General features: G+C 67.5%; 46 protein-coding genes, 2 tRNA genes and 1 other annotated feature (1 of these 49 cut by a window edge). Of the genes, 17 read left to right on the forward strand and 31 right to left on the reverse strand.

Features of this window, described 5'->3' with window-relative positions; genetic code table 11:
- The 3 genes from KF907_RS03195 to KF907_RS03205 form a co-directional block, all read right to left on the reverse strand.
- Positions 1 to 646 carry the 5' portion of an ankyrin repeat domain-containing protein gene (locus tag KF907_RS03195; protein ID WP_291218124.1) on the reverse strand. 2,702 nt of this gene lie to the left of the window's left edge, so the window shows 646 of its 3,348 coding nt (coding positions 1–646); the start codon lies at positions 644 to 646; its stop codon lies off the left edge, out of view.
- Between the two features lie 217 nt (positions 647 to 863).
- On the reverse strand, positions 864 to 1,100 hold the full coding sequence (locus KF907_RS03200) for a YcgL domain-containing protein (protein WP_291218126.1): 237 nt from the start codon (positions 1,098 to 1,100) through the stop codon (positions 864 to 866).
- A 77-nt stretch (positions 1,101 to 1,177) separates the two neighbouring features.
- The gene (locus KF907_RS03205) at positions 1,178 to 4,447 is read right to left on the reverse strand and encodes a S41 family peptidase (RefSeq protein ID WP_291218128.1); all 3,270 of its coding nucleotides are present in this window, start codon (positions 4,445 to 4,447) and stop codon (positions 1,178 to 1,180) included.
- A 508-nt stretch (positions 4,448 to 4,955) separates the two neighbouring features.
- Between KF907_RS03205 and KF907_RS03210 the strand changes: the two genes are divergently transcribed.
- From KF907_RS03210 to KF907_RS03230, 5 genes are read left to right on the forward strand one after another with little or no spacing between them, the layout of a single operon-like run.
- Positions 4,956 to 5,984 carry an ABC transporter substrate-binding protein gene (locus tag KF907_RS03210; protein ID WP_291218131.1) on the forward strand — a complete coding sequence of 343 codons (1,029 nt, stop codon included), beginning with the start codon at positions 4,956 to 4,958 and terminating at the stop codon, positions 5,982 to 5,984.
- Entirely contained in the window at positions 5,984 to 6,592 is a 609-nt protein-coding gene (locus KF907_RS03215; RefSeq protein ID WP_291218133.1) for an SCO family protein, read from the forward strand. Before KF907_RS03210 ends, KF907_RS03215 begins: the two co-directional genes overlap by 1 nt.
- Positions 6,589 to 7,017: a cupredoxin domain-containing protein gene (locus tag KF907_RS03220; protein WP_291218134.1), complete on the forward strand. Its 429-nt coding sequence runs from the start codon at positions 6,589 to 6,591 to the stop codon at positions 7,015 to 7,017. Before KF907_RS03215 ends, KF907_RS03220 begins: the two co-directional genes overlap by 4 nt.
- On the forward strand, positions 7,014 to 7,772 hold the full coding sequence (locus tag KF907_RS03225; protein ID WP_291218136.1) for an ABC transporter permease: 759 nt from the start codon (positions 7,014 to 7,016) through the stop codon (positions 7,770 to 7,772). Before KF907_RS03220 ends, KF907_RS03225 begins: the two co-directional genes overlap by 4 nt.
- On the forward strand, positions 7,762 to 8,535 hold the full coding sequence (locus KF907_RS03230) for an ABC transporter ATP-binding protein (protein WP_291218138.1): 774 nt from the start codon (positions 7,762 to 7,764) through the stop codon (positions 8,533 to 8,535). The genes KF907_RS03225 and KF907_RS03230 overlap by 11 nt, the downstream gene beginning before the upstream one ends.
- A 180-nt stretch (positions 8,536 to 8,715) precedes the next feature.
- Here KF907_RS03230 and KF907_RS03235 read toward each other — a convergent pair whose 3' ends face one another.
- The 5 genes from KF907_RS03235 to KF907_RS03255 form a co-directional block, all read right to left on the reverse strand.
- Positions 8,716 to 8,943 (reverse strand): formate dehydrogenase subunit delta, encoded by a 228-nt coding sequence (locus tag KF907_RS03235; protein ID WP_291218141.1) that lies wholly within the window; start codon positions 8,941 to 8,943, stop codon positions 8,716 to 8,718.
- A gap of 2 nt (positions 8,944 to 8,945) precedes the next feature.
- The gene (gene fdhD / locus KF907_RS03240; RefSeq protein ID WP_291220227.1) at positions 8,946 to 9,683 is read right to left on the reverse strand and encodes a formate dehydrogenase accessory sulfurtransferase FdhD; all 738 of its coding nucleotides are present in this window, start codon (positions 9,681 to 9,683) and stop codon (positions 8,946 to 8,948) included.
- Between the two features lie 62 nt (positions 9,684 to 9,745).
- The gene (fdhF, locus tag KF907_RS03245; protein WP_291218143.1) at positions 9,746 to 12,697 is read right to left on the reverse strand and encodes a formate dehydrogenase subunit alpha; all 2,952 of its coding nucleotides are present in this window, start codon (positions 12,695 to 12,697) and stop codon (positions 9,746 to 9,748) included.
- Between the two features lie 150 nt (positions 12,698 to 12,847).
- Positions 12,848 to 14,446, reverse strand: a complete 1,599-nt coding sequence (locus KF907_RS03250) for a formate dehydrogenase beta subunit (protein WP_291218145.1) — start codon at positions 14,444 to 14,446, stop codon at positions 12,848 to 12,850.
- On the reverse strand, positions 14,446 to 14,952 hold the full coding sequence (locus KF907_RS03255) for a formate dehydrogenase subunit gamma (protein ID WP_291218147.1): 507 nt from the start codon (positions 14,950 to 14,952) through the stop codon (positions 14,446 to 14,448). The genes KF907_RS03250 and KF907_RS03255 overlap by 1 nt, the downstream gene beginning before the upstream one ends.
- Before the next feature lie 287 nt (positions 14,953 to 15,239).
- Here KF907_RS03255 and KF907_RS03260 point away from each other — a divergent pair, with 287 nt between their 5' ends.
- Both KF907_RS03260 and KF907_RS03265 read left to right on the forward strand, forming a co-directional pair.
- Positions 15,240 to 17,762, forward strand: coding sequence for a winged helix-turn-helix domain-containing protein (locus KF907_RS03260; RefSeq protein ID WP_291218149.1), 2,523 nt, complete (start codon positions 15,240 to 15,242; stop codon positions 17,760 to 17,762).
- Positions 17,763 to 18,026: 264 nt separating this feature from the next.
- Positions 18,027 to 19,196: a peptidoglycan-binding domain-containing protein gene (locus tag KF907_RS03265; RefSeq protein WP_291218151.1), complete on the forward strand. Its 1,170-nt coding sequence runs from the start codon at positions 18,027 to 18,029 to the stop codon at positions 19,194 to 19,196.
- A gap of 143 nt (positions 19,197 to 19,339) precedes the next feature.
- Here KF907_RS03265 and KF907_RS03270 read toward each other — a convergent pair whose 3' ends face one another.
- Both KF907_RS03270 and KF907_RS03275 read right to left on the reverse strand, forming a co-directional pair.
- The gene (locus tag KF907_RS03270; protein WP_291220229.1) at positions 19,340 to 20,329 is read right to left on the reverse strand and encodes a patatin-like phospholipase family protein; all 990 of its coding nucleotides are present in this window, start codon (positions 20,327 to 20,329) and stop codon (positions 19,340 to 19,342) included.
- A gap of 2 nt (positions 20,330 to 20,331) precedes the next feature.
- The gene (locus KF907_RS03275) at positions 20,332 to 21,315 is read right to left on the reverse strand and encodes a helix-turn-helix transcriptional regulator (protein WP_291218154.1); all 984 of its coding nucleotides are present in this window, start codon (positions 21,313 to 21,315) and stop codon (positions 20,332 to 20,334) included.
- Between the two features lie 165 nt (positions 21,316 to 21,480).
- On the opposite strand from KF907_RS03275, the gene KF907_RS03280 reads away from it, so the two are divergent.
- From KF907_RS03280 to KF907_RS03300, 5 genes are all read left to right on the forward strand, one after another.
- The gene (locus KF907_RS03280) at positions 21,481 to 24,261 is read left to right on the forward strand and encodes a molybdopterin-dependent oxidoreductase (protein WP_291218156.1); all 2,781 of its coding nucleotides are present in this window, start codon (positions 21,481 to 21,483) and stop codon (positions 24,259 to 24,261) included.
- Positions 24,258 to 25,262, forward strand: coding sequence for a class I SAM-dependent methyltransferase (locus KF907_RS03285; RefSeq protein WP_291218158.1), 1,005 nt, complete (start codon positions 24,258 to 24,260; stop codon positions 25,260 to 25,262). The genes KF907_RS03280 and KF907_RS03285 overlap by 4 nt, the downstream gene beginning before the upstream one ends.
- Positions 25,259 to 26,077: a 4Fe-4S dicluster domain-containing protein gene (locus KF907_RS03290; RefSeq protein ID WP_291218160.1), complete on the forward strand. Its 819-nt coding sequence runs from the start codon at positions 25,259 to 25,261 to the stop codon at positions 26,075 to 26,077. The genes KF907_RS03285 and KF907_RS03290 overlap by 4 nt, the downstream gene beginning before the upstream one ends.
- A gap of 8 nt (positions 26,078 to 26,085) precedes the next feature.
- Positions 26,086 to 27,033, forward strand: a complete 948-nt coding sequence (locus KF907_RS03295; RefSeq protein WP_291218162.1) for a dimethyl sulfoxide reductase anchor subunit family protein — start codon at positions 26,086 to 26,088, stop codon at positions 27,031 to 27,033.
- 110 nt (positions 27,034 to 27,143) lie between these two features.
- Complete coding sequence (locus tag KF907_RS03300; protein WP_291218164.1) at positions 27,144 to 27,932, forward strand: DUF481 domain-containing protein; 789 nt, start codon at positions 27,144 to 27,146, stop codon at positions 27,930 to 27,932.
- Positions 27,933 to 28,019: 87 nt separating this feature from the next.
- Here KF907_RS03300 and hemC read toward each other — a convergent pair whose 3' ends face one another.
- The 4 genes from hemC to KF907_RS03320 are packed head-to-tail and all read right to left on the reverse strand — an operon-like array spanning position 28,020 to position 31,456.
- A complete protein-coding gene (hemC, locus tag KF907_RS03305) occupies positions 28,020 to 28,943 on the reverse strand; it encodes a hydroxymethylbilane synthase (protein WP_291218167.1) in 924 nt (307 codons plus the stop codon).
- Positions 28,940 to 29,674, reverse strand: a complete 735-nt coding sequence (locus KF907_RS03310; RefSeq protein ID WP_291218169.1) for a LytR/AlgR family response regulator transcription factor — start codon at positions 29,672 to 29,674, stop codon at positions 28,940 to 28,942. Before KF907_RS03310 ends, hemC begins: the two co-directional genes overlap by 4 nt.
- Positions 29,675 to 29,677: 3 nt before the next feature.
- A complete protein-coding gene (locus KF907_RS03315) occupies positions 29,678 to 30,784 on the reverse strand; it encodes a sensor histidine kinase (protein ID WP_291218171.1) in 1,107 nt (368 codons plus the stop codon).
- A 9-nt stretch (positions 30,785 to 30,793) separates the two neighbouring features.
- Positions 30,794 to 31,456 (reverse strand): alpha/beta hydrolase, encoded by a 663-nt coding sequence (locus KF907_RS03320; protein WP_291218173.1) that lies wholly within the window; start codon positions 31,454 to 31,456, stop codon positions 30,794 to 30,796.
- Between the two features lie 199 nt (positions 31,457 to 31,655).
- On the opposite strand from KF907_RS03320, the gene KF907_RS03325 reads away from it, so the two are divergent.
- Entirely contained in the window at positions 31,656 to 34,073 is a 2,418-nt protein-coding gene (locus tag KF907_RS03325; protein WP_291218175.1) for a S9 family peptidase, read from the forward strand.
- Between the two features lie 345 nt (positions 34,074 to 34,418).
- Here the strand turns inward: KF907_RS03325 and KF907_RS03330 are convergent.
- The 6 genes from KF907_RS03330 to KF907_RS03355 all read right to left on the reverse strand — a co-directional run bounded on the left by KF907_RS03330 (position 34,419) and on the right by KF907_RS03355 (position 39,374).
- Positions 34,419 to 35,650 (reverse strand): IS3 family transposase gene (locus tag KF907_RS03330; RefSeq protein ID WP_472843823.1). Its coding sequence is split into 2 segments (ribosomal slippage): positions 34,419 to 35,371 and positions 35,371 to 35,650, totalling 1,233 coding nucleotides; the frame shifts between segments, so codons are not numbered across the junction.
- Positions 35,256 to 35,372, reverse strand: a sequence feature (AL1L pseudoknot). Its footprint overlaps the gene before it by 117 nt.
- A gap of 178 nt (positions 35,651 to 35,828) precedes the next feature.
- Entirely contained in the window at positions 35,829 to 36,764 is a 936-nt protein-coding gene (locus KF907_RS03335; protein ID WP_291218179.1) for a diacylglycerol kinase catalytic domain-containing protein, read from the reverse strand.
- 3 nt (positions 36,765 to 36,767) lie between these two features.
- The gene (locus tag KF907_RS03340) at positions 36,768 to 37,799 is read right to left on the reverse strand and encodes an SPFH domain-containing protein (protein ID WP_291218181.1); all 1,032 of its coding nucleotides are present in this window, start codon (positions 37,797 to 37,799) and stop codon (positions 36,768 to 36,770) included.
- 89 nt (positions 37,800 to 37,888) lie between these two features.
- Positions 37,889 to 38,920, reverse strand: a complete 1,032-nt coding sequence (locus KF907_RS03345) for a bifunctional nicotinamide-nucleotide adenylyltransferase/Nudix hydroxylase (RefSeq protein WP_291218183.1) — start codon at positions 38,918 to 38,920, stop codon at positions 37,889 to 37,891.
- A 192-nt stretch (positions 38,921 to 39,112) separates the two neighbouring features.
- A tRNA-Ile gene (locus KF907_RS03350) sits at positions 39,113 to 39,188 on the reverse strand.
- Between the two features lie 113 nt (positions 39,189 to 39,301).
- A tRNA-Ile gene (locus KF907_RS03355) sits at positions 39,302 to 39,374 on the reverse strand.
- A gap of 381 nt (positions 39,375 to 39,755) precedes the next feature.
- Here KF907_RS03355 and KF907_RS03360 point away from each other — a divergent pair.
- A complete protein-coding gene (locus KF907_RS03360) occupies positions 39,756 to 40,985 on the forward strand; it encodes a nucleoside recognition domain-containing protein (protein WP_291218185.1) in 1,230 nt (409 codons plus the stop codon).
- A gap of 137 nt (positions 40,986 to 41,122) precedes the next feature.
- On the opposite strand, the gene rpoD is transcribed toward KF907_RS03360, so the two are convergent.
- Positions 41,123 to 42,970, reverse strand: a complete 1,848-nt coding sequence (gene rpoD / locus KF907_RS03365) for an RNA polymerase sigma factor RpoD (RefSeq protein WP_291218187.1) — start codon at positions 42,968 to 42,970, stop codon at positions 41,123 to 41,125.
- Positions 42,971 to 43,089: 119 nt separating this feature from the next.
- Positions 43,090 to 43,536 carry a D-aminoacyl-tRNA deacylase gene (gene dtd / locus KF907_RS03370; protein WP_291218189.1) on the reverse strand — a complete coding sequence of 149 codons (447 nt, stop codon included), beginning with the start codon at positions 43,534 to 43,536 and terminating at the stop codon, positions 43,090 to 43,092.
- 105 nt (positions 43,537 to 43,641) lie between these two features.
- Here dtd and KF907_RS03375 point away from each other — a divergent pair, with 105 nt between their 5' ends.
- Positions 43,642 to 44,577: an LpxL/LpxP family acyltransferase gene (locus KF907_RS03375; RefSeq protein WP_291218191.1), complete on the forward strand. Its 936-nt coding sequence runs from the start codon at positions 43,642 to 43,644 to the stop codon at positions 44,575 to 44,577.
- Positions 44,578 to 44,659: 82 nt separating this feature from the next.
- On the opposite strand, the gene KF907_RS03380 is transcribed toward KF907_RS03375, so the two are convergent.
- The 4 genes from KF907_RS03380 to KF907_RS03395 all read right to left on the reverse strand — a co-directional run bounded on the left by KF907_RS03380 (position 44,660) and on the right by KF907_RS03395 (position 50,036).
- Positions 44,660 to 47,119: a protein kinase domain-containing protein gene (locus tag KF907_RS03380; protein WP_291218193.1), complete on the reverse strand. Its 2,460-nt coding sequence runs from the start codon at positions 47,117 to 47,119 to the stop codon at positions 44,660 to 44,662.
- A 184-nt stretch (positions 47,120 to 47,303) separates the two neighbouring features.
- Positions 47,304 to 47,660: a hypothetical protein gene (locus KF907_RS03385; protein WP_291218195.1), complete on the reverse strand. Its 357-nt coding sequence runs from the start codon at positions 47,658 to 47,660 to the stop codon at positions 47,304 to 47,306.
- Complete coding sequence (locus KF907_RS03390; protein WP_291218197.1) at positions 47,641 to 48,423, reverse strand: 3-hydroxybutyrate dehydrogenase; 783 nt, start codon at positions 48,421 to 48,423, stop codon at positions 47,641 to 47,643. The genes KF907_RS03385 and KF907_RS03390 overlap by 20 nt, the downstream gene beginning before the upstream one ends.
- Positions 48,424 to 48,653: 230 nt before the next feature.
- On the reverse strand, positions 48,654 to 50,036 hold the full coding sequence (locus KF907_RS03395) for a sigma-54-dependent transcriptional regulator (protein ID WP_291218199.1): 1,383 nt from the start codon (positions 50,034 to 50,036) through the stop codon (positions 48,654 to 48,656).
- 143 nt (positions 50,037 to 50,179) lie between these two features.
- On the opposite strand from KF907_RS03395, the gene fabR reads away from it, so the two are divergent.
- The gene (gene fabR, locus KF907_RS03400; protein ID WP_291218201.1) at positions 50,180 to 50,827 is read left to right on the forward strand and encodes an HTH-type transcriptional repressor FabR; all 648 of its coding nucleotides are present in this window, start codon (positions 50,180 to 50,182) and stop codon (positions 50,825 to 50,827) included.
- 83 nt (positions 50,828 to 50,910) lie between these two features.
- On the opposite strand, the gene KF907_RS03405 is transcribed toward fabR, so the two are convergent.
- Positions 50,911 to 52,317, reverse strand: coding sequence for a hypothetical protein (locus KF907_RS03405; RefSeq protein WP_291218203.1), 1,407 nt, complete (start codon positions 52,315 to 52,317; stop codon positions 50,911 to 50,913).
- A gap of 331 nt (positions 52,318 to 52,648) precedes the next feature.
- On the reverse strand, positions 52,649 to 53,647 hold the full coding sequence (locus KF907_RS03410) for a chorismate transformation FkbO/Hyg5 family protein (RefSeq protein ID WP_291218205.1): 999 nt from the start codon (positions 53,645 to 53,647) through the stop codon (positions 52,649 to 52,651).
- A 94-nt stretch (positions 53,648 to 53,741) separates the two neighbouring features.
- Between KF907_RS03410 and KF907_RS03415 the strand changes: the two genes are divergently transcribed.
- Positions 53,742 to 54,032: a phosphopantetheine-binding protein gene (locus tag KF907_RS03415; protein ID WP_291218207.1), complete on the forward strand. Its 291-nt coding sequence runs from the start codon at positions 53,742 to 53,744 to the stop codon at positions 54,030 to 54,032.
- A 165-nt stretch (positions 54,033 to 54,197) separates the two neighbouring features.
- On the opposite strand, the gene KF907_RS03420 is transcribed toward KF907_RS03415, so the two are convergent.
- The 3 genes from KF907_RS03420 to KF907_RS03430 form a co-directional block, all read right to left on the reverse strand.
- Positions 54,198 to 54,875: a 4'-phosphopantetheinyl transferase family protein gene (locus KF907_RS03420; protein ID WP_291218208.1), complete on the reverse strand. Its 678-nt coding sequence runs from the start codon at positions 54,873 to 54,875 to the stop codon at positions 54,198 to 54,200.
- Positions 54,876 to 55,085: 210 nt separating this feature from the next.
- The gene (locus KF907_RS03425; protein WP_291218210.1) at positions 55,086 to 55,748 is read right to left on the reverse strand and encodes an ankyrin repeat domain-containing protein; all 663 of its coding nucleotides are present in this window, start codon (positions 55,746 to 55,748) and stop codon (positions 55,086 to 55,088) included.
- A gap of 137 nt (positions 55,749 to 55,885) precedes the next feature.
- The gene (locus KF907_RS03430; RefSeq protein ID WP_291218212.1) at positions 55,886 to 57,655 is read right to left on the reverse strand and encodes a Tle-like phospholipase domain-containing protein; all 1,770 of its coding nucleotides are present in this window, start codon (positions 57,653 to 57,655) and stop codon (positions 55,886 to 55,888) included.
- Between the last annotated feature and the right edge of the window lie 16 nt (positions 57,656 to 57,671).

The following is a 57,671-nucleotide window of genomic DNA, read 5'->3' on the forward strand; positions in this document are numbered from 1 at the left end:
GATGCCGGCGTGCATCGGCGAGCAGGGCATTCGCGCAACGCGTGGCGATGACCAGCTGGGCCAACGGCACCACCGCCAACGCATAGATCACAAGCAGCACGACGCGCAGTTCGTCGGCCAGTGCGGGCGCGAGCGTGGCCAAGGCCAATGCGCCACCGCATGCGACAAAGGCGGCCAGCGCAGCGGCGAGGCCGTGCGAAAAGAACAGTTCATGCTCGCCGGTGAGGTGCCGCGCAAAGGCCAGCGAACGGCGCAGTGCGGCAAGCAGCCAGGAGCCCTGCGCCGCCTCGGGATAGGCGTCATCCCACACGAACGGCAGGGCAAATGCCGGCCACAGCCGCCACAGCGCGAGCACGGCCAGCAGGCCCGCCGCCGACAGGGTCAACGCGGCCGGCAACGAGGGTTCGCGCAGCAGCCACCAGGCCGGTGCGGCCAGCAGCGCGGCGATGAACAGGGTGTAGAGGGTCAACACAACCAGGCCGGCAAGCCCGCGCCGCGCGACACTGCGCGCATAGCGCAGGTCCATGTCGAAGCCGATCCCGGCACAGGTCGCGGTCAACACCAGCGCGTTGCCGGCCAGCAAGGCGATGAGGATCAGTGGGTGGGCGAACGGCAGGGCCAGGGCGAACACCGCGAACGCCGCCAAGAAACGCGCCAGGGAAACGAGGATCGATCGGGGACGGGCGGCAGCGGGATTCGACATTGTTCAACCAGGCCGCGGTTTCGGCCGCGTCGGCGCGAGTATATCGATGCGCGCAAGGCTTGCGGATGCGCAGGGTGATCTTGTGGAAGCGTCGCAGGTGTCCGTTCACGGGCGATGCTCTCGTCGATCGCGCCGCAAAGCATCGCCCGTGAACGGGCTCCTACACCGGCGGTGGCGGCAGCTGCAGGTGCCAGCCGCGGGCGGCGAGGTTGGCCATCACGGTGCCGACGTCCTCACGTGCCAGCTGGCGCTGCGGCGAGAGTTCGATCTCGATGACGAAGACGAGTTCGCCGAGACGTTCGACAAGCTCGGCCGGCAATACGCCGAAGCTGCCCTCCTCGCGCAGGAACAGGTAGGTCTCGGCCTTGCGCCGGCTCTTGTAGACGAAACACTGCATGGGGCGCGCCGGCTGCGGGAACGAGCGCGGAGGATAGCGCGGTGCGGACGCCTTCCACAGCGCCCGCACCGGCGCGGTCATCTCTGCGGCTGGCCGAAATCGACCGGTGCCGGCGGCGCGACCGGTTTACGCGGCGGCCGCGCGGCCAACTCGCCCAGCAGTTGCTCGACCGCCTTCTCGATGCTCGGATCGCGGCCGGCGGCAAGCAGCTCGGGGCGATCGATCACCTCGATATCCGGCGCAACACCCTCGTTCTCCACCGCCCAGCGGCCATCGGTATCCATGAAACGGAACGTCGCCGCGAGCAGCATGCCGCCGTCGGCGAGCGTGGGATTGCCGGAAATGCCGATCAGCCCCCCCCAGGTGCGCGTGCCGATCAGCTTGCCGAGGCCAAGCTTGCGGAAGTAGTACGGGAACGCATCGCCACCGGAGCTCGACAGGCCATTCATCAGCATCGCCTTGGGGCCGTCGTGAGAGAGCAGCGGCGTGGCCTGCGGATCGAGACCGCGGCGCTTCCAATGGTTGAGCGGCTTGCGTGCGACCAGTTCGATCATGCGATCGGGGATGAAGCCGCCACCGTTGTAGCGGTCATCGATGATCAGCGCATCCTTGTGCGCATAGGCGAGCATGCCGCGGAATAGCTCGCGGTTGCCATCCTGCGAGGTGTTCGGCACGTGGATGTAGCCGATGCGGCCGTTCGACAGGCGATCGACGAGGGCGCGCCGCTGCGCCACCCAGTCGTTGTAGCGCAGTGTGTATTCCGATGAGAGTGCCTTCACGCGCACGTCGCGCGCGCCACTGCCGCCGGCTTTCGCCGCGATACGCAGCACGACGTTCTGCTCGCCCTTGTCCTGCATGAGCTGATAGAAGTTCTTCACCGTGCGCGCATCGACACCGTCGACGGCCAGGATGTACTCCCCTTCACGCACGTTCGCGCCGGCCTCGGTCAGCGGCGAGCGCGTGCGCGCATCCCAGTTCTCGCCCGGGAAGATGCGCGCGATGCGGAAATAGCCCGAGGCGTCGGCGACGATGTCGGCACCGAGCAGGCCGCCCGGCGTGCGCTCGATCTTCGGCTCGTCGCCCTGCTGCACGTAGACATGTCCGGAATTGAGTTCACCCACCAGTTCCTGGAACACATAGTCGAGATCCTGGCGCGTGGCGACATAGGCGACCAGCGGCTCGTAGCGCGCGCGGATCGCATTCCAGCGCTCGATGCCGCCATGCATGCCGGGGTCGTAGAACCAGTCGCGCAGGATGCGCCAGCCGTCGGTGAACTGCTGCTTCCATTCGCGACGCGGATCGACCAGCAGCTTGAGGCGCGACAGATCGAGCGTGGCTTTGGCGAAATCCTGATCGGCCTTGGCTTCGAGCAGGGCGAACTTGTCGCCCTGGCGGGCCAGCACCGTCTTGCCGTCGGCACTGATGCGTACCCCGTTGAGGCCGCGCGCGATCGTCACCGGCGTGTCGCCCTCGATCGGCAGCATGCGCAGTTCGCTGCGGCCACCGCCGCGGCCCTCGCCGCCGACCGCGTAGAACACCGCATCGGCGCTGGCGTGCAGGGCGACATAGCTGCCGTTCGGCGCCTTCAGCGCCTGCTCGCGGCCAACCAGCCCATCGAGGTCGATTCGCACGGACGGGAAAGGCCGCGTATCGGCCTTGCGCTTGCCCTTGCCCTTGTCGCCTTCTCCCACATCCGCCTTCGTCGCCTCGCCGTCGCGGAACAGATACGGGCCGTCGGCAGCCAGCGGCAGCGCATAGATGCGCGTGGCGTTCGTGTACAGGTAATTCGATTCGTAGGCGCTGAAGGTCAGCGCGTAGTCGCGGCTGGAGAGGAAGTACAGGCGCTTGCCGTCCGGCGAGAACGCCGGATTCGAGGCCGGCGAGGTTTCCTCGGTCGCCGGCGTGCGTGTGCCATCCTGCAGCGAGTACAGCCAGATGCGCGTGAGCTGGGTGTCGGCGGTCAGCGTGTAAGCCAGCCACTGGCCATCCGGCGACCAGGTGTATTCGGTGATGTCATCGTTGCGGCTGGCGTCGACCTCGCGCGTGCGTCCGGTTGCCACCTCGACGATGCGCAGGCGCTGCTGCTTGTCGGCATAAGCGATGTGACGCCCATCCGGTGACCACTCCGGCGCGAAGCGCCAGATGCCGCCGTCATGGGTGACGCGCTTCGCCGCGCCACCGGCCAATGGCTGGGTGTAGATCTCGTATTCGCCGCTGGCGTCGGACAGGAATGCCAGGGTCTTGCCGTCCGGCGACAGGGTCACGGCGATTTCGCGCGCATCGGGTGTGTGCGAGAGATTGGTGATGTCTCTGTCCTTGCCGGCCACGCGGAACAGCTCGCCACGCGCAGCAAACACGATCGTCTTGCCGTCGGCCGAAAGGTCATATGACTCGACCTGCGCGGCGACATTCTTCCAGGCCGGCACGGTCTGGGGGAAATCGCCGGTCACGCGGATCGGCACTTGGGTGGCCTGTTCCGTTTTCGGATCGAAGCGCCAGATCGCACCGCCGTTCTCGAACACGATCGCGTCGCGGCCCGCGCTCGGCCAGAGCACGTCGAAGTCGGAGAAGTGCGTGAGCTGGCGCGGCGTGCCACCGTCCGGAGACATCGCGAACAGGTTCAGCGTGTAGTTGCGATCGGAGACGAAATAGATCGTATCGCCCACCCACATCGGCTGATGGTCGGTGGCGGCGTCATCGGTCAGGCGCTTGGAGGTGTTATTGACCAGGTCATAGCTCCACACGTCCTGCGCGCGTCCGCCGCGATAGCGCTTCCAGCTGCGGAATTCGCGGTCGATCGGCGTGTAGACGTAGTGCCTGCCGTCCGGCGAGAGCATGCCGCCGCCGGTTTCCGGCACGGCCAGCGGCGTTTCCATGCCGCCGTCGACCGGCACCAGATACGGTCGTCCACCGCGGTCGTCGGTCGGCGTGCGGTTGGCGCGCACGAGGATGTTCTTCCCGTCCGGCGTCCAGTCGAGCACGCGGTAGTCGGTGCCACCGCGCGGCGGCTGCGCACCGATGTCGTTGTACCAGGTGAGCTGCTTCGGCACGCCGCCGGTGGATGCGATCACGTAGACCTGGCGCGTGCCGTCATACTCGGCCGAGAACGCGATCGAACGGCAGTCCGGCGAGAACTTCGGATACAGCTCCTGGCCCGCATGCGAAGTCAGGCGCAGCGCCGTCCCGCCGGTCGCGCCGACCGAGTAGATGTCGCCACCATGCACGAAGGTGATCGCGTCGCCGCAGATGTCGGGAAAACGCAGCAGGCGTGAATCACCGGCCGGCATCGCCTCGACGCTCGAGGTGGCGGCCAGGGCGAGCAGGACAGGCAAGACGCAACGACGCATCGGTAGCTCCCGGATTGGCATGGGCGACCGATTCTAGATGCTGGCCTCGCCCGGCCCGTGGGCCGGAAGGCATGGGCGCCTGCAGTGAAGCCCCGAGCGGTACGGACGTCACGGCCGGGAGGTTCCGGGCGCGCGCGCCGGTCAAACGGCGCGCCGGTCGGCACGGGGGAGGCCGACCGGCGCTCGCAGGGACGCCCTGCGTCCCTCGGCAACGTCGCATCCCTGCGCCCTGGCGTATCCCCATGACCCGTTCACTGGACGGTTTCGCCCCGTTGCATGATCTGGTACGAAGTCCGACGACATTTCCTGACATTCGAATCCGGGCACCATGCCCGTGCATCGGATGGCTCCGCTGGCGGTGATGAGCGTGACCGCGTGCAGATCGTGCGCACAGCGCGGGATCGACGGCGCCCGCGACTCCAGACATTCCGACCGACCGCAAGCACCCCGGTACCGGTGCGGAACAGGCGGGATAGAATCCGGCGTTCGTCCTCCGCCATGTGCGCGCATGAGCATCGACCTGACCCGCCGCGAACTGCTGAAGGCCGCCTGCCTGGCGGCGCTTCCCGTCGGCGTGGCGGCGTGTGCGGGGGGTGGAAGCAAGGGGTCAGTGCAGGTCGGCGGCCTGCCGGTCACCTGCAACCTGACCTTGCCGGTGGCCTGCACCGCGCGCGAGAAAGCCAACCAGGCAGCCGCGGAAGACGCACCGCGTTTCGCCTACGAGTACCTCAAGTTCAGCGGTTGGCCGGAGATCAAGGAATCGCTGATGACCGGGCGCATCCAGGCCGGCTACATGCTCGCGCCGCTGGTCATGGATCTTGCCGACCAGGGCATCCCGGTCAAGATCGTCTCGCTCGGGCACCGCTCCGGCGCGGTGATCATGGTCAAGACCGCTTCGCCCTACCAGCAATTCCGCCAGTTGGCCGGCAAGCGCATCGCGATCCCGAGCCGCTTCGCGGTCGATTTCCTGTTTCTGCGCAAGATGCTCGCGCGCGAGGGCATGACGCCGGCCGATATCCACATCATCGAGATGCCACCACCGGACATGCCGGCCGCGCTCTACGCCGATGCCGTCGACGCCTACTGCACCGGCGAGCCATTCGGTGCTGCGGCGCAAAGCGCAGGCTATGCCCGCGCGCTGCGCATGACGCGCGACGAATGGCGCAACTACATCTGTTGCGTGCTGACCGTGCGCGAGGAGCTGATCGCCACACAACCCGAGCTGATCCAGGATCTGGTCGACCACGTGCTCGGCGCCGGTGTCTGGCTCGACCAGCAGCCGCAGAACCGCGAGACTGCGATCCAGATCGCCGCGGCGCGGCGCTTCTTCAACCAGGATCCGGCCATCCTGCGCTACGTGATGGAAAATCCTGCCGACCGCGTGACCTATGGTGACCTGCGCATGATCCCCGAGGAATTCGAAGAACTGATGCAACTGTCGATCGAGGCCGGCACGCTGAAGCGCCCGGTCGCCTACGACAAATATGTCGACGAGCGCTTCGCGCGGCGCGCGACGGCTGCGGCGATCGCAGTCTGATGGCCAGCCACTTCACGATGCGCATCATGCTGGCAGCGTGCCTGCTGCTTCCCGCCGCGCTGCTGGCGCAGTCGCCGGCACCGGCACCGGCACCGACTCTGAAGGCGGGCGTGTTCGAGCCGCCGCGTGAAGCGCCGGACTTCACCTTGCCGGGCACCACCGGCGCCGACGTGTCGATGCGCGACTGGCGCGGCAAGGTCGTCGTGCTCGGCTTCGGATTCACCCATTGCCCGGAAGTCTGCCCGATCACGCTGGGGACGCTTGCCGCGGCACGCAGGCAGCTCGGCGCGCAGGCCGACGAAGTGCAGGTGCTGTGGATCACGGTCGACCCGGAACGCGACGATGCGGCGCGCCTGGGCGCCTATGTCACCGCCTTCGACAAGAGTTTCGTCGGTGCAACCGGCAGCGAGGAACAGCTCGCGGCGGTGCGCAGGGACTACGGCATCGCCGCCGCGAAGGTGCAGCGCGAGGGCCAGTCCGACTCGTACTCGCATTCGGCCTTCACCTACCTGATCGACCGCGAGGGCCGCCTGCGCGCGCTGATGCCCTATGGCCACCCGCCTGAGGATTTCGTGCACGATCTGCGCATCCTGCTGGCGGTGCCGTGAAGCGATGCCGGCGCGTCATCGCGATCGCCCTGGCGTTGGCGGCGGGTGGAGTGGTCGCCGCGGCGGCGTTCGTGCCGGTATCCCAGGACACGCGCGAGGAACTGTTCGAGATTCCGCAGGGCACCTGGGCGCGGCGCATGTCGGGTGATGCGGTCGAGATCCTGCCGGCGGAAATCCATCTCACCCTCGGTGTGCGCGACATCCTGCTGTTGAGGAACCTCGATGATGTCCCCCAAGTGTTCGGTCCGACCGTGATGATGCCCGGTCAGAGTTTCCGCCTGCCGTTCGGCGTGGCGTCCACATATCACTTTGAATGCACCGCGCACGCCAGTGGCCAGATGGCCGTGGTCGTGCACGAGGCACCGGACTCACCCTGGGCGCGGTTGCGCTGGCGCGTGGGCCGGCTCTTGCGGAGGCTGGCATGACGCGGATCAAAAGCTGGTTGCCCTCGATCGTGGTGATGGTGGTGATCATCGCCGTCTGGTGGATCACGGTCATCGCCACGCGCAGCCCGATCTTTCCGACCCCGTGGCAGGTGCTGACCGGCACCAGCGAACTGATCGGTGACGGTTCGCTGTGGGCGCACATCGGTGCCTCGCTGATGCGCGTGGGCATCGGTTTCGGTCTGGCGGTGCTGGTGGCATTGCCGCTCGGCCTGTGGATGGGCTGGGTGCGCGGCGCCTTCGTCACGCTCAATCCGGTGTTCCAGATCCTGCGTCCGATCTCGCCGATCGCATGGATTCCGATCGCGATCCTCTGGTTCGGGGTCGGCAATGTCTCGCCGATCTTCCTGATCTTCATGGCCTCGGTGTTCCCGATGATCGTGCAGACGGTGGAAGGTGTGCACACGATCGAGCCCCGCTATCTGCGTGCCGCGGCCAACTTCGGCGTCTCGCGCGGCACGCTGTTCCGTCGCGTGGTGATCCCGGCGGCGCTGCCACAGGTGATCGTCGGCATGCGCATCGGCCTGGGCGTGGCCTGGCTGGTCGTGGTTGCCGCCGAGATGATCGCGCTGAACTCGGGCCTCGGCTATCTCATCATGGACTCGCGCAACGCCGGCAACCGCTACGACCTCGTGGTCGCCGGCATGATCATCATCGGCCTGATCGGCCTGCTGCTGGATGGACTGATGCGCGGACTCGAAGGCATGAAATCGGTGCGGTGGCGCTATGCACGCTGAGTCGACGAAAGCAGCGAAGATTTCGGCACAGCGCGTCAGCAAGGGCTTCGCCACCGAACGCGGCACCCTGCAGGTGCTCGACGGCATCGATCTGGAGGTGCGCGAAGGCGAGACCGTCGCCATCGTCGGGCCTTCCGGCTGCGGCAAGTCCACGCTCATGGGCATCCTCGCCGGCTTCCAGCGCCCCGACCACGGCACGGTGCGGATCGACGGCCAAGTGCTCACCGGGCCGGGGCCGCGCGGCATCCTGATCTCGCAGCAGGGCTCGGTGTTCCCGTGGCTGACGGTACGGCAAAACCTGATGTTCGGCCTCGGCACTCGGCCTCCGGCCGAACAGCGCGAACTGGCCGACCACTACGCCGCCCTGGTCGGCCTGAAGGGTTTCGAGCACAGCTACGCGCACGAACTCTCCGGCGGCATGCTCAAGCGTGCCGAACTGGCGCGCGCCTTGGTGCTGAAACCGGACATCCTGTTCATGGACGAACCGTTCTCGGCCCTCGATGCCCTGCTCAGCCTGCGCATGCGCAACGAGCTGTTGCGCATCCTTGACGAGGAGCGTCACACGGTCGTGCTGATCACCCACGACGTCGAGGAAGCGATCCACCTCGCCAACCGCGTGCTCGTGCTTTCCTCGCGACCGACCCGCGTGCAGGCCAGCTTCGATGTCGCCATCCCGCATCCACGCCACCTCGCGAGTGCGCCGGTACAGGCGCTGCGCGCGCGCATCCTGCGTGAACTCGGGGTGGAGCGGGACACGATCTGACCGGCGGCGCCGCGCCTGGTCAGACGCATGCGCCCGCGCGGCCCCTCCTCCGGCAACGTCGCATCCTTGCGTCCTGGCGTATCCCCATGACCCGTCCACTGGACGGTTTCGCCCCGTTGCATGGGTACATACGCAGGCAGGTGGGATTTCCTGACATTCGCGGTGACGGCGCGCATCCGGCTATGGCGGGCGCGTGCGGGTGGCGAGGTCGGCGACGGCTGCACGTGGCAGGTCGGCAAGACCCGCTCCGCCCATTGCGAGATGGGCGAGGAGCTGGCGCCGCATGCGCGGGTCCCAGAAGCGTTCGAGGTGGCTGACCATGCCGGCGATGGCGGCGGCGCGGTCCGGTTCGGAGGCGAAGTAGGCGCCGATGTCGTTGGCCATCTGCACGAGCCGCTCGATGTCCATGTTCAGTCCTCGGTTGACCGGCGTGCGTAGACGACGTGGCCGTCGTCACGGGCGAAGCCGACCAGGGTGATGCCGGTCGCATCGGCGAGATGGATGGCGAGCGCGGTCGGTGCCGAGATCGCGGCGATGAAGCCGATGCCGACCGTGGCCGCCTTCTGCACCATCTCATAGCTGGCCCGGCTGGTGACGACGAGGAAGCCGGTGCGCACGTCGTCACCGGCGCGCGCGACCGCGCCGATCAGCTTGTCGAGCGCGTTGTGGCGGCCGACGTCCTCGCGCACGTGCGCCAGCGAACCGTCCGCGCGTGCCCAGGCCGCGGCGTGGGTGGCGCCGGTCAGCGCGTTGAGCGGTTGCCGGTGTTCGAGCTCGGCCAGCGCACGCTGCAGCGCAACCTCGGAGACCGCGATCGCTGCAGCGACGCGCGGCGGATGGCGCAGCACATCCTCAAGATGCTGCGTGCCGCACACGCCGCAACCACTGTTTCCGACCAGGTTGCGCCGACGCTGCGCCAGCGCCTGCGCGCGCGCAGGCGGAATGCGCAGCGAGAGGCGGATGCCTTCGAGCAGGGTGGTCGCGGTGCAGGAGTTGAGTTCCGCGGGCGTGGCGATGACCGCTTCGCTGAGCGAGAAGCCGAGCGCGAAGTCGGCCAGGTCGTCCGGGGTGGCCATCATGACCACGTGCGGCGCGTCGTTGTAGTCGATCGCCAGCGGCACTTCGGCGGCGACCCAATCCTCGGCCATGCCGTCGTCATGCGCGCGATGGCGTTCGACACGGCGGCGCACGGCGCCGTTCAGGTGCCCACTCACCGTGCCTGCTCGGCTTCGCGGCGGCGCTCGCGCAGAAGCACCTGCTGCTGCTCACTGAAGGCGCGGTAGCGCTGCTGCCATTCGGACGGCTGGCTCACGCGCGTGATCTCGACCGCGGTGACCTTGTATTCGGGGCAGTTGGTCGCCCAGTCGGAGTTCTCGGTGGTGATGACGTTGGCGCCCGAGAACGGGAAATGGAACGTGGTGTAGACCACGCCAGGTTGCATGCGTGTGCTGATTCGCGCGCGCAACACGGTCTCGCCGGCGCGGCTGGCGATGCCGACCCAGTCGCCATCGGCGATGCCGCGTGCCTCGGCATCGTGCGGATGGATGTCGAGCAGGTCCTCGGAATGCCAGCGCGTGTTCTGCGTGCGCCGCGTCTGCGCGCCGACGTTGTACTGGCTGAGGATGCGCCCGGTGGTCAGGATCAGCGGGAAGCGTGCGTTGACCTTCTCGCGCGTCGGCACGTACTCGGTCAGCATGAACCTCCCCTTGCCGCGCACGAACTCGCCGATGTGCATGGTCGGTGTGCCGTCCGGCGCAGCGGCGTTGCATGGCCATTGCAGGCTGCCGCATTCGTCCAGCCGTGCGTAGCTGACGCCGGCGAAGGTCGGTGTCAGCCGCGCGATTTCGTCCATGATCTCCGACGGATGCGCGTAGTCCATCGGATAGCCGAGCGCGTTGGCGAGGAGCTGGGTGACTTCCCAGTCGGCATGGCCGCTGCGTGGCTGCATCACGCGGCGCACGCGCGAGATGCGCCGTTCGGCGTTGGTGAAGGTGCCGTCCTTCTCGAGGAAGGTCGAGCCGGGCAGGAACACGTGGGCGAACTTCGCCGTCTCGTTGAGGAACAGGTCCTGCACGACCACGCACTCCATCGCCGCCAAGGCGGCGGTGACGTGCTGCGTGTTCGGATCGGACTGCGCGATGTCCTCGCCCTCGATGTAGAGCGCCTTGAACTCGCCATCGAGCGCCGCCTCGAGCATGTTCGGGATACGCAGGCCCGGCTCGCGCTGCAAGCCGACACCCCAAGCCTGCTCGAAGCTGGCGCGCACGGCGTCGTCGCCGACGTGGCGATAACCCGGGAACTCGTGCGGGAACGAACCCATGTCGCACGAGCCCTGCACGTTGTTCTGGCCGCGCAGCGGATTCACGCCGACGCCCTCGCGGCCGAGGTTGCCGGTGGCCATGGCGAGGTTGGCGATGGCCATGACCGCCGTCGAACCCTGAGCATGTTCGGTCACGCCGAGGCCGTAGTAGATCGCGGCATTGCCGCCGGTCGCGTACAGCCGTGCGGCGGCACGCACTTCGGCGGCGGCGACGCCGGTAACGGCCTCCATCGCCTCCGGCGAGTGGCGCGGCTCGGCCACGAAGGTACGCCACTTGGCGAACGACTCGCCTTCGCAGCGCGCGGCCACGAAGGTCTCGTCGACCAGGCCTTCGCTGACGATCACATGGGCCAGCGAAGTCAGCAGGGCGACATTGGTGCCGGGGCGCAGCGCCAGGTGATGCGCGGCGGCTACATGCGGCGTGCGCACGAGATCGATGCGGCGCGGATCGGCGACGATCAGGCGCGCGCCCTGGCGCAGGCGACGCTTCATCTGCGAAGCAAACACCGGATGCGCGTCGGTCGGGTTCGCGCCGATCACGAAGATCACATCGGCCTGCATGACCGAATCGAAATCCTGCGTGCCGGCCGATTCGCCAAGCGTCTGCTTGAGGCCGTATCCGGTTGGTGAGTGGCAGACCCGCGCGCAGGTGTCGACGTTGTTGTTGCCGAACGCGGCGCGCACGAGTTTCTGCACGAGGTAGGTTTCCTCGTTCGTGCAGCGCGACGAGGTGATGCCGCCGATCGAGTCGCGCCCATGCTGCGCCTGGATGCGCCGGAACTCGGCTGCGGCGTGGTCGATAGCCTCCGCCCATGACACTTCGCGCCACGCGTCGCTGGTCTTCGCGCGGATCATCGGCTTGAGGATGCGTTCGGCATGCGTGGCATAGCCGATGGCGAAGCGGCCCTTCACGCAGGAGTGACCGTGGTTTGCCCCACCGCCAGCGTCGGGCACCATGCGCACAACCTCCTCGCCCTGCATCTCGGCGCGGAACGAGCAACCGACGCCGCAGTAGGCGCAGGTCGTGACCACGCTGCGCCGTGGCTGCCCCATCGAGATCAGCGAGTTCTCCGTCAACGTCGCGGTTGGACAGGCCTGCACGCAGGCGCCGCAGGACACGCACTCCGAGTCGAGGAAGGTTTCGCCATGGCTCGCTGCGACCTTCGACTCGAAGCCACGTCCGGCGATGGTCAGCGCGAACGTGCCCTGCACCTCGGCACAGGCACGCACGCAACGTGAGCAGACGATGCACTTCGAAGGATCGAAGGTGAAGTACGGGTTCGATTCGTCCCTGGGGCTGAACAGTGGGTTGATGTGCTTCTGGTTGGAAGTGCGGTCATGAATGGCCGCTTCTTGATTCTCGCGATCAGGGGCGATCGCTGGAAATACATGGTTGGCGCCGTCGTAGCCATAGCGCACCTCGCGCAGCCCGACCGCGCCGGCCATGTCCTGCAGCTCGCAATGGCCGTTGGCCGGACAGGTCAGGCAATCGAGCGGATGGTCGGAGATGTACAGCTCCATCACGCCGCGACGCAGCTCGGCGAGTCTCGCGCTCTGCGTCGTCACGCGCATGCCCTCGGCGACCGGTGTCGTGCACGAGGCCGGATAACCTTTCATGCCGTCGATCTCGACCAGGCAGAGCCGGCACGAGCCGAAGGCATCGAGTGCATCGGTCGCGCACAGCTTCGGGATCTCGACGCCGTTCAGCGCCGCCGCGCGCAGCACCGAGGTGCCCGGCGGCACCGTGACGGACACGCCGTCGATGTCGAGCCGCACCGGCTTCAAGGTCGAGATCGGCTGGACGGCCGGCGTACCGTAGTCGTGTTCGGCGATGGATCGCATGCGTGTCTCCGTTGACTTCGGAGGGTGTCCGCAAATCACGGCCAGAGCAAGAGCCGCCCGCCCTGGGCTCATTCCCCCGATCAACGCCTGCGCACGCGCGGCTCGCGGGAAAACGCCGGTCCCGGTTCTCGGCAGGCTCTCGCGGCGGGGTCAAGATCCCGAAGATCGATGGCGACTACTTCGACGAAGAGGCGGCCTAACCAGTCGCTCAACCGGAGCCGAAGCGAAGTCTTCTGAGAAATGGTCAAGCGCGCTCAGCACCGGATGCGGCGTCAGCCCACCGAGCGCGCACAGCGAGCCGTGCAGCATGGTGTCGGCGAGGCTGCGCAGCAGGGCGATGTTGCGTTCGCGCTCGTCCGCGGCACGGATGCGGTCGATGACCTCGACGCCGCGGGTCGAGCCGATGCGGCACGGCGTGCACTTGCCACAGGATTCGATCGCGCAGAATGCCATGGCGAAGCGCGCCTGTTCGGCCATGTCGACGCTGTCGTCGAAGGCGACGATGCCGCCATGGCCGAGCATCGCGCCGATGGCGGCAAAGGCTTCGTAGTCGAGCGGCGTGTCGAACTGCGATTCAGGCAGGTAGGCGCCAAGTGGGCCGCCGACCTGGACGGCGCGGATCGGCCGGCCGCTGGCGCTGCCGCCACCGTAGTCGTACAGCAACTCGCGCAGGGTCAGGCCGAAGGCGCGCTCGACCAGGCCGCCGCGCCTGAGGTTGCCGCCGAGCTGGATCGGCAGCGTGCCGCGCGAACGGCCGATGCCGTAGTCGCGATACCACGCGGCGCCATGCACGAGGATGTCCGGCACCGAAGCCAGGGTGATCACGTTGTTGATCAGGGTCGGCTGACCGAACAGGCCCTTGATCGCCGGCAGCGGCGGCTTGAAGCGCACCTGGCCACGCTTGCCCTCCAGGCTGTCGAGCAGGGCGGTTTCCTCGCCACAGACGTAGGCGCCGGCACCGAGGCGCAGGTCGATGTCGAAGGCGCGACCGCTGCCGTGCACGTCGGCGCCGATCCAGCCTGCCGCACGCGCGCGATCGAGCGCTTCGGCGAACACGCGCCGGGTGAGCGGATACTCGCTGCGCAGGTAGACGTAGCCGACGGTCGCGCCGGTGGCCAGGGCGGCGATCGCCATGCCTTCGATCAGGCGATACGGATCGCCCTCCATGACCATGCGGTCGGAGTAGGTGCCGGAGTCACCCTCGTCGGCATTGCAGACGATGTACTTGCGGGCGGCCGGCGTGTCGTGCACGGTCTTCCATTTGATGCCGGCCGGGAAGGCGCCGCCGCCGCGCCCACGCAGACCCGAATCGAGCACGGCCTGCACGATCGCTGCGGGAGCAAGCGCAAGCGCGGCCTCGAGGCCCTTCCAGCCGCCATGCGCGGCGTAGTCGTCGAGGTCGAGCGGATCGATGATGCCATTGCGCGCGAAGCACAGGCGCTGCTGGCTGGCGAGATACGGAATGTCGTCGACGCGGCCAGCCCCAAGTGCATGCGCCCCGCCATCGAGGAAACCGGCGTCGAACAGGCTGGCGACATCGGCGGCGGCGACCGGTCCGTAACCGACGCGACCGCATGACGTGGCAACCTCGACCAGTGGTTCGAGCCAGTACAGCCCACGCGAGCCGTTGCGCACGAGGCGGATGTCGATGCCGCGCCGCGCGGCTTCGTCGACGATCGCGCGCGCGACGGCTTCGGCACCGCAGGCGAGCGCGCTGGTATCGCGTGGAACGTAGACGGTCGTCGCCATCATGCTCCCCGGCAGCGGGCGACGACGGCATCGAGTGCGGCTGCATCGATGCGCCCGTGTACATCGTCGTCGATCATCAGCGACGGCGCGCAGGCGCAGTTGCCGAGGCAATAGACCGGTTCGAGCGTGACCGCACCATCGGCGGTGGTTTCATGGAAGTCGATGCCGAGCGTCTCGCGCAGGCGCGCTTCGAGCGCGCGCGCACCCATCGCCTGGCAGGCCTCGGCGCGGCACAGGCGCAGTACGTGGCGCCCAGGTTTCGTGCTGCGGAAATGGTGGTAGAAGCTGATCACGCCATGCACATCGGCACGGCTGATGTTCAAGGCCTGAGCGACCAGCGGCACGCTCGCCGGCGGCACGTAACCAAGCGCGTCCTGGATGCCGTGCAGGATCGGCAGCAGTGCACCCGGCAATGCGTGCAGCTCATCGAGCACGGCGACGACATGCTGGCGCTCGTGCTCGGCGAGCGCGGCGGGAGCTTCGGTCCTGGCGGCGGCTGGACTCACGGATGGCCTCGGTGGAAACGCGCCCGATGCGCGCGACAACGGCGACAAGTATGTGCGGCGCGGCGAAGGATGGTTGCTGCAATGCGACAAGAGTCCGGGTCGCGGCGGGCGGCCTTGCGATACTCGGGGCCGATCACGGAAGGCACGATCCCGCCGGTATACGCTGGCTCCGCCCGATCGGTCGCGAATCGGCGCACGGGGATCATCGGATCCTCCGTCGCTTCGGAATCGAAGCCCTGGCCGCGCTTTCCCCAACGACCTTTTCTTCGCGGAAACTGAACTGGCGCATGCATTATCGATTCGGCAGCTTCATCGTCAGTCCGGCCACCCGTCTGCTGCAACGGGAGTCGGTCCAGCTCAACGTCTCGCGCAAGCTGTTCGATTGCCTTGCCTACCTGATCGAGCATCGCGACCGCGCCGTCGGCCGCGATGAACTGGCCCGGGCCCTGTGGAAGCACGACAACGTTTCCGACAACCAGCTGGCCCAGGTCGTTGCGGCCGTGCGTCGACTGGTGGACGACGATGGCAGCCTGCAGCGCCTGGTCCGCACCGTACCCGGCTTCGGCTATCACTGGATCGGAACCGTCGAGATCGTCGAGGCGATCGACATCGAACCCGGCGATGGCGTGGCGGCGATCGCGCCCGACGTCGGCACCGCTGTGGTTTCCGCTCAACCCGTCCCTGCAACACCGGACGAGGCGCTCATCCCTGCACGCAGCCTGTCCACACCGATCCGCGCAGCCGCACCCGTGCAGCCGACGCTGCCAGCGGCATCCCCGGCGAAGCCTCCGGCACGCCAGCACACGCACCGGGCAGCGCTCGTCCTGCTGGTGCTGGCCCTGCTGGTGCTGGTCGGCATCCGGCTGCGGGGGCCCGTGGAAGACGCGTCGACTGCCCGACAACCGGCTGCTGCCACCTCGCCAGCGCAGGCATGGGTATTGCCAGCGGTGCTGCCCGACGACTCCGAAGCCTGGGCGCGTATCGGCCTGATGGCCATGGTTGGCGAAGGCCTGCGCCGCACCGGTGCGGTGGTGACGCCGGTCGAGAAGGTGCTGGCACGCATCAGCGAGCCGGTCCCGAATGAGCGGTTGCCCATGCTGCTGTCCGAACTCGATGCCGCGCTGGTGGTCGCGCCGCGTGTGCATCGGCTCGATGAGGCCTGGGTGGTCGAGCTGATTGCCGCATCGAAGACCGGCGACAGCGTGCGCGTCGATGCCAACGCCAGTGACCTGACGGCGGCGGCTCGTGCCGCGGTTTCCCGGCTGAACCGGCGCCTGCAACGCTCGGGCGCGGAGCTGGACGGGTCGATCGAAGAAACCTTCGGCGTGATCGAGCAGGCCATTCGCGCGAGGGACTTCGAAGGAGCGCTGCTGCAGCTCTCGCGCCTGCCTGCCGATGCACGTGAGATGCCCGAAACCGGCATCCTCGAAATCCGGCTGAAGCTGGAGAAGGGGCGCTACCTCGCAGCTCGTGACGAGGCCGATCTCTGGCTTGGGCGGCTGGATCGGGTCGCCCGGCCCGGCCCGTTCGCGCGCACGCTGCTGTTGAAGGTCAACGCCATGCGCCAATTGAACGAGCCGAGCTGGGCGCCGCTCGTGGATGAGGCACTGGGTCTCCTGAAAGGCACTGATGCGCCGCGCGATCTTGCCGTCGCCACGCAATTGCGCGGCATCGCCGCGATCATTGACGGTCGGCCCACCGACGCAGCCAAGGATCTCTCCCGGGCACGCGAAATGTTCGTTGCCATCGGGGATGAGCTCAAGGCCGCCGCGGTCGCCGGCACGATGGCGCAGATGGCCGTACTGCAGGGTCGGCACCTGGAAGCGCTCACGCTGCTGGAACAGAGCCGCCAGGTCATGAGCGCGTACGGCGCGGTGGGGCCGCTGATCCAGAACTCCCTCTGGACCGGCTACGTGTTCAGCGCGCTGTCCCGCTGGAACGACGTGCTGCACGTCACCGAGCAGATGCAGTCCCTGCTGCAGGCTGGCGGCGGTGCGAGTGGCTACGAGCAGTTCACCTACCTCCGCCTTCGGGTCCATGCACTGATGGAACTGGGACGACTGAAGGAGGCCGAAGCCTTGCTCGACGAACAGGTGCATCAGGTGCAGCGGGAGCTCTCCGACAACCCAGCCAGCGACGGTGGCCCGCTGAACCAGGTCACGATCGCCGCGCAACGTGCGCGACTGCGGATCATGCAGGGGCGATGGCAGGAAGCCGGCGCCGCTGCCAGCGACGGGCTCAAGCTGATGAGCCGGGCCGGGGAGAATGGTGGGTCGTTCGTGGGGGCCAATGTCGCGGAAGCACTCCTGTTGCTGCTCGTCCGCGCACAGGCGGGTGACCTGCCATGGAGCCCGCGGGCACCACTGCCCAACCTCACCCAATCCCAGATCGAGGCCCTGCAAAAAGTCGAGTCCCCCGACGGATTCCTGGCTCGCGCCTACTGGAACGCCCGTAGTGGAAACATCGAGGAGGCTGAAGCCGACTATCTGGCCGCGCTGGCGATGGAGTACACCCAACGCAGCCCCAACGTCACGCTGATCGTGATGGAAGCCTACATCCAGTTCCTGTTGTCCCGTGGACGCATCGAGGACGCATCCCGACAGCTCGACCAACTGGAAGCGCAGGCGCCCGGCGCGGTCGAACGGGATTACGACACCGCGCTGCTGCGACTGCGTGTCCGCCTGGCAGAGGGCGGGAACGAGCACGCGCAGGTTGCCGCCCGCCGCGTGCTCGCGCTGATCGGGGAACGTCCGCCACCCGCCGACGTGCGACCGATCCTCGAGTCCGGGCAGCGCATGGCGATCGAGTGACCAACGGGCGCGGGTCGCCTGCTGCGTCCAGCGCATTCTCTGCCTTGCGCGCCATGCGCCTGCGCCCGTGCAATCAATGCCTTGGCGCCTCGCATCAATGCGGCAAATCCGCATTTCATCATCGGATCCACACCACATTCACACCGGATCCGCACGACAAGCGGCTGGTCCGGGCACACCGTCGACAGGGCCGGGTGCGCTGTGGCCATCGGTTCCTCGCCCCGGACGAAACCGATCCATCACCTCAATTCGAGAGAAACGCCAATGAAGACCCTGACTACACTGGCCGTTGCGGTCGCCCTGAGCCTGTCAGGCTCGCTGTATGCCTCCGCGGACCAGGAAACGGACCGCTCACACGATCCTGCAGCAAGCAATGCCAAATCGGCGCAGCATGGAGACAACCAGCACGTCGAGCTCGGCGACGACGATGTCCTGGCGACATCAAACGACATTACCCTCGCTGCCAAGGTCCTGGCTGGCCAACTGACCGACGACGAACACGTCATCGAAGTCCGCTACGACGACGCAGGTCATGTCTGGGCCGTGGTACTCGGCGGCTACTGCGAGAGCGAGAACGATTGCGTCCAGTACACGCGCCAGCTGAGTCTGGATGCGCACGATCACGACGCCGACAAGGCCGGCGGCTCCAGTCTTGGGGGCGCCCCGCTGCAAGGCGGCAACTTGATCGACGCAGTCGCGGCTTTGCCTTCGGTGCACATGGCCCATGTCGTCATCCAGGCGCAGGTCGAGCCGTTCCGCGGCAACCAGTCGGCGCTGGCCGGCGATGCCGACGTCATGCGCGTGCAGTCGGGCCTGAACGCCAAGGGCATCAGCACAACCGTGGATGGCTGGTACGGCAACGGCACCACCAGCGCCTATGCAACCTGGCAGCGGCGCCTGGGCTACACCGGCCTCGATGCCACCGGCATCCCCGGCCCGAGCTCGCTGGCTGCACTCGGACAGAATCGTTTCGTGCTGACCAACAAGATCACGGTCGGGTCCAAGACGACGTTCTCCGGCAAGCGCGTCAATACGCGCACCCGCTCGATGCTGCGCGAGGCCGAGCGCCTGTTCGGTCGCAGCATCACGGTCACCCAGGGCTCCTACAACGCGGGCGGCGTCGGCGCTTCGGCCGGCACGCACGATGGTGGCGGCGCGGTCGACATCAGCGTGTCCTCGCTGAGCGAAACGCAACGCTGGCAGTTGGTGAGGGCGCTGCGCAAGGTCGGCTTTGCCGCCTGGTACCGCACGGCCATTCCGGGAACCTGGGCCGCACACATCCACGCCATTGCGATCGGTGATACCGACATGTCGCTGTCGGCGCGCAACCAGGTGGCCGACTACTATGTCGGCAGGAATGGCCTGGCCGGGCACGGCGCGGACAACACGCCCTCGGCCTACCGCGTGCCGTTCACCTGGTGGGAAAAGTACTGAGCTGCCAGGGAAGCAGGCGGCGACACGTCGGTCTTCGCTTCAGCATGAAGCTTCGCTGATCGTGCACGCTGCCACGACCGCCGGGAATGTGCCAGTCACATTCCCGGCATTTCTTTGGCCGATGCCGCGCTCAAGTCCCGTCATCAGCCGCGACTGTCGATGTCGCGATCGGAAGGGTCGGCGCATCTCCGCTGCAGTGGCAACCATTGCGCCAGCGCCTCGCGCGTGCGCACGCGGCCGATCTCGATGGCCTCCTCGGCGCGGTGGAAATCGTAGAAGGTGCAGACGTTGCGCGGGATCGTGATGAGGAGATCGGGCGGCTGCGCGGCCAGCTTGAGGCGCGTGATCGTTTCCTGCACGACATCGAGCGTGCGCGAGAACAGTTCGAGCAGGCCTGGCTCACGCGCGATGGCAGCCGGCAAGCGACGCCCGAGCAGGGCGCCGAACAGGCGCCGGCTGCGACTGCGCGGCGGCGATGCATCGGCATCGCTGCGCACCCGCTGCGAAGGGTCGTCGCCCGGCAGCGGCATCACGCCCGGCAATGGTTCGGCCATGGCATTGACGTCGACCGCGATGGTGATGTCGGTCATGTCACTCAGGGTCGGCGACACCGGCAACGGATTGAGCAGTCCGCCATCGACCAGCAGACGGCCCTGCACGCGATGCGGGCGGAAGATCGTCGGGATCGCGATGGAGGCGCGGATCGCGTCGAACAGCGAGCCGCGCGAGAACCAGACCTCGCGCTGCGCGTCAAGGTCGACGGCGACCGCCGTATAGCGAATAGGCAGGTCCTCGATGTCGATCTCGCCGATCTGCTCGCGCAGCATGCGCACGATGCGGTCGCCCTTGATGAAGCCGCCGCCGGTCAGGGTCCAGTCGACCATGCGCAGCACGTCGAGGCGCTGCAGCGGCAGCACCCAGTCGCGCCACTGCTGGAGCTTGCCGGCGGCGTACACGCCACCGACCAGCGCACCCATCGAACTGCCGGCAATCGAGCGGATCTCGAAGCCCTGGCGTTCGAGCTCCTCGATGACGCCGATGTGCGCATAGCCGCGCGCACCGCCGGAGCCGAGCACGAGCGAGAGCGTGCGGCGGCGGCGATGGCCGTCCACGTTCACGCCGGCGGGCCCCATGTTCACGCTCCGCCTCCGGCGTTGTAGGCCCCGATCGCCAGCTGCAACATGATGCGCATCTCCTCGCGCAGCGACACCGGCGAGACGATCTCGGCTTCGGGGCCGTACTTCAGCACGTCCATTAACAATTCGCGCGAGTTGCTGTACGGCAGCTTGAGTTCGTATTGGCCGTCCGGCAGCCATTGACCCTGCTGCTGCGAATGCCAGCGCTCGTCGGCAACCCAGCGCGCGGCATGCGCGGAGAAACGGATCGTCGCCCAGGCCTTGGGCGGGCCGGAGAAGATGCCGTAGCTGGCAGCGAGGTGGTCGTCGAGTTCGGCGACCCCGCGGTCGAGCGCCACGGCCTCGATCGAATGGGCCTCGCGCATGCGGTCCAGGGCGAAGCTGCGCAGGGCGTCACGGCCATGGTCCCAGGCATCGAGGTACCAGTTGTCACGGTAGTGGGTCAGACGCTGCGGCGAGACCTCGCGCGTGGTCAGCGCATTGGTGGTGCGCGCGCGGTACTCGAAACGCAGGCGCGTGCGCGAGAGCAATGCGCCGGCAACCGTGCGGAAGGTCGCCTGGTCGAGCTTGCGCGCGCCGCTGGCGATGACGCGAATGCGCTCGATCGGCAGCTTGCGTCCGCTGACCTGGTCGGACAGCAGGCCCTCGATGCGCGCACGGAACGGCGCCAGCGCGCCGGCCAGCACGCCGGGATCGGCGCGCCCGAGCAACTCGTTGAGGGCGAGCAGCGAGGCCAACTCCTCGCTGGTCAGCCACAGGCCGGGCAGCTCGAAACGATCGCCCTCGGTCGCGTCGTAGCGGATCGCGGCCTGCTCAGGATCGCTCTCGATCGGTGCGCCAAGCGCATCGCGCAAAAAGGCGATGTCGCGGTAGATCGTCGCCCGCGAGCAGGCCAGTTCCTCGCGCAGTCGCGTCAGCGGCACCGGATAGCGCGAGGCCTTGAGGATGCGATGCAGGGTAAGGATGCGCTCGTAGCGGTCCATGGCGCGGCAGGTTCGACGGCGACGCCGGCGAGTGTGGCATATCACCCCGAACGTGGGCATCAGGCTTCGCCATCGAAACCCCCGTACGAACCCCTCGGGCGATGTTCGATTGCCATCCCGCCGCATCCGCTACCATGCGCGTTTTCCCGCGCCGCCAGCCGCCGCATGCCGCACGCACAACTGCAACTCGACACGCCGACTGGCGACGCCGTCAAGACGACGACGTGCTACATGTGCGCGTGTCGCTGTGGCATCCGCGTGCACCTCAAGAACGGCCGCGTTCGCTACATCGACGGCAATCCGCAACATCCGGTCAACCGCGGCGTGATCTGCGCGAAGGGCTCGGCCGGCATCAAGCAGCACTATTCGGCGGCGCGGTTGTCGAAACCGCTGTTGCGCGTCGGCGAGCGCGGTGCCGGCGAGTTCCGCGAGATCGAATGGGACGAGGCGCTCGACCTCGCTGCGCAATGGCTCGGCGATATCCGGGCGCGCAATCCCGACGAACTGGCCTTCTTCACCGGCCGCGACCAGTCGCAAGCGCTGACCGGCTGGTGGGCGCAACAGTTCGGCACGATCAACTACGCCGCGCACGGCGGTTTCTGCTCGGTCAACATGGCCGCGGCGGGGCTGTACACGCTCGGCGGCAGCTTCTGGGAGTTCGGCGAGCCGGACTGGGAGCTGACCAGGTACCTGATGCTGTGGGGCGTCGCCGAGGATCACGATTCGAACCCGATCAAGACCGGCCTCGGCCGGCTCAAGGCGCGTGGCGCGAAGATCGTCGCGATCAATCCGGTGCGCACCGGCTACGCCGCGATCGCCGACGAATGGGTGCCGATCAATCCGGGCACCGACGGCCTGCTCGCCGGCGCCCTCATCCACGAGTTGCTGGTTGCAGACCGCATCGATTTCGAATTCCTGGTGCGCTACACGAATGCGCATCATCTGGTGATCCGCGACCCCGGTGCAGCCGACGATGGCCTCGTCGCGCGCGACGACAACGGTCGCGCCTTGTGTGCGGCACGTCACGGCGCTGATGTGCACATCGTCGACGCCGCCGCCACCGGCATCGCTCCGCTCGTGGTCGGCGAATACGTGCTGGCCGATGGCCGTACCGCGGTGCCGGCGTTCCACCTGCTCGCCGAACGCTATCTCGACGATCGCTTCGCGCCGCAGGCCGTGGCCGAGCGTTGTGGCGTTGCCGTGGAGACGATCCGCCGCCTCGCGCGCGAACTCGCCGACACCGCCTTCGAACAGGCGATCACGCTCGACCAGCCGTGGACCGACGCCTTCGGCCGCGAACACGCGACGATGACCGGCCGCCCGGTGGCCATGCATGCGATGCGCGGCATCTCGGCACACGTCAATGGCTTCCACACCTGCCGCGCGCTGCACGTGCTGCAAATGCTGCTCGGCGCGATCGACACGCCGGGCAGCTTCCGTTACCAGCCGCCATACCCGAAACCGATCCCACCGCCGAATCGGCCCGGTCGCACGCGCAAGGACAACGGTGCACTCGACGGCGGACCGCTCGGCTTCGTGCACTCGCCGGCCGATCTGCTCGTCGATGCCGACGGCCGGCCACGGCGCATCGACAAGGCCTATTCCTGGGAGCATCCGCTCGCCGCGCACGGCCTCATGCACTCGGTGATCCGCAATGCCTGGGCCGGCGATCCATACCGCATCGACACCTTGTTCATGTTCATGGCCAACATGGGTTGGAACTCGGCGATGAACACGACCGGCACGCGGCAGATGCTCTGCGACCGCGACCCGGCGACCGGCGAGTACCGCATCCCGCACATCATCTATGCCGATGCCTACGCCTCGGAAACGGTGGCGTTCGCCGACCTCGTCCTGCCCGACACCACATATCTCGAAAGGCACGACTGCATCAGCCTGCTCGACCGCCCGATCTCCGACGCCGACGGCGCCGCCGATGCGATCCGCCAGCCGGTGGTCGCACCGGACCGCGACGTGCGGCCGTTCCAGGATGTCCTGCTCGATCTCGGCGCGCGCCTGCGCCTTCCGGGCATGGTCGACGACGACGGCCGACCGAAGTATCCACGCGGTTTCGCCCAGTACATGGTCGAGCACGAACGCACCCCGGGGGTCGGACTGCTCGCCGGCTGGCGTGGCGCCGATGGCCGCCTGGAAGGACGCGGTGAAGCGAATCCGCGCCAGCTCCAGCATTACATCGAACACGGTTGCCACTGGCATGCCGCGGTGCCGGCGGCGGCGCGCTATTACAAGATGGCCAACCGCGAATATCTCGACTGGGCGAAACGGCTCGGCTTCATCGGCGCAGCCGAACCGGTCGTGCTGCAACTGTATTGCGAAACCCTGCAACGGTTTCGGCTCGCTGCACTCGGCCACGGTCCGCAGCAGCCGCCGGCGCGTGAGCGCGAACGCGTGGCCCGCCATTTCGATCCGTTGCCACAGTGGTATGCCGTGCTCGGCGACGGCGACGCGGACCCCGCATATCCGCTGGCCGCGATCACCCAGCGGCCAATGTTCATGTATCACGCCTGGGGTTCGCAGAACGCCTGGCTGCGCCAGATCGCCGCGCGCAACGTGCTCTACCTTCATCCCGACACGGCACGCGCGCACGGCGTCGCGGACGGCGACTGGATCTGGCTGGCCTCGCCGCTCGCGCGCATCCGCGTGCAGGCGAAGTTTCATGCCGCGACCGCGCCCGGCACGCTGTGGACGTGGAACGCGATCGGCAAGGCGAAGGGTGCGTGGAAACTCTCGACCGACGCGCCCGAGAGTCGTGACGGTTTCCTGCTCAATCATCTCATCGGCGAGCAGCTCGACGATGGCTACGCCAATGCCGATCCCGTGACCGGCCAGGCCGCCTGGTTCGACCTGCGCGTGCGCATCGAGCGCGACACTCGACCGGACAGTCCGGGAACGAGGATCGAATCCAACCATGGAGTACACGCATGACCCGCTGGCTCGCATCCATGTTCGGCGGCGGAAATCCGCCAGCCGAGGAAGCCGTCGTCTGGGCATATCGGTTGTTCCTGAACCGTGAACCGGAGAACCGCGCCGTCGTCGAACGCACCGCGGCCAATGTTCGCGGCTGGAAGGAACTGCGCGCCCACTTCGTCGGATCGGCCGAATACCTGCAATCGGCAGGGGGAACCTCGCGCCCTTCGCTGACCGGTCACGAACCGCCGATGGCCATCGAGCGCGTCGAGGAAGCAGCGACGGTTTCGCGTTTGCTCGAGCATGTCGCCAAGGCATGGACGCACATGGGCGACGTCGAGCCACATTTCTCGGTTCTCACCGATCCGCGCTACAAGCCGGACAAGCTCGAAGCCAACCTTGAGGAGTTCCATGCCAGCGGCCAACACGATCTGGCTAGGCTTCAGTCCGCTCTCGCACGCAACGGAATCACGCTGGCGAAAGATTCCGTGGCCTTCGAACTCGGCTGCGGCGTCGGCCGGATCACCCACTGGCTCGCCCGCGAAGTCGATCGCGTCGTAGCCGTCGACGTCTCCGCCAACCATCTGGCGCTGGCCCGGCGGCATCTCGAGGCCGGAGGCGCGAACAACATCGAGTTCGTGCAGCTCAAGCACGTCGACGACATCCGTCGCCTGCCTGCCTACGACTTGTTCTTCTCCGTCATCGTCCTGCAGCACAACCCGCCTCCGGTCATCGCGGCGATCCTCGAACGCGCGTTTGCCGGCTTGCGCGAGGGCGGGATCGCCTGGTTCCAGGTGCCGACCTACCGCGCCGGCTACCGCTTCGACCTCGCCTCCTACCTGGCAGACCAGGTCGGCAACAACGACATGGAAATGCACGTGCTGCCGCAGCGCGAGGTCATGCGTCTGGCCTCGGCCCATGATTGCGAACTGGTGGAAGTGATCGAGGACACCTACACCGGCATGCGTGTCGGCGAGATGTCGAACACGTTCCTGCTGAGGAAGCGGAAGGCAACATGACTTCGCTGCCGCCACCCGCTGCGAAGAAGCTCGGCCTGGTGATCGACCTCGACACCTGCGTCGGCTGCCACGCCTGCGCGGTCGCCTGCAAGGAATGGAACGACGGCGGCGCGTTCGGGCCGCTGATCGACGAGAACGCCTACGCCGCCGAACCGTTCGGCGTGTGGTTCAACCGCGTGCACAGCTATGCGGTTGAAGAGCAGGGATTCGGGATTCGGGAAAAAAGCCGTGTCGGCTCGTCATGCGCCCCTGCTTCTCCCAATCCCCAATCCCCAATCTCCAATCCCGGCCTGACCATCCACTTTCCCCGCTCCTGCCTGCACTGCGAGACGCCGGCCTGCGTGACGGTGTGCCCGACCGGGGCGAGCTACAAGCGCGCCGAGGACGGCATCGTGCTGGTCGACGAGGACAAGTGCATCGGCTGCCAGCTCTGTGCCTGGGCCTGCCCGTATGGCGCCCGCGAGTTCAGCGCGCGCCGCGGCACGATGCAGAAGTGCACGCTGTGCGTCGATCGCATCTACAACGAGACGCTCGACGAAGCCGACCGCCAGCCGGCCTGCGTACTCGCCTGCCCGACCCGCGCGCGCCATTTCGGCGACCTCGGTGACGAAACCTCCGCGGTGTCGAAATTGGTTGCCGAGCGCGAGGGCTATGCACTGATGCCCGAACTCGGCTACAAGCCAGTCAACCGCTACCTGCCGCCGCGACCGCGCCGCGACGAACGTGCCGCGAAGGTCGATGCGCAACCCGAAACCGTCGATCACGCGCGCCTGCCACCGCTGCTGCGCTGGCTCGATCGCACGCTCTCGCGCTGAACGCCGCCATGCGCCCCGCCCTGTCGATCATCTTCTTCACCACACTGTCGGGCGCCGGCTACGGCCTGTGGTTCCTGTGCGGCCTCGTGCTCGCGGTGCATGCCGGCCATGCGCTCGTGCGCGTGCCGTTGCTCGCCGCGTTCGCGGTTGGCTTCGCGTTGACCACGATCGGTCTGCTCTGCTCGGTCGGCCATCTCGGCAAGCCACTGCGTGCCTGGCGCGCGCTGAGCCAGTGGCGCAGCTCATGGCTGTCGCGCGAAGGCATCGCGGCGATCGCCTGCGCCTTCGTCGCCATCGCCGCGGCGGTGGTCGTCCACATCGACGGCAGCATCGTCGCGCAACGCTGTGCCGGTCTCGCGCTGGCACTGAATGCCGTCATCGTGGTGGTCTGCACGGCACGCATCTACACCTCGCTGCCGACCATCGCCGCCTGGCACGACGCGCGCGTGCTGCCATCGTTCCTCAGCTTCGCCTTCGCCACCGGCGCGACCTGGTGGTGGCTGCTCGCGGCCGCCAGCGGCTTCAGCGCAAGTGCATGGCCGCTCGCCGCCGCCAGCGGCGCGCTGATCGCCGCGGCCTGCAAGTTCGCCTACTGGCGACGACCCGCCGAAGCCACGGCCGAAACCGGCACCGGCACCGCCACCGGCCTCGAACGCTACGGCCACGTGCGCAGCGTCGAGGCGCCACATACCGAGGCGAACTACCTGACCCACGAAATGGGTTTCGTGCTGGCGCGCAAACATGCCGCGCGCCTGCGCCGGATCACCCTCGTGCTGGTCGGCGGCATCGTGCCGCTGCTGGCGCTGCTCGCGATCGCCCTGCCCATCGCCGCCGTGCCGTTTGCCGTGCTCGCCACCACGGCCGCCGCGCTCGGCGTGTTCGTCGAACGCTGGCTGTTCTTCGCCGAAGCCCGCCACGTGGTCATGCGCTACTACGGCGCAAGCCACAATCCTTGACGGCCTATTCACCCGGCATTCAAGCGCCACCGCTAGCATTTTGCGGCGCTGCAACATGCGCTCCCTGCGCACCCGACCGGGTGCCGCCCCCCCGTACAAGGAATCACGCCATGAACAAGACGCTGATCGCGAGCGCGCTGCTGCTTGCCCTTCCCCTGGTCGTCCAGGCCGATGACGGCTCCTGGTCCGGCAGCGGCGAGCTCGGTCTCGCCCTGAGCCGCGGCAACACCAAGTCCGAGAACCTCAACGCGAAGCTTGCGTTCAAGAAGGAAGACGAGGCCTGGAAGCACAACATCTTCTTCAACGCGCTGCGCAACAAGGGCGAGGTCAAGGTGACCGACGCCGCCGGCGACACCGTCGACAGCTACCAGTTGACTGCGAACCGCTTCGAACTCGGCGCCTCGTCGGGTTACAAGCTCGACGAACGCAGCTACGTCGTTGGCGCGATCCGCTACGAGAACGACGATTTCTCGCCGTACGAGTACCAGGGCGTGTTCTCGCTCGGCTACGGCTACACGGCGCTCAAGAACGAGCGCACCGAACTCGCCTTCGAAGTCGGCCCCGGCTACCGTCGCCTCGACAAGCGTCCGTATACCGCGTTCATCGGCACACCGCCGGTGGCGACGACCATCAACCCTTCGGCCGACGGACAGGTCGTCGCCCGCGGCCTGGTCGCGTTCAAGCACAAGCTCACCGACAACACCGCGTTCGAGAACATCCTGCTGGTCGAAGCCGGTTCGGACAACAAGTTCTTCCAGAACGATGCCGGTCTCGCCGTCAGCATGAACAACAAGCTCGCGCTCAAGCTCGGCTACCAGGTGCGCCACAATACGGACGTCAGCCCCGGCACCGACAAGACCGATCAGCTGATCACGACGAATCTCGTCTACAACTTCTGATCGATCGCCGCCGGCGTCACGGGAACGGGCCCTTCACGGGCCCGTTTTCATTTGCGCGGATTCGTCACGAAATCCGCGCGATATCGGTTATCCCGCATGCGCGGCAAGCAACTCCCCCGCCCCGCGCTCGAACAGCATCGCCGCAACGCGCTTGCCGAGATCGACGGAGGATTCGCCGTCCATCGCCACGGCCCCGGCGCGCACCAGGCGACCGCTGGCGGGATCGCCGACGAGACCCAACAGTTCAAGGCCCTGCTCGGTTTCCGTGCAAAAGCCCGCAACCGGCACGTGACAGCTGCCATGCAGGGCGAGGTTCATCGCCCGCTCGGCTTCGACGCAGCGGCGCGTGTCGGGGTCGTCGAGCACGCCGACGAGATCGGCGACGCGGTTGTCGCCAAGGCGCTGCTCGATCGCGATCGCACCCTGGGCAACGGCCGGCACCCAGGTCGGCGCCACCAGGCGTGCCCGCACGCGCGCACCGAGACCGAGGCGTTCGAGGCCCGCGCAGGCGAGGATGATCGCGGCGTAGCGGCCTTCGTCGAGCTTCGCCAGGCGCGTGTTGACATTGCCGCGCAGGTCGGTGAGTTCGAGGTCGGGACGCAATGCGCGCAACAAGGCCTGGCGACGCAGTGACGAGGTACCCACGCAGGCGCCCTGCGGCAGTTCGTCAAGGCGGGCAAAGTCGTTGCTGACGAAGGCATCGGCCGGATCGGCACGTTCGAGGATCGCGCCGATCGCAAAGCCAGACTCCAGCTCCATCGGCACGTCCTTGCACGAGTGCACGGCGAGGTCGGCACGATCTTCGAGCATCGCGACCTCGAGTTCCTTGAGGAACAGGCCCTTGCCGCCGATCGCGGCGAGCGGGCGGTCGAGCACCTGGTCGCCGCGCGTGGTCATCGGCACGAGTTCGACGGCGAGGCCGGGATGCGCGGCGCGCAAGCGCGCGGCGACATGTTCGGCCTGCCACAGGGCAAGCGCACTTTCGCGCGTGGCGATGCGCAACGTGTTCACAGCGAACGCACCGTCTTGCGCAGCGCCGGCAGGTTGCGCCGGCTCACTTCGAGCGGCGTGTCCACCCGCTCCAGCCTGGCGAACACGCGGCCGTCGGCCTGGCGGACGAGACCGCTGAGCTTGTCGAGGGCGACGAGGCAATTGCGATGGATGCGCACGAAGCGGTCGGCGAACTCGGTTTCGAGCGCCTTCAGCGGTTCTTCGATAAGCACTTCGCCGCCGCCGTGGTGGACGACGACGTACTTGTCTTCGGCGAGCAGGTAGTCGACGTCGGCAACCGGCACCAGCACGAGGCTGCCACGCACGCGCGCGCACAGGTGGCTGCGCGAACGCCGCGGCGCGTCGGCTGCGGTGACGGCGCCGAGCGTGCCGACGCTGAAGCGGCGCGCGCGTTCGAGCGCGCCGCGCAGGCGTTCGCCGCGGATCGGTTTGAGCAGGTAATCGACCGCGTTCGCCTCGAACGCGGCCAGCGCATGGTCGTCATAGGCCGTGCAGAACACGACGGCCGGCGCCGCTTCCAGTTCGCCGATGTGGCGCGCGGCTTCGAGGCCATCCATGCGCGGCATGCGGATGTCGAGCAGGACGAGATCGGGGCGCAGTCGCTCTGCCGCGGCGACCGCTTCGAGGCCGTCGCCGGCCATGCCGGCGATCTCGACACCGTCGATGTCGGCGAGCAGGGCGGCGAGGCGCTCACGCGCCAGCGGTTCGTCATCGACCAGCAGGACTCTCATCGTTCATTCCACCGGCAGGCGCACGCGCACCACGAATTCCCCGCGCGACGGCTCGACGAGGAGCGCGCCGCGCGCACCGAAATGGTAGCCGATGCGCGCGCGCACATTGGCCAGCGCATGCGCATTGCCGGGCGTGGCCTCCTCGACCGGACACGGATTGCGCACGATGATCTCGACGGCATCACCGCGGTTGATGCCCTCGATCGCCACCGTGCCGCCTTCGGGCAGGCGCTGGATGCCATGGTAGACCGCGTTCTCGACCAGCGGCTGCAGCAGCAACGGCGGCAACGCCAGGGCGCGTGGCAAGGCCTCGACGCGACTGTCGACCTTCAGGCGTTCGCCCAGGCGCAGACCCTCGATGCGCAGGTAGTGGCCGACCAGGTCGAGTTCCTCGCCGAGCGTGGAGAAACCCTCGCGCGCACCGAGCGCAGCGCGGAACAGGTCCGACAGATCCTCGACCGTGCGCTCGGCCTCGACCGGACGCGTACGGATCAGGCTGGCAATCGTGTTCATGCTGTTGAACAGGAAATGCGGGCGGATGCGCGCCTGCAAGGCATCGACCTGGGCCTTTGCCGCAGCCTCGACGCGCTCGCGCCACTGCTCGCGCACATAGAGGTAGCGCAACAGGGCGGCGGCGATCAGCGCACAGATCGCCGCATTGCCGAGAGCAAAGCGCCACAGTCCGCCGTGGCCATCGAGCAGGCGCAGGCCGAGCGCTTCGTCCATCGCATGCACGACCGCGCTGCCAAGGCCGGTGGTGACGATGGCGAGCAGCCAGGCGACGATGAAGCCGACGCGTGCAGGCCAGCGCGCGAACGCATCGCGCATCGAGCACAGCACGACGACGTTGAGCAGGGCCAGCCACTGCACGAACACGGTGGCGATGCCGAGTTGGGCGAATGTCTCGCGCAACGGCCGTGCCGGCGCCAAGGCGAGCACGATGACGACCAGCTCGGCCACGACCATGACCGCAAACAGCGTCGGCAGGCTGCAGAACTGCGGCAGCCAGCGATGCCCTGCTCGGTTGTCCGCCTGCGCCGTCACTTCCATCCCCTGTTGCGTGCCATGCGCCATGGTAAGCCACGTGGCGAAACCCTGGCCCTTCGCCATCCCGGCTCGTCACGCAAAGCGCGCAGCCAGCCACGCCCGCAGGTCGGCGATTTCCTCGGCACAGACCTGGTGAGCCATCGCGTAACTCTTCCATTCGACCGGGTAGCCGAGGCTGCGCAGGAAATCGCGGGCATGCATGCCGAGCGGCTCCGGCACCACCGGATCGACGCTGCCGTGGGCGATGAGGATCGGCACATCGGCATTCGCCGGCGCGCGTTCGTCGGCAAGCTTCTCGTGCAGCGGCAGGTAGCCGGACAAGGCGATGATGCCGGCGAGGCGCGCGGCGTGGCGCAGACCGCCGGCCAGTGCCATCGCCGCACCCTGCGAGAAGCCGGCCAGGACCAGATTGGCCGGAGCGATGCCGCGCCCTACCTCGCGCGCGATCAGGGCCTCGATCTCGGCCAGCGAAGCGCGCATGCCGGCCTCGTCCTGGCGCCTGGCAAGCTCCAGACCGGTGAGGTCGTACCAGGCACGCATCGGCATGCCGCCGTTGATCGTGACCGGGCGCACCGGGGCATGCGGAAACACGAAGCGGATCGGCGGCAGGCCGGCCCCGGCGAGTTCGGGCACGATCGGTGCGAAATCATTGCCATCGGCGCCCAGGCCGTGCAGCCAGAGGACGGCATGGCGCGGGTTCGCGCCGGTTTCGGTTTCGACACAGGGCAGGGTCATGCGCTCTCCTCTCGGCAGGATCGCGAGGCTGCACCAGTCCATGCCGGTTTGCCAAGGGAGCTGCCGTGTCGAACAGCGGCTGAAGCCGCGCCTGCGGGATCGCTATCCCTGTGAGCGGCTTCCGCAGTGATGACTTGCGACGCATGGTCATGCGGCGCCGAGCCGGTATCCTGCCCGCCTTTCGTTCCGGAACCTCCCCATGCTCCGTCCATTTTCTGCCTGCCTCGCCATCCTGCTCGCCTTCGCCGCGGCGCCCGCGCCGGCGATCACGCTGGATCAGGCGATGGCGGATCCCGACTGGATCGGTCCGCCGGTCGAGACGCCGTACTGGAGCGCCGATGGCAAGGCGATCCTGTATCGCCTCAAGCAGGACGGATCGAGCGTGCGCGACCTGCACCGCATCGATCCCGACCGTGGCACCGACACGATCATCGATCCGGCCACGATGGCCGATACCGACGGACCCGGCATCGTCTGGGACCGCGAGCGCCGCCGTGGCGCGTTCGCGCGCAACGGCGACATCTTCGTGCGTGACCTTGCCAGCGGTCGCCTCATGCAGATCACGCGCACGCCGGTCGCCGAAGCGCAGCCGCAATTCTCGGCCGATGGGCGCGCCGTGCAGTTCCGCACCGGCACCGACTGGTGGAGCCACGACCTCGTCAGCGGCGTCGGCGGCCCGACCTTCGTGCTCAAGGCGGAAAAGGATCCCGAGGCGAAGCAAGCCGACGATCTCGCCGAGCTGCAGCTGCGCCTGTTCTCGACCCTGCGCGCGATCAAGGCCGACCGTGACGCGCAGAAGGCCGATGCCGACGCCTTCCAGAAGGGCGACCCGACCCGCGCACCCGCGCCGTTCTTCCTCGGCGACGACATCGTGATCGAGCGCACCTCGCTTTCACCGGACGGGCGCCGCCTGCTCGTGGTGACCACGCCGAAGGGCTATGACGAAGGCAAGGTCGCCAAGCTGCAGCGCTATGTCACCGAATCTGGCTACGAGGAGCAGGAGGACGAGCGCGTGCGCGTTGGCCGCAACCTGCCGGCACCCCATGCGCTGTGGCTGCTTGATCTCGCCGAACGCACGCAGGACCGACTGGCGTATGCGGAACTTCCCGGCATCAACGACGACCCGCTGAAACCGATCCGCGACGAGAACGCGGCGGCGCGGTCGCACCAGGACACGCCGGTGAAGGGCACGGCCAACAAGGGCGGCAAGGCGGCGAAGAAGGGCACCAAAGCCGATGCCGGGGATGAGCGCACGCTCGAAGTGATGCGCCTCGTCTGGAGCGGCGATGGACGCAACGTCGCCGTGCAGTTGCGCGCGATCGACAACAAGGACCGCTGGATCGCGACGGTCGATTTCACCAGCAAGCGACTCGTGAGCGAACACCGCCTGAGCGATCCCGCATGGATCAACTGGGCGTTCAACGACTTCGGCTGGAGCGACGACGGCACGACCCTGTGGTACCTCTCCGAGGAAAGTGGCTGGTCGCACCTTTACGCCAAGGCGCCGGGTGGCAAGGCGCGCGCGCTGACCCGCGGCAGCTTTGAAGTGTCCAACCCGCAGCTCGCGCCCGACGGGCGGTTCTACGTGCGTGCCAACGCCGAAGCGCCCTATGCCTACGACATCTATCGCGTGCCGCTCGGCGGCGGCGAGCTGGTGCGCGTCACCCATGCACGCGGCACCGACGCCTTCACGCTGTCTCCGGACGGGCGCCGCCTTGCCCTGCTGCAATCCTCCTCGCATGTGCCGGCCCAGCTCGCCGTGCAGGACGTCGATGCGCGCGAGGCGCGCACGCTGACCGATACCCGCAAACCGGCTTACAAGGCGCTGCGCTGGCCTGAACTCGAGATCGTCGGCGTACCGTCGCGCCACACCAGGCAGCCGATCTGGTCGAAGCTGTACAAGCCTGCCGACTTCGACGCGACGAGGAAGTACCCGGCCGTGCTGTTCGTGCACGGCGCCGGCTACCTGCAGAACACCAAGCTCGGCTGGCCGAACTACTTCCGCGAGCAGATGTTCCACCACCTGCTCACCGAGCAGGGCTACGTCGTGCTCGACATGGATTTCCGTGCATCCGAGGGTTACGGCCGCGACTGGCGCACGGCGATCTACCGGCAGATGGGCACGCCCGAACTGGACGACCTCGTCGACGGCGTCGACTGGCTGGTGAAGAACCACGCCGTCGATGCCAGGCGCGTCGGCCTCTACGGTGGTTCCTACGGCGGGTTCATGACCCTGATGGCGATGTTCAAGCGACCCGATGTGTTCGCTGCCGGCGCCGCCCTGCGCCCGGTCACCGACTGGACCTCGTACAACCACGGCTACACCTCGAACATCCTCAACACACCGCAGGTCGATCCGATCGCCTACCGCCGCTCCTCGCCGATCGAACTCGCCGAAGGCCTGCAAGGCGGCCTGCTCATCGCCCACGGCATGATCGACGACAACGTACTGTTCCAGGATTCGGTGCGCCTCTATCAACGCCTCGTCGAACTGCGCAAGACCGACTTCGAACTCGCCGGCTATCCGCTCGAACGCCATGGATTCGTGCATCCGGATGCGTGGTACGACGAGTACCGCCGCATCCACGCGCTGTTCGAGCGCCACCTCAAGCCCTGATCCCGCAGCGAGCCGCGGTCTGGTACTGATGCACCCATGCACGCGCCGGCGCGCAGCCGGCGCCGGTCTGTGACGACGCACCAGCGCGAGCAAAGATGGTGGCGCACTCGGGATTGGAACCCGCACCCGTTCTCGGCCAAATATCCGCAGTTTTGGCCGATTGTCCGCGTTTCCGCCGCTTTGCAGATCAGGCTTGCGCCGTGGCATCACGGTAAAACCGCAGCACCTTCGGCGGTGTAAGCCTAGAATCCTCCAGCCCTTTGCAGATACGGGCGAAGGTGACGGATTCCACCGGGTCTTGCGGGCTGAACCGCCCCGGCTTTCGTGGAGGCTGTTTGGTTTAAGTCACACGGTTTCAGCGACCTTGGCTTCTGCGAGTCGCCGGTAGTAGTTTGCCTCAGCCTCGGCCGGCGGGATATAGCCGATCGATCCGAGGAGGCGTTGGGTGTTGAACCACGACACCCATTCCAGCGTCGCCAGTTCCACCGCCGCCTTCGTCTTCCAGGGGCCACGGCGGTGGATCAGTTCGGCCTTGTAGAGCCCGTTGATGGTCTCGGCCAGCGCGTTGTCATAGCTGTCTCCTCGGCTGCCAACGGACGGCTCGATGCCCGCTTCGGCGAGCCGCTCGCTGTAGCGAATCGACACGTACTGCGAACCCCGATCGCTGTGATGGATCAGCGTGCCGTCACGCTCCGGCTGGCGTGCGTACAGCGCCTGCTCCAGCGCATCGAGTACGAAGTCCGTCCGCATCGAGTCGCTGACCCGCCAGCCCACGATGCGGCGGGCGAACACGTCGATGACGAAGGCCACGTACAGCCAGCCCTGCCAGGTCGAAACGTAGGTGAAGTCCGACACCCACAGCTGGTTCGGCCGTTCGGCGCGGAACTGCCGGTTCACCTTGTCCTGTGGGCACGGCACGTTGCGATCACTGATCGTCGTTCGCACCGCTTTTCCGCGCATCACGCCGCGCAGGCCCTGCTGGCGCATCAGTCGCTCGACCGTGCATCGAGCCACCGTGATGCCCTCACGGCCGAGCTGTCGCCACACTTTGTTGGTGCCATAGACCTGCAGGTTGGCCCGCCATACCCGGTGGATCTCGGGAATCAGGGCCTCGTCGCGCTTCGCCCTCGCCGGGCGTCGCTCAGGCTCGCGATGGCGGGCCGCGTGTCGCCGGTAGCCGGACGGGGCGATCTGCAAGGCCCTGCAGATCGGCTCGACCCCGAACGTGCTCCGGTGCGTGGCGACAAACGTCCTCAGGGCTTCAGCCGGCGGTCGAGCTCCGCCTGGGCGAAAAAAGCACTCGCCAGCTTCAGGATCTCATTGGCCCGGCGCAGTTCCTTGATCTCGCGCTCCAGTTCCTTCATCCGCTTGGCGTCCGCGGTCGTCACGCCATCGCGCGTCCCCGCATCGACCTCGTGCTGCTTCACCCACGTCAGCAGCGTCTGCGGCACACAGCCGATCTTGGGGGCGATCGACGCCACGGCCGTCCACAGCGACGGGTACTCCCCGCGATGCTCCAGCACCATCCGGACTGCACGCTCGCGGACCTCAGGGGAAAACTTCTTCGACTTGTTCATGGCTCCATTCTCTCAAGAGTTGGAGCCTCCACGTTTCCCGGGGCGGTTCAAGCCAGTACGTCGAAGCGATTTCGGGGGCCGCAACCTGTGCCTCGGCCGACGGAAGGGCGGCGCGAGGGCTACAGTGACTGCACGAGGGACTGCCTGCTCGGAGAGGATCCCAAGTGGGTAGTGGAAATCACTGGACGAGCCGACCCAATCTCTTCGCGATGCTGACTTCGGCGCCCATGCCCGAGTTGAACTCCAGAAAGTCCTGCTCGAACCCATCGCTGAAGATCACGCCGTAGTTCGGCATCTGCGAGGTCAGTCGCAGCGGGCTATCGCCCTCGATCCGTCCGAACACGAGACTCGCCTGCGTCGCCCGGCTGGGGAAGGGCTCCCGCACCGTGTAGTACAGATGCTGCGCCTCCCACGGGAAGCCTGAGGTCTGCAGCGCTCGCAGTTCCTCCGAAGACTCCGGCCCAGCCATGCCGATCGCGCCGGTGAGCAGGCTGCGGAACCATCCCGTCGAGCCGAGCCCCGTTGAGACAATGATGCCGCTCGACGAGTGCACTTCGATCTGCTCGCCAACCTGGATCGTGTAGCGCGCCGAGACGTGAGAGCGCGGGCCGATGAAGAGATCGTTGACCGCGTGCAGTTCCTGGCCGTCGCTGAGCCGCACGCGCGCCATGGTGATTGCGCGCGTTGGTCGGCGGTCGGCCTGCGCCTCCGGCGCGACCTTGGCGAGGTCCTTGGCCTCAAAGGGCAGCAGCACGCCATCCCAGCGCTTCGGGTCCGGGTTGACTCCGATGACGGGCTGGCCGTGCAGATACTTGAGGGTGTTGGCGACCAGCCCGTCCTGTCCCACCACGACGACCAGGCAGTCGGGCGGGAACAGGAAGTTCGGGACCAAGGTGCGGTCGAGGCGCTGGACCCGGCCGAAGCGCCGCAGCTGCGCTTCGGCCGATTCGACCGCATGCCGGTACGTGTCTTGCTCGGCCTGGTAGTCAGAGAAGTCCGCACCCATGTGCTCAACATAGAACCGGGCCTGCTCGACGGTATTGAGTCGAGCGACCAGATCCTCAAGCCGGGTCCGCCGCGTCACCAGGATGATCCGGTGCTGCAGGGCGTCCATGGTCTATTTCCTCGGGGCGGCGACCGGCGACTGGGTGAGCTGCTGCAGCAGATCCGGGGAGATGTTGAGTTCGCCGATCCTGCCGGCGTTCTGGGCCAGTTCCTGGAATGCCGAAGCGATGATGGCGCCTGGGGCGGCACTACCCAATGCCAAGGCCTGCAGCACTTTCGGGTCGACCCCGGCGACCGTCCTCACCAGCGCGTCCATGCCGTACGCCTTGGCGTCGGCCTCGCGGCGGGCATTGGCGGCGCGCAGTTCGGTCAGGGCCTCGTTCTCCTTCTCGTGCGCGATCTTGCCCTGCATTTCCTGGGCCTGGATCTGCAGGCGCTTCTCCAGCACAGCGCGCTCGGCGTCCATTTGCGTCTCGCGGATCTGGCGCTTCTTGGTCTCGACCGCAATCTCGGTGTTGAGTTCGTTCTCCTTGATCGCGCGCTCCTGCTCGATCGCAGCGTTGCGGCGCAGGTACAGCGCGTCGTCGGCGTCCTTGAGGATCTGTTCGCGGATGGTGGCTTCGAGCGCCCGGGCAGTGTCGGGCGTGGGCTTGATCGCGAGGATGGCGAGGCTCACTAGTTCCAGGCCGAGGCTCGGCAGCCCGTCCGGGCGGCGCAGTCCCTCGCGGACCGACTGAACCAGCCCTTCGGACTCGCGCAGCAGATCCTGCAGCTTCTGGCCCTGCAGGGCGGCGCGCAGTTGGACCTGGACTGCGTTGACCACGCGCTGCGGCAGCTTGGTCGGGTCCTCCGACACGTAGTCGACACCATTCGCCAGCAGGGTGAAGTTCATCAGCGAGGCGAGCAGCTTCGGATCCGACACCCGGTAGGTGATCTGGCCCTGCACCGTCACCTGCTGAAAGTCGGCGCTGACCTCGGTGAACATGAAGGGCGCATCGACGCTCTCCATGGGAATCGAGACGAGCGAGGCGCTGGGGGCGAAGTAGAAGAAGGCGAGGCCTGCGCCTTCCCGCACCGGTTGCCCGTTGCGGTACTGGATCAGGTAGGTGGTGGGGCTGGCTTTGGCGTATTGGATGCCGAACATGATGTGCTCCTAGGAAAGTCCTTCCAGGGTCGCGATGCCCGTCTTTCTAGCATCGGCGCGAACGGACGCGGTCGCGCAACGCGTTGAACTCATAGCCTGCCGACGAAGCGCTCCACGATGTAGAAGTGGTCCTCGTATATCTGAGACTCCAAGGCGCGCAGGTCGGCGAGCGGAAACCAGCGCGCCTTGGCGGCGTCATCGCCGCCCTTTACAGCGGGCAAATCGCCTGCGGGGAACTCGAAGTAGAAGGCGTGCGTGATCGTCCGCCCGCGCAGCGAGCGCTCCGGGTGGTCGAAGACATCCTGCGAGCGAACCGAGCCACGAAGCACAGGTGCGGGCAGCTTGAGGCGGGTTTCCTCGCGCAGTTCGCGCAGCACAGCGTCCATCAGGCGCTCGTTGCCGCGAACGAAGCCGCCGGGCAATGCCCAGAGGCCTTTGCCGGGCTGGGCGCCACGGGCGACGAGCAGCAGGTGGCCCGAGTGCACGACGACAGCGTCGACGGTGACAAACGTTGGAGGGTACGGCGCTCCCGCCCAGCCCTGGCGGTAGGTCTGCACGAAGGCATGCTCTTCGGCCAGGGCGCGGTATTCGCTGGTGGCGCGGAAGGCGTCGAACTGGGAGAAGACGGGGGGTGGTACGTGGCCTCGGACCAACGTCATGCCGTCCTCGGTTTCGCTTAGAAGATGTTCGCGCAGTTGGTGCGCAGTTGGCATGTCGACCCAGGGGCACTCTTCGTGCGTCCACTGGGGGAAGGCGCGGACGGTGTCGACGCTCGCCGGCGCCTGTCCGCTCATCAGGCCGATCCGGGTCGAGGTGTCTGAGGGCTCACCGATAGCTTCGCGGACCGCGGTCTGCACCGCGCTGATCCAAGCGTTCTCGTTGTACAGGTGGTCGCGGAGCGGGCGGACGATGATGCGGTTGCCGGCTTCGGGCAATGCGCTCCGCAACATCCGGTCGCGCTCATGCTCGGTCCAGGGATGGCGGCTATTACGTGCCCGGCCCGCGGAGCCCATCAGCACGATGACAGTCTGTGCTCGATCGAGCGCGCGGCGAACGAGAGCGAGGTGGCCGTTGTGGAACGGCGCGAACTGTCCGATTAGGACAAGGTAGTCGAGTCGCATGAGGCTCCCTCATGGCGGTGGCTGAGGCTGGTCTCTCCAGCCTTGCGACTAGCCTACTCGCTCGCGTGCAGAGCATCAACGACTGTTGCGGCCACACCCAAGCGGCCAATCTTGCTGGAATTTCATTGATGTTTGGCCACAGCGGCCAAACTTCGCTGGAACGCGCAATGAGAGCCGGTTGTAAGTGATGGATGGTGGGCCCACCAGGATTCGAACCTGGAACCAAGGGATTATGAGTCCCCTGCTCTAACCGTTGAGCTATAGGCCCATTCGATACGCGCTTCCTCAAGCAACCCTCCATGGTGTCCACTCCGGCCCCGCCATCCGTGGCGGGTCGCTCGCCGGCGCGTGATGCCCGACGGCATCACGCGTCTCTCCGGCTCGCCCCACCAGGATTCGAACCTGGAACCAAGGGATTATGAGTCCCCTGCTCTAACCGTTGAGCTATAGGCCCTTTTTGCTTTTTTGATGGGGCGGAAGGGTGGCCGCCCCGCTCAATTCTGCCTCGCCGATCTGGCCTCGATCAGTGGATTATGAGTCCGCTGCTCTAACCGTTGAGCTATAGGCCCATTCTTCTTTCTTGATGGGGCGAAAGGGTGGCCGCCCCGCTCAATTCTGCCTCGCCGATCCGGCCTCGATCAGCGGAGTGTGAGTCCCCTGCTCCGAAGGCGCCCTGGTCCAGCCCTTCGCGGCTGAAGCCGTTCCCGCGGACACAAGGCTCTGATGTCGCGGCGCAGGATTGTAGCTTGTGCGCTGTGCACGCGGCGGGCGCGGCAACGTGTCGCGTTCGCGGCGGGCATGCGATGCTTCGCGCGCGTCCCTTCTCATTGACGACATGCTCAATCTGCTCTGGCTCGCGTTCTTCCTCGTTGCTGCGCTCGCGGCGCTGGCGCGTTGGCTGGTCGGTGGCGATCCGGCGGTGTTCGCGGCGGTGGTGGCGAGCCTGTTCGAGATGGCGAAGCTGTCGGTCGAGGTGATGGTGCTACTGTTCGGCACGCTGACGCTGTGGCTTGGTTTCCTGCGCATCGCCGAACAGGCCGGGCTGGTCGATGCGCTGGCGCGCCTGCTCGGTCCGCTGTTCGCGCGGCTGATGCCGGAAGTGCCGCGCGGGCATCCGGCGGTGGGTCTGATCACGCTCAACTTCGCCGCGAACGGACTCGGGCTCGACAATGCGGCGACACCGATCGGCCTGCGCGCGATGCGCGAACTGCAATCGCTCAATCCGTCGTCGACGACGGCGAGCAACGCGCAGATCCTGTTCCTGGTGCTGAACGCCTCGTCGTTGACCGTGCTGCCGGTGTCGATCTTCATGTACCGCGCGCAGCAGGGCGCGGTCGATCCGACCCTGGTGTTTCTGCCAATCCTGCTGGCGACGAGCCTGTCGACCCTGGCCGGCCTGCTGTCGGTGGCCTTCATGCAGCGCCTGCGCCTGTGGGATCCGGTCGTGCTGGCCTTCCTCGGCGGCGGCGCGCTCGTATTCGGCGGTTTCGTCGCGCTGCTGGCGACGCTGTCGGCGGCCACGCTGGCATCGCTGTCGTCATTGCTCGGCAACCTGACCCTGTTCGGCATCGTCATCGCCTTCCTCGTCGCCGGCGCGATCAGGCGCGTGCCGGTCTACGAAAGCTTCGTCGATGGTGCAAAGCAAGGATTCGCGGTGGCGCGCGACCTGTTGCCCTATCTGGTCGCGATGCTGTGCGCGGTCGGTGCCTTGCGTGCGTCGGGGGCGCTCGATTTCGCGCTCGACGGCATCCGCTGGCTGGCCAGCGCGGGCGGTGCCGACACGCGTTTCGTCGATGCGCTGCCGACCGCGCTGGTCAAGCCGTTCTCTGGCAGCGCGGCGCGCGCGATGCTGATCGAGACGATGAAGACGCACGGCGTCGACAGTTTCCCCGCCTTGCTCGCGGCGACCGTGCAGGGCAGTACCGAGACGACGTTCTACGTGCTTGCGGTGTACTTCGGCGCAGTCGGCATCCGTCGCGCGCGGCATGCGGTGGGATGCGCCTTGTTTGCCGACCTGGCCGGGGTGCTGGCTTCGATCGCGGTGTGCTACTGGTTCTTCGGTTGATCCGCACGCCCGGCGCAGATCGAGGCGACAACACACGCACCGCATCGTCCACGCACCGGCGACGAGCACGCAAGGCGGCGACGGGGTGAGCGTCGCCGCAATGATCCGCAGCAGGCAGGCGCGGCCGCCCGCGGGAACTATTCGATGTCGAGGAACGAGCGCAGCTGCTCGGAGCGGCTCGGATGGCGCAGCTTGCGCAGGGCCTTGGCCTCGATCTGGCGGATGCGCTCGCGGGTGACGTCGAACTGCTTGCCGACCTCTTCCAGCGTGTGGTCGGTATTCATGTCGATGCCAAAGCGCATGCGCAGCACTTTCGCTTCGCGCGGGGTGAGGCCGCCGAGCACGTCACGCACGGTTTCCATCAGGCCGATGTTGGTCGAGGACTCGATCGGCGAAACGATCGAGACGTCCTCGATGAAGTCGCCGAGGTGCGAATCCTCGTCATCACCGATCGGCGTTTCCATCGAGATCGGTTCCTTGGCGATCTTGAGTACCTTGCGGATCTTGTCCTCGGGCATTTCCATCTTCACCGCCAGCTCTTCCGGGGTCGGCTCGCGACCCATCTCCTGCAGCATCTGGCGGCTGATGCGGTTGAGCTTGTTGATCGTCTCGATCATGTGCACGGGGATGCGGATGGTGCGTGCCTGGTCGGCGATCGAGCGCGTGATGGCCTGGCGGATCCACCAAGTCGCGTAGGTCGAGAACTTGTAGCCGCGGCGGTATTCGAACTTGTCTACGGCCTTCATCAGGCCGATGTTGCCTTCCTGGATGAGGTCGAGGAACTGCAGGCCACGGTTCGTGTATTTCTTCGCGATCGAGATCACCAGGCGCAGGTTGGCCTCGACCATTTCCTTCTTCGCCCGGCGCGCCTTGGCCTCGCCGATCGACATGGCGCGGTTGATTTCCTTGATGTCGGCAACCGACAGGTACAGCGTGCGTTCGATTGCGACGAGCTTGTTCTGCTCGCCGACGAGGGCATCACGGTGCGCCTTGACCGACGGCGACCACTTCTGGCGCTTGCGCGCGAGTTCGTCCGCCCATTCGAGGTTGGTCTCGTTGGACGGGAACATCTTGAGGAAGTCCTTGCGCGGCATCTTCGCCTGCTTGATGCAGACGTCGAGGATCAGGCGCTCGTGGTGGCGGATGTTGCCGACCACTTCGCGCAGCTTGCGCACGAGGGCGTCGATGAACACCGCCGGCAGCTTGAGCTTGAGGAACTCCTCGGCGATCTGGTCGCGCAGCTTCTGCGCCTTGCGGTCGGCGATGCCGCTCTTGTCGGCGACCTTCTGGAACTTGGCGTAACCCTGGCGCAGCAGGTCGATGCGGCGCGCGACCTCGGCCGGATCGGGGCCGGTGTCGACGGTCGCGGTTTCCTCGTCGCCGCCGTCGTCGTCCTCGTCTTCCTCGACCTCCTCTTCGGACGCCTCGGCGGTGGCGGCGATCGGCGGCTCGGGCTCTTCGAGGTCGGCAAAGCCGGCGATCACCTCGGACATGCGCTTCTTGCCCTCGGTGACCTGGTCATACTCCTCGACCAGCAACTGGATCGACCACGGGAAGCTCGCCAGTGCGGTCTGCACCTGGTTGAGGCCTTCCTCGATGCGCTTGGCGATGGCGATCTCGCCTTCGCGGGTGAGCAGTTCGACCGTGCCCATCTCGCGCATGTACATGCGCACGGGGTCGGTGGTGCGGCCGACTTCGGCGTCGACCGCCGACAGCACGGCCACGGCTTCCTCGGTGGCGGTCTCGTCGTCGGTGGTGGCGGCAGCGGCAGCGCGCAACGTCTCGGTATCGGGCGCAATCTCGTGCACCTCGATGCCCATGTCGTTGATCATGCCGATGATGTCTTCGATCTGTTCGGGATCGACGATGTCATCAGGCAGGTGATCGTTCACCTCGGCGTAGGTCAGGTAGCCCTGCTCCTTGCCCTTGGTGATGAGCATCTTGATGTCGGTGGTTTGCTGCTCCTGGATGTGCTCGCTGGCCATGAAGATTCCGCTGTTGCCGTAAACAAAGACTCGGAAGTATAGGAGCCCCGTCAAGGGCTGCCCAACTCATTGATTGTCAAAGATTTCATCCTGCGCTCGACATCGTCGGCGCGGGTACCTCAGGCCGCCGCCACACGCAGGTGGAAGGTGACCGGGCCGTCGTTGACGAGATGCACCTTCATGTGGGTACGGAAGCGCCCGGTTTCCACCGGGGCATGCGCCGCGCGCGCCAGTTCGACCAGTCGACCGAACCAGCGCTCGCCTTCCTCCGGCGTTGCCGCACCCGAGAACCCCGGGCGCATGCCGCTGGCCGTGTCCGCGGCCAGGGTGAACTGCGAGACCAGCAGCAGACCACCACCGGTATCGCGCAGCGATCGGTTCATGCGCCCTTCGGCGTCGGCAAACACGCGATAGCCGAGCAGGCGTTCGAGCAGGCGCTGCGCCTGGGCCTCGCCATCGCCGCGCTCGACGGCGACGAGGGCGAGCAGGCCCGCGCCGATGCGGCCGACCGTCTCGCCATCGACTTCGACATGCGCCGATTCGACACGCTGGATGAGGGCGATCATGCGGGCTCCCGGACGGAAAACCGGCATGGTCGACGTTGCCGGCGGCGGCGGTCAATGCGGTCGAAGTGGCTAGAATCGCGTTTTGCATCAGCGACGCCTCGATTGATGACCTTGCCGTTCCGCCTGCTGCTTGCCTTCCTGTCGCTGGCCGGGCGGCTGCCGCTGCGCGTGCTGCACGCACTCGGAGCCTTGCTTGGCCTCGGCTACTGGCTGGCGCGCGGGCGCGAGCGTCGGGTCACCGAGGTCAACCTGCGTCTACTGCAAACGCGAAACGGCGCACAAACAGGACAGGAACCGCATCACGGCAATGTCGCGAGCGATCCGATCGGGACGCTCGACGCGCGCCATGTGCTCGCCGAGACCGGCAAGTCGGTGACCGAGATCGCGCGTGTCTGGTGCGGCAATCCATCGCGCGCGCTGGGCCTGGTGCGAGAGGTGGAAGGGCTCGACCTGTTCGAAGCCGCGCTCGCGGCCGGGCGCGGTCTCATCGTCGCCGCCCCGCACCTGGGCTGCTGGGAACTGCTGAACTACTGGCTGGCCGCACGCACGCCCCTGGCGATCGTGTATCGGCCACCACGCAACCCGGACATGGAACCGTTCCTGCGCGCGGCGCGCGGCGCGGTCGAGGTCGAGCAGGTGCGCGCCGAGGGCGCCGGCGTGCGCACGCTGTACCGGCGCCTCGCTGCCGGCGGCGTGGTCGGCATCCTGCCCGACCAGCAGCCCAAGCGCGGCGAGGGCGAGTTCGCCCCGTTCTTTGGCATCGAGGCGCTGACCATGGTGCTGGTGCCGCGCCTGGCGGAACGAACCGGGGCGACCGTGCTGTTTGCCTTCGCCGAACGCCTGCCACGCGGCCGGGGCTTCCGCATCCGCTTGTTGCCGGCGCCGCACGGCATTGCCGACCGGAACCTGCGCGTGGCCTGCACTGCGCTGAATGCCGGCGTCGAAGCCTGCGTGCGCCTCGCCCCGGCGCAGTACCAGTGGCACTACAAGCGCTGGTCGCGGCGCCCGCCGGGCGAGCACAATCCGTACAGGAAACCGTAGGAACCCCTGGTAGGAGCCCCTTCAGGGGCGATGCTCCTTCTGTACAACCTCCAAAGCAGAAGCATCGCCCGTGAACGGGCTCCTACGGCGAAGCCGTGGCGCGCAGACGCGCGGCTTCGTCGCCGCGACCATTGCGGGCAAGCACGTCGGCGAGACGTTCGGCCGCCTTGCGCGTGCGTGCGTGAGTCGGGCCGAGGGTCGCGCCGAGGCGTGCATGGGCGGTTTCGAGCACGCTGATCGCTTCGGCGTCGCGGCCGAGTTTCGACAGGCACAGGCCAAGGTTGCTGCGGAAGATCGCCACGTGCGGATGCGCGTCGCCGAGTGCCGCCTCGGCGCCGGCGACCAGGGTGCGGAACTCATCGAGCGCGGCCTCGCCCTGACCGCGGTCGAGCAGCAGCATGGCCAGGTTGTTGCGCGGCGCGAAGGTGGTCGGGTGCGTATCACCGGAGCGCGCGACGATCGCCAGCACGCGCCGGTACAGGGCCTCGGCCTCGTCGAGACGCTGGCGCTGTTCGAGCAGGTAGGCCAGCGCGTTCATCGAGGCCAGCGTCTGCGCATGCGCATCGCCGAGCAGTTTTTCGAACCCGGCCAGCGCCTCGCGCGTGAGGGCTTCGCCCTCGTCGAGTTGCTCGCGCGAGAGCAGCACGTTGGCCAGCGTCTGCATCGTGGTCAGGGTCGCGGCGTGCGCATCGCCGAGTACGCGCCGCTGCGCGGCGAGCGTCGCCCTGGCCTCGGCCTCGGCGATGTCGAGTCGGCCGCGCGCGAACTCGAGCGAGGCCAGCTTGTGGCGGCTGGCCAACGTGCGCGGATCGTCATCGCCATGGCGCGCGCGGCGCGCATCGAGACTCGCCGTGAGCAGCACGACCGCCTCGTCGACGACACCCATGTCGCTCAACTGGATCGACAGGTTGCCGCGGCTGACATCGATGAGGTCGGCCAGCCGGGTGCGGGCGGTCGCATCGAGCGAGGCGGTGTCGAGCGCCGCCGCACCATCGAGCACGGCACGAAGCCCCTTCACTGCCTGGTCGGCCCGCCCGGCTTCCTGGTCGAGACGCGCGGCTGTGAGCTCGAGACCGAGCCGTTCGAGCGCCGGTGCAGATGTCGGCATCTGCGCACGTGCGGATTCGATCGCCTCGTCCGCCTCGTCGAAGCGCCCCAGCTCGGTCAGCATGCTGGCGCGCTGACGCAGCAGGCGGGCGCGTGCAGCGGCATCCAGCGCGGCGCCATCGGCACCGGCGAGCGCGCGATCGGTCAGGGTCAGTGCGGCTTCGTACTGGCCGAGGCCGGCACGCGTCGCGGCGAGCGTATCGAGCACGCTGGCGCGCACGCGCGGTTGCGCATCGAGATCGGCGAGATTCGATTCGGCCAGGTCGATGACATCGGCAACACCGAGCTCGCGCCCACGCGCAATCGACGGATCGGCGGAGGCAAGCATGGTCGTGAGGAAGCCGTTGACCGCGGCGGCCTCGGCCGAGCGCGCCTCCGCCTCGCCACGCGCGCGCGCCTCGGCGAAGGCGAAACGCAGCGAAACGATGGTGGCGACGAGCAGCACGACCACGGCGGCGGCGATCGTCGCCGACAACGCCCGATGGCGCTGCACGAAACGACTCAGCAGGTAGGCGCGTGTTGGGGCGCGCGCCTGCACCGGGCGATGCTCGAGCACGGCGGCGAGATCGTCGGCGAAGTCGCTGGCCGATGCGTAGCGGCGCGCAGGGTCGGCCTCCAGCGCCTTCATGACGACCAGGCTCAGATCGCCGCGCGTGCCCGGCATGACCGCGTCGAGCGGCGGCGGTCGTTCATTGCGCACGATGTCGACCGCCTCGAACAGGCTCGAGCGGCCGATGCGTGGATGCGGCAGCCGACCGCTGAGCAGTTCGTAGGCGACCACGCCGAGCGCGTAGACGTCACTGCGTGCATCGATGTGGCGACTGTCGCCGCCGAACTGCTCGGGGCTCATGTACGGCACGGTGCCGAGCACCTGGCCGACCTCGGTCATGCCGGGGCCGGCGTCCTCGAGCAGGCGGGCGATACCGAAATCGAGCACGCGCGGCGCGCCTTCGGCATCGACGAGGATGTTGCCGGGCTTGAGGTCACGATGCACGACGCCGCGCAGGTGGGCGTGGTGCACCGCGCGACACACGGCGATGAGCAGGCGCAGGCGCGCGGCGACATCCAGCGACCGGGTCTGCGCATGCGCGAGCAGGTCGAGACCTTCGACATACTCGAGCGCCAGCCACGGCCAGGAGCGGCCACCGACTTCGGCCTCGCCGGCCGCGTAGAGGCGCGCGATGTTGGCATGCTCGAGTTGGGCGAGCACGTCGATCTCGCGGCGCAGGCGTTCGCCGGCATCGTGTGAGAAGGCGCGTACAACCTTCAGCGCGACCAGGCGGTCAGGCTGCGTTTCGCGGGCGAGGTAGACCGTGCCCATGCCGCCCTCGCCGAGCAGGCGCAGGATCGCGTAAGGGCCGATCGATCGCGGCAGCTCGAGCTCGGCGGCAGCCGGATGGTCGGCACCGAGCGTGGTCTTGCTGGAAGAATGCATCTGGAACCGGTCCCCAAGGTTGCACCGCGATCCTGCCACAGCGGCGTCACCCGCGAGCTGTCGGACGCGCGGGATCAGGAGTCTCCGATCGATCCCGCCGTGGCGCCATGACATGCACAAGGGTTGCTGCGCGGCCTTGCGACAGTCGCCACTCCTCGCCTGCGCCCGCGCGTCCCGCCGTGCTTCAGGTCGCGCCGCCCGCGCGCTGCAGACGGCGCAGGAACACGCGCATTTCCTTCGCCGCCTGCACGTCGCCACGCGCCTCGGCGACGTTCACGCCCTGCATCCACGCGGCCTGCGCACCGGCCGTGTCGCCTGCATCGGCCAGGGCGCGACCGAGCAGCTTCCATGCCGCCGAATAGACCGGATCGAAGCCGACCGCCGCGCGCAGTTCCGCCGCCGCGGCCGCTGCATCCCCGGCAGCAAGCAGCGCATTGCCGAGCGAGAAGCGCAGCAGTGCACCATCACGCGGACCACCGAGCTGGGCACGCAGGCGTTCGATGTGCGCGCCGCTGTCCACGCTACTGCATGTGCCAGCCATGGCTGACCGTGAGGCTCTGCCCGGTCAGCGCGTTGGTCTCGAAGGCGGCGAGAAACAATGCGACGTTGGCGACATCGTCGACCGTGGTGAACTCGGCATCCACGGTGTCCTTGAGCATGATGTTCTTCACCACGTCGGCTTCGCTGATGCCGAACTCCTTCGCCTGTTCCGGGATCTGCTTTTCCACCAGCGGCGTGCGCACGAAGCCCGGACAGATGACGTTGGCACGCACTCCTTTCGGCCCGCCTTCCTTGGCCAGCGTGCGGGCGAGGCCGAGCAGGCCGTGCTTGGCGGTGACGTACGGCGCCTTGAGCTTCGAGGCGAGATGCGAATGCACCGAGCCCATGTAGATGACCGCCCCGCCCTGGCCGCGCCGGTACATGTCTTTGAGGCAGGCGCGCGTGGTCAGGAAGGCCCCATCAAGATGGATGGCGAGCATCCTTTTCCATTCGTCGTAGCTGAACTCCTCGAGCGGCTTGACGATCTGGATGCCGGCATTGGAAACGAGGATGTCGACCTTGCCGAAGGCGGCGATGGTCGCGGCGACGCCGGCCTCGACCTCGGCCTCGCTGGTCACGTCCATCTTCACGCCGATCGCCTTGCCACCGGCCGCGCTGATCGCCGCGGCCGCGGCATTCGACGCATCGAGGTTGAGGTCGGCGATCGCGACCGCCGCGCCGTGCTGCGCATATACCTCAGCGATGCGCTTGCCGATGCCGCTTGCCGCACCTGTGACGAGCGCGACCTTGCCGTTCAATGTCATGGGAATCTCCGTTGGCAGGATGGATCAGTCCCGGCAGCGCGCGCCGGGACGAATGGACACGCAGCGAATCACGGCGGCCGAGGTGGCGTCCATTGTCCGAACGGACAAGGGATGTTCTCTGATTGATCCCACAACGGCGTCACCGTCCTGTGCCGGCGCAGATCGAGGCGCGACGGCGAAGGCAGACTGGCCTGCTGTCGAGCCGGCGCAGCGCCGAGCGGCGCCCACGTTCAGTCCTCGCGCCCGGCCAGTTTCGGATCGACGCCGAGATCCTTGAGCTTGCGGTAGAGGTGGGTGCGTTCCATTCCGACCATCTTGGCGAGGCGGCCGACGCTGCCTCCGGCTTCGCCGAGCTGGTGCAGCAGGTAGGCGCGCTCGAACTGCTCGCGCGCCTCTCGCAGTGGCAGGGCGAAGTCGATGTCGAGCGCACGGCCCGGCGCGACCTTCTCCGGCATTGCCGCGGCCTGACCGAGCGCGAGCTCGACTTCCTCGAGGCCGATCTCCGGCGCGTTGCCAAGGATCAGCAGGCGCTGCACCAGGTTGCGCAGCTCGCGCAGGTTGCCGGGCCACGGATGGTTGCGCAGGCGGTTCTGCACCACCACCGGGAACAGCCGGTACGGCAGCTTGTCGCGATTGGCGAAGAAATCGGCGTAGTAGCGCAGCAATTCTGGAATGTCCTCGATGCGCTCGCGCAGTGGCGGCACGGCCAGCGGGACCACGCGGATCTGGTAGTAGAGATCCTCGCGGAAACGTCCGGCCTTCACCGCTGCGTCGAGATCGTGCGTGGTCGAGGCGATCACGCGCAGGTCGACCGGCACCGCCTCGTGTCCGCCACAACGCAACAGCGCGCGCTGGGCGAACACGCTGGCCAGGCGCAGTTGCAGTTCAGGATCGAGGTCGGCGACTTCCTCGAGGAACAGCGTGCCGCCGTTGGCCTGCTCGATCAGGCCGTACTGCACATTGCCGCCATCGTCGCTGCCGAACAGCGCCGCCGCGGCATGATCAGGCGCGATCGAACCCGGCGTGACGGTGACGAACGGCCCGGCCCGGCGTGCGCTGCGCTCGTGCAGCCAACGCGCCAGTGCCTTCTTGTCGGTGCCCGGCTCACCCTGCACGAGGATCCATGCATCGTGGCCGGCGAGGCGTTCAGCCTGCGCGCGCAGGCCCTGCATGGCACGGCTGCTCGCCACCGGATCGAGCGGCACCAGCTGGTTGCGCAGGCCCTCGTTCTCGCGGCGCAGCCGGCTCGCCTCGAGCGCGCGCTCGATGGTCAGCAGCAGCTTGGCGAGCGAGATCGGCTTCTCGACGAAATCGTAGGCGCCGAGCCGCGTCGCTTCGACCGCGGTCTCCACCGTGCCGTGCCCGCTCATCATGATGACCGGACACGGCAGGCCGCCGCGCTCGCTCCACTCACGCAGCAGGCTGATCCCGTCGAGGTCGGGCATCCAGATGTCGAGCAGCACCAAGTCCGGGCGCTGGCCGCGCCGTGCCTCGCGCGCGGCGGCGGCCGATTCGGCCGTGGTCACCGCATAGCCTTCCTCTTCGAGGATCTCCTTGACGAGGTTGCGGATGTCGGGCTCGTCGTCGACCACGAGGATGCGTGCCGAGGTCATGGGCCGTGTCGGTTGCGAAAATGAGACAGAGAGCATACCCGAAGCGGGCGAAGCGCAGGCGGCGCGCACCGGAGGGCCAAACCTGCCGCCGCGGCGCGGTTTGCGCCATGATGTCGAGGTCCGTTTGCCGTTCCGAGTGGCCCATGAGCGACCGTTCTGCACCCTCGCACCCCGATCCACGCCCCGGCCGCAGGCCATCGATCACGCGCGAGGACCTGATCGCTGCTGCGCTGGCGCTGGTCGGTCCGAACCGCAGCGTGTCGACGCTCGGCTTGCGCGAGGTCGCGCGCGAAGCACGTATCGCGCCGAACAGCTTCTATCGCCATTTCCGCGACGTCGACGAACTCGCCGTGACCCTGATCGAACGCGCCGGCAGCTCGCTGCGCGCCGTGATCGGGCAGGCCCGCCACCGGGCAAGCTCGGGGCGCAGCGTGGTGCGCAACTCGGTCGAAGTGTTCTTCGAGCAGTTCCGCACCGACGACAAGTTGCTGCACCTGCTGCTGCGCGAGGGCCTCGCCGGTTCCGACGAGTTCAAGCAGGCGGTCGATGCGCAGTTGCGCTACTTCGAGGAAGAGTTGCGCGTGGATCTGATCCGGCTTGCCGAAGTCACCGGCGTGCCGCTGCACGAACCTGCGCTGGTCGCGCGGGCCATCACGCGCCTGGTGTTCGCCGTGGGTGCCAGCGCCATGGACTTGCCGCGCGAGCGCGATGCCGAGCAGATCGAGCAGTTGACGACGATGGTCAAGATGATTGTCGTCGGCGCCCGCGCCATGCATGCCAAGACCGGTTGAGAGCGCCGGCACCGGAAGGAGCGCCGGCGCCGGCGATCACGCGCCCCGCTCGGGCCGACATGGCCGCAGCGGGCTATCGGTGACTACTGCGCACCGCAGTGCGGTGCGTGCGCCCAGTACACCGCGTCGCCACAGCGGCCCGTATAGATGCTGTAGTACTGCCCGTGCACGGCGCGCACCTGCACCGACGAATCGTCGTGGCAGTTGTGATGGCCAATCCGGCCGATGGCCCAGTAGGGCGTTGCACAGGTGTGCCCACCCGCATCCGAGCGGCGCGAAGGCAGCAGGTAGTAGTGCCCGCGCGGCCCCGTGTAGCTGCACTTGCGGGACATGTTGCTCGCATTCGCACAGGCACCGTGGTTGCAGAAGCTGATCCAGCCCTGGAACGTCCGCACGTTCGAGACGGGATTGTTGTAGCGGTATTTGGCGACCCGTGTGGCCGAGTGTTCGGCGAGGACGAGGAACGGCTTGCGCCAGACCTCGATGGCGGTCTGGTAAAGACCGGCGGCGAGCAGCTGGTTGGATGCATCGGCACGCTCCGGCAGCAGGTTGCTCGCCAGGCTCTGCGCCAGGCGCTGCATCGACGCCTGCTCGGCCTGGTGGCTCAGGGTCACGCCCTGGGTCGTCCTGCCGCTGTAGGCGAGCGCGTTCAGCGCGGTCGCGGCGCGGCCAAAGTCCGCGGCGAGGTCGTGGTGGCTGCGCTCGTTCTCGAGTTCCATGTCGTCGGACCAGTCCTTCGGCACACGGTCGCCACCGAGTTCCGCACCGAGCACGTAGCCATCGGCCGCCTTCACCAACACGTAGGCATCGATACGGCCCATGTTGCCGTGCTCATCGGGTTCGTCGGCGATGAATTCCTGCTTGCTGCGCAGAACGATGCCGTTGCCAAGGCTCGCCTCGAGCATGCCGCCGTCCGCACGGGCGGCCTGCACGTCGCGCATCGAACGCATGTAGAAATCGGCGACCTGCGCGTCACTGGCGACTTCCGTGAAGCGTGCATCGAGCGAGGCACGCAGCGGGAAGTTCGCCGCGGCGGTGTCCGCGGCCTGGCGGGCGAGATCGGCGAGCGCGGATTTCTCGACGGTCAGGGCGGCATGCAGGTCGGCCGCACCCAGCGCCCGGCCGAGTCCGGTCAGCTGGCGGGCATGCACATAGCCCTCGCTCGCGTCGAACTCGCCGGATATTGGCGTCCGTTGCCCGTCCAGCGGTTCGCCGGCGATTGCCACGGTGCGCGCCTCGGCATCGACGATGCGCAGGCTCAGGGCGCCGGCAGCGCCCGTCGCATCGAGCGACCTGCGCGCCTCGAAGTAGAGTTCGGCGCCGTTGCCGCCATAGACACCGGCCACACCGAGTTCAGGATCGGCGAGGAAAAAGCGGATGTCGGGTGATTGTTTGACGCCCGGATCGGACGCGGCGACGACGGTCGTTGCAGTGAGGGCCATTCCGATGGCCAGCGCAATGCTTCCTGCGATCTTGCCCATGCGATTCATGTCTGACTCCCCATAGGACTGTCGGTTGGATGAACGGGACAACACCCCGCTGAGTCGGGTCGCGCACTCCGGTCCCGATGCCGATCGGGCGAGCCATGGATCGGACTGGCGACCAACTCATGCACAACTGTACATGAATTGGACAGTTGTGCATCTTGCGCTGCCGCATTCGCAGGACCGTCAAATGACTCCTTTTTGAACAATAGGTTAGATGCCTGGCCCGGGGTCGACGCGGGCAAGTAGAGGCATGCTGAGCGGATTGGTCCGTGCACGGCGAGCCAGCAACGATGCGCTCACGCGACGCCGTGGCACGGGCGCCGCGCGACCGGACTCAACCGTCGACGCCGTCGATCTCGACGCGCAGTTCGCGCCGGCAGATGTCGCCGGCGAGCAGGACCAGACCGCCGAGGCGTGGATGGCGCGTACGGACGAGCCGCTCGACCAGGGCCGCTTCGCCGACCTCGCGCACATAGGCCTTGAGCACGGTGTGTTCGCCGATGTCGGCGGCGCTGCCACGCTGGGCGACGGCGAACAACTGGTCGAGGTTGAGCAGGGTTTCCGACACCTGGGCGGCGGTGTCGCCGACATGTTGCGAGGCATGGCCGACTACGGCCGCCGTGCCGGACAGCAGCAGCTGGTCGGCGGCGGTCACCGCGGCGCGCGCGAAGGTGGGCGCGGTCGGGCCGTATTCGCGCGGATAGCGCCAGGCGCTGAGCTGGCGCGGATTCTCCACCGCGCGCCCCGGCGCACGCGCGGCCAGGCCGTAGACCTGCAGGCGGCGCACGCCATCGCGTCGGCCGATCGCGGTGGCTGCGGAAAAACCGTTGCGTGCACGTTCGCCGAGGCCACGCGCGCGACCCGTGCAGAAATGGCGATAACGCTCGTCGTCGCCCTCGCCCTCGTTGATCGCATCGAGGTAGTTCCACAGGCGCAGCACCTGCGCGGGTGCACCGCCGTCGAGGGCGTGGCGGTCGAGCGTTGCCGTGACTGCACGATAGGCCTGCTCGGCCGCCGCGGTCAGGCCGCCGGCTTCGGCTTCGTCGACCTCGATGGCGAAGAACAGGTAGTCGCCATCGCTGCTCCAGCGCAGCGCGCCATCGAAACCCGAACGCACCGGCGCGCGCCCGCGCCACACTTCGACGACCTCGTCGCCGAGCGCTTCGAGGCCGACCGCGACGAGGCGCGGATCGTGCGTGCCGCACACGCCGAAGGCGATCACCGCCAGCACATCGGTATCGCCGAGCGCCTGTTCGACCGGCACGCGTTCGTAGCCCACACGCAGACGCGGCAGCGCGGCGGCCAAAGGTCCGGTGTTCGCGGGCAGATGCACGTGGAGGCGGGATCGGGCGGTGGAGAAAGGCGCGGATGATACACTGCGCCCGCCCCGCACCCTGGCCGAAAACCTCACAGAAGGCAGCATCCACGTGACCGAATCCCAGCCAGCAACGGCGCAGACCACGGCCGAACGCGAGCTTGCAGAACTCCTCGTCAGCAGCCTCAACATCGACTGGGTGGGTGCCGACGCCATCGACCCGGAAGCGCCATTGTTCGGCGCCGGCGACCTCGGCCTCGACTCGATCGACGCCCTCGAACTGGCCCTTGCCGTATCCAAGCGATACGGCTTCCAGTTGCGCTCGGACAATCCCGAGAACCGCCAGATCTTCGGCAGCCTGCGTGCGCTTGCGCAGCACATCGAACAGCACCGCTCAAGCTAGGGATGTTCCAATCAATCCCTCAACGGCGTCACCGTCCTGTGCGGGCGCAGCGCGGCGTGCGCGGCTCACCCAGGCAACCAGCCCGGACTTCGCCACGCCCACCCCGCTGCGAACCTTGCGGATGTCATGACGCCAATGCGGGATTGATCCGAGCATCCCTCGCCCCTAAAGCCTGGCCCCTGCCCTGAAAGCACGCACGCGCAGAGCATCGCCACGCCAAGCAACCGCCCCCGCATGCGCGCCGCCGGCGTCGAAGCGTGCGACGTGCCAGTCGCTGACGTGGCCGGCTTCGGCGGCGATTTCGGCCAGCGCCCGGGGCCCGTCGCGGTCAAGTTCGAAGCGCAGGCGGTCAAGGCCGAAGGCGAGACCGCGACCGAGGGCCTTGAGCACGGCTTCCTTGCAGGTCCACAGGTCGACGAAGGCCGCGTGCAGCGCTTCGGCATCATCGATGCCGGACAGTGCGCGCGCCTCGTCGCCGGCGAAGAAGCGCGTGGCGAGATCGAGCGGCGCCGCGCGCCGGTGCGCGGTTTCGACATCGACACCGACCGCGTGGCGGCGCGCAAAGGCCAGGGCGATGCGTTCGCCGCCGTGACTCAGGTTGAAATGCGGATGCCCGCCGTCGAGCGCGAACGGCTTGCCGTGTGTATCGCGCGCCAGCGCGGGCGGTTCGGTATTGCCGGCATAGGCACCGAGCAGGCGGCCGAGTTCGGCATGCGCAAGCGCCGACATCGCGCGCGGCGACAGGCCGGGCGGGCGCTCGAACAGCCACAGGTGCAGTTCATCCTCGCCGAGCGCCGGTGGCGTCGCCGTGGTCTCGAAATCGCTGGCGACGATGCGCTGCATGCGCCCATGCTTGCGGGTGGCGTGGGCGCGGTCAAGGGAGCGCCGACGCTGTGCCGCGCGAGCCCGCAGTGCCGGTCGCATCGTGATGTCGGCAGATTCCGTCCCGATGGCATCCGGACCGATGCGACCGGACGCGGCCGTCACGCGCAGTGCGCGCCCGCAGGGGTGTCCGCGACGCGGCAGGTGCCCCGCACCCGCTGCATGCAGACCTCAGTCAACGGCCTGCACCAGCGCGCCCAGTGGGATGTCGTGCGCCTTCAGCCAGGCGACGATCTGCCGCCGCTCGGCCTTGGCGCGATCGCTGAGCACGCGCCGGTTGAAGGCGAAGTAGTAGTCCTGGAACGTGGCGCCGCCGGCGTTCTTCGCCAGCGGGTTCGCGCCGCGCTCGAGCAACAGCAGGATGGTCGCGCCGGCGTTGGTCCGGCCGGCAATATGCAAGGCGGTGTCGTGCTTGAAATCGGTGGCCCTGGGGTCGGCGCCGGCGTCGAGCAGGATCGCGATCTGTTCGGGATTCTGGCCGAGGATGGCCTGCATCAGCGGCGTGCTGCCAGTGTGGGCATTGGCCAGGCACGGATTTCCGCCGTGTTCGAGCACGGCGCGCAGCAGTGCGGGGTTGGCTGCGAACGCCGCCGCGTGCACGGGTGTCTCGCCGCCGCCGCCGGGGCGGTTGGGATCGGCGCCGAGCTCCAACAGAGCGTGCACGCTGTCGGCCTGATTGGCGCCGATGGCCGCGACCAGCAGCGTGGCACCATCCGTGCCGGGCGTGTCCGGGTGGATGCGCTCGGCATGGCGCCTGATCTCCAGCGTATCGCCACGCATCACCGCGACCGCCAGCGGTGCCAGGTCCGGATTGGAGAAAGGGTCGAGGCTCATGGCGGTGCGGGCGCTTCCCGAGGCGCAGCAAAGGGTCAGGACGAGGATGGCGGCAGGGAGGCCATGCACGGTGTCACGGCTCCCATGCCGCCTGCACCTGGCCAGAGTAGCCGATGCGCCCATCGTGGTGGTGGCGTTCAGCGACCGAACAGGCCCTTGGCGAAGTCGATCACCTTGTCCTTGGCCGCATCGACCACGTCGACGGCCTTCTGTGCGGCCGCGCCGGTCACATTCCAGGTTGCCTCGGCAAAGGTTCCGACTGCATCCGCAACGCCATGGGCCACGTTACCGCCGAAGTCGATCACCCGGGACAGTACGGCCCCCGGCACGCCACCGACACGCTTGTCCAGCGCCTGCGACAGGCTCTCGGCGCCACGGTTCAGGGTGTCGCCGGCGGAGTTCCAGAAGCCTTCGACGAAATCGCCGCCGATGCGGAAGAGGCCTTGTACCGGATTGCCGTTGGCGAAATCGGTACGGATCACCTCGCCGGCATCACTGATGAAATCGTGGGTGTTGATCGCGAAGTCGTCCTTGAGCGGCTCCGGCACCAGATCCTGCAAGGCCTTGCCGGTGTCGATGGGATTGCTGTATCCGGGCTGCCAGGGCTCGCGCTCGATCATTGCCGCGGTCAACGCGTTTGGACTATGGCTGGCCGCTCCATACGCCAGCTTGCCGATATCGCTGAGTACGGGGATCGAACTGTGCCGCATCGATTCCACCAGCCGGTTGATCGCCCAATCGGCCACGCCGGGCAGGTTGGCCTCCACGTCCAGCGTGCGCTCGACCAGGTCGTGCCGGGCCAGCAGGCCGGGTTCGACCACGATCGGCGTGCCCAGCGCATCCGGTGCCACCAGGCCGACGACCCCGGTCTCCTGCACCTGGGTGAGTAGATCCGACTTCAGCGAATAGGCGCGGATGCCGCCGTTTTCCGCGTAATCGCGCGCCTGCCCGGGGGTGAAGCCCATGCGTGCCAGCGTATTGGGATGGATGCCGGAGGCGTCGAACGTGACTGCCGGGATGTCGGCGGCCAGCGAACCCACCGCGGCCAGGCCGCCGCCCTGCGAATGGCCGGTGATGGCCAGGTTGGTCGGCGTGGCCGAATCTGCGAACAAGCGCTTGAACTCCATCGCGGTGTTGACCGCGGTGCCGCTGAACTTGTCATCCACGCCGTGCGTGGTGAAACCCGTGCCCTGGGTGAAGTTGTTGTTCCAGTCGGCCCGACCCTCCGCGGTGCCGCGGTAGGACAGCACGTAGTTGCCGCAGCCATCGGTGTAGATCTCGGCCTTGAACTGCTGCGCCTTGGTCTGCTCGCCGCCGCCGAGGAACTCCTCGCGCCAGGACTGCACCGCCGCGGCCGTCGCCGGGTCGTTCGGCGGCAGGCCCAGCCGCTGGGCGATGTCGGCATCGGAGACCTCGTTCCAGCCTGCCGGCGGGCCGCCACGAGTGCCGTAAACGGCGGTGGCGAGCTGCGACAAGGTCACGTCGAAGGGTTGTGCCTGGGTGCCGCCAGCCACTTCCGCCAGCGTGCTGCCGGCCGGCAACGCATACGGGCCGCCGTCCCCGGCACAGGGACCGGGCTGGGTCAGACACGCAGCCTGGGGGTGGTAGGTCGGCTCCGGCAGCCCGCCGCTGCGGGACTGGACGTCATACTGGGGTGGCGGAGGCGGTGGCGGCGACGGTGCCTGCTGCGGGGGAGAAAGCGTGCTGTTGTCGATCCCGGAAACGTTGAAGGTCATGACACCCGGCTCCGATTGCCACCCACGGCATCGACCATAGCGCGGCGCGAGTGGAGAAACAGCCTGGGGAATACCCTGCCTTGGCGCGGAGTTTTCACAGCGGTTGTTGAGGCGGAACGTCATCCGGTCAGTTCCTCGCCTTCCCCGATCGCCGAATCCGAATTCCAGCACCGAACGCCTACAATCG

The organism is Dokdonella sp. (genome assembly GCF_019634775.1).
In the GTDB taxonomy this organism is placed as follows: domain Bacteria; phylum Pseudomonadota; class Gammaproteobacteria; order Xanthomonadales; family Rhodanobacteraceae; genus Dokdonella.

Coding starts and splice junctions, on each gene's coding strand:
- KF907_RS03200 (WP_291218126.1), bottom strand. CDS start 1,100: ATGCAGTGTTTCGTCTACAAGAGCCGGCGCAAGGCCGAGACCTACCTG.
- KF907_RS03205 (WP_291218128.1), bottom strand. CDS start 4,447: ATGCGTCGTTGCGTCTTGCCTGTCCTGCTCGCCCTGGCCGCCACCTCG.
- KF907_RS03210 (WP_291218131.1), top strand. CDS start 4,956: ATGAGCATCGACCTGACCCGCCGCGAACTGCTGAAGGCCGCCTGCCTG.
- KF907_RS03215 (WP_291218133.1), top strand. CDS start 5,984: ATGGCCAGCCACTTCACGATGCGCATCATGCTGGCAGCGTGCCTGCTG.
- KF907_RS03225 (WP_291218136.1), top strand. CDS start 7,014: ATGACGCGGATCAAAAGCTGGTTGCCCTCGATCGTGGTGATGGTGGTG.
- KF907_RS03230 (WP_291218138.1), top strand. CDS start 7,762: ATGCACGCTGAGTCGACGAAAGCAGCGAAGATTTCGGCACAGCGCGTC.
- KF907_RS03235 (WP_291218141.1), bottom strand. CDS start 8,943: ATGGACATCGAGCGGCTCGTGCAGATGGCCAACGACATCGGCGCCTAC.
- fdhD (WP_291220227.1), bottom strand. CDS start 9,683: ATGGCCGAGGATTGGGTCGCCGCCGAAGTGCCGCTGGCGATCGACTAC.
- fdhF (WP_291218143.1), bottom strand. CDS start 12,697: ATGCGATCCATCGCCGAACACGACTACGGTACGCCGGCCGTCCAGCCG.
- KF907_RS03250 (WP_291218145.1), bottom strand. CDS start 14,446: ATGGCGACGACCGTCTACGTTCCACGCGATACCAGCGCGCTCGCCTGC.
- KF907_RS03260 (WP_291218149.1), top strand. CDS start 15,240: ATGCATTATCGATTCGGCAGCTTCATCGTCAGTCCGGCCACCCGTCTG.
- KF907_RS03265 (WP_291218151.1), top strand. CDS start 18,027: ATGAAGACCCTGACTACACTGGCCGTTGCGGTCGCCCTGAGCCTGTCA.
- KF907_RS03270 (WP_291220229.1), bottom strand. CDS start 20,329: ATGGGGCCCGCCGGCGTGAACGTGGACGGCCATCGCCGCCGCCGCACG.
- KF907_RS03275 (WP_291218154.1), bottom strand. CDS start 21,315: ATGGACCGCTACGAGCGCATCCTTACCCTGCATCGCATCCTCAAGGCC.
- KF907_RS03280 (WP_291218156.1), top strand. CDS start 21,481: ATGCCGCACGCACAACTGCAACTCGACACGCCGACTGGCGACGCCGTC.
- KF907_RS03285 (WP_291218158.1), top strand. CDS start 24,258: ATGACCCGCTGGCTCGCATCCATGTTCGGCGGCGGAAATCCGCCAGCC.
- KF907_RS03290 (WP_291218160.1), top strand. CDS start 25,259: ATGACTTCGCTGCCGCCACCCGCTGCGAAGAAGCTCGGCCTGGTGATC.
- KF907_RS03295 (WP_291218162.1), top strand. CDS start 26,086: ATGCGCCCCGCCCTGTCGATCATCTTCTTCACCACACTGTCGGGCGCC.
- KF907_RS03300 (WP_291218164.1), top strand. CDS start 27,144: ATGAACAAGACGCTGATCGCGAGCGCGCTGCTGCTTGCCCTTCCCCTG.
- KF907_RS03310 (WP_291218169.1), bottom strand. CDS start 29,674: ATGAGAGTCCTGCTGGTCGATGACGAACCGCTGGCGCGTGAGCGCCTC.
- KF907_RS03315 (WP_291218171.1), bottom strand. CDS start 30,784: ATGGCGAAGGGCCAGGGTTTCGCCACGTGGCTTACCATGGCGCATGGC.
- KF907_RS03320 (WP_291218173.1), bottom strand. CDS start 31,456: ATGACCCTGCCCTGTGTCGAAACCGAAACCGGCGCGAACCCGCGCCAT.
- KF907_RS03325 (WP_291218175.1), top strand. CDS start 31,656: ATGCTCCGTCCATTTTCTGCCTGCCTCGCCATCCTGCTCGCCTTCGCC.
- KF907_RS03335 (WP_291218179.1), bottom strand. CDS start 36,764: ATGGACGCCCTGCAGCACCGGATCATCCTGGTGACGCGGCGGACCCGG.
- KF907_RS03340 (WP_291218181.1), bottom strand. CDS start 37,799: ATGTTCGGCATCCAATACGCCAAAGCCAGCCCCACCACCTACCTGATC.
- KF907_RS03345 (WP_291218183.1), bottom strand. CDS start 38,920: ATGCGACTCGACTACCTTGTCCTAATCGGACAGTTCGCGCCGTTCCAC.
- KF907_RS03360 (WP_291218185.1), top strand. CDS start 39,756: ATGCTCAATCTGCTCTGGCTCGCGTTCTTCCTCGTTGCTGCGCTCGCG.
- rpoD (WP_291218187.1), bottom strand. CDS start 42,970: ATGGCCAGCGAGCACATCCAGGAGCAGCAAACCACCGACATCAAGATG.
- dtd (WP_291218189.1), bottom strand. CDS start 43,536: ATGATCGCCCTCATCCAGCGTGTCGAATCGGCGCATGTCGAAGTCGAT.
- KF907_RS03375 (WP_291218191.1), top strand. CDS start 43,642: ATGACCTTGCCGTTCCGCCTGCTGCTTGCCTTCCTGTCGCTGGCCGGG.
- KF907_RS03380 (WP_291218193.1), bottom strand. CDS start 47,119: ATGCATTCTTCCAGCAAGACCACGCTCGGTGCCGACCATCCGGCTGCC.
- KF907_RS03385 (WP_291218195.1), bottom strand. CDS start 47,660: ATGGCTGGCACATGCAGTAGCGTGGACAGCGGCGCGCACATCGAACGC.
- KF907_RS03390 (WP_291218197.1), bottom strand. CDS start 48,423: ATGACATTGAACGGCAAGGTCGCGCTCGTCACAGGTGCGGCAAGCGGC.
- KF907_RS03395 (WP_291218199.1), bottom strand. CDS start 50,036: ATGACCTCGGCACGCATCCTCGTGGTCGACGACGAGCCCGACATCCGC.
- fabR (WP_291218201.1), top strand. CDS start 50,180: ATGAGCGACCGTTCTGCACCCTCGCACCCCGATCCACGCCCCGGCCGC.
- KF907_RS03405 (WP_291218203.1), bottom strand. CDS start 52,317: ATGAATCGCATGGGCAAGATCGCAGGAAGCATTGCGCTGGCCATCGGA.
- KF907_RS03420 (WP_291218208.1), bottom strand. CDS start 54,875: ATGCAGCGCATCGTCGCCAGCGATTTCGAGACCACGGCGACGCCACCG.
- KF907_RS03425 (WP_291218210.1), bottom strand. CDS start 55,748: ATGAGCCTCGACCCTTTCTCCAATCCGGACCTGGCACCGCTGGCGGTC.